Below are 57016 nucleotides of genomic sequence, written 5' to 3' on the forward strand. Positions count from 1 at the left end.
AATACCGCCGCAACCGCACCACCGGCGGCTTCATCCTCATCGACGAAACCACCAACCGCACCATCGCCGCCGGCATGATCGTCGACACCCACTGAGGCGTCAACGGAAGATGGCCCCCTCCCGTCACCGGGAGGGGGCCATCTTCGCCGTCGGTCAGAGGGTGAGGGTCCAGGTGTTGATGTAGCCGGTGTCACCGGCGAAGACGTCCCGGACCCGGAGCGACCAGGTGCCGTTCGCCGCCTCGCTGGAGAGGTTCGTGGTGTAGGTGGTGTCGACGTTGTCGGCGCCGTCGAAGAAGCTCTGGCTCTTCAGCCGGTACGCCGTACCGTCCGGGGCCACCAGGTCGATGATCAGGTCGCCCCGGAAGGTGTGCACGATGTTGACCGCCACCGTCGACGCCGAGGAGGCGTTCCGGTCACAGCCGGCGATGACGATGCTGCTGCTCACCGCCGTGTTGCTGTCCGGGATCGCCACATCGGTGCCGTTGGTGCCCGAACAGCCGCCGCCACCCGAGCCGGTCACCGTCAGCGAGTACGTGGCGCTGCGCGTACCGGCGGTGCCGGTGCCGATGACACTGACGCTGTAGGTGCCGGACGGCGTGCTCGCCGAGGTGGCGATGGTCAGCGCGGACGAGCCGCCCGAGGTGACCGTGGCCGGGCTGAACGACGCGGTGGCGCCCGCCGGCAGGCCGCTCGCCGAGAGGCTCACCGACTGGGCCGAGCCGCTGGTGGTCGCGGTGCTGACGGTGGCGCTGACCGAGCCGCCCGGCGCGGTCGAGCCGGCCGTCGGCGAGACCCCGACCGAGAAGTCGTTCGCCGGCGGGGTGCCGTCGTTGACCACGTAGAGCAGCTTGTTCGGGGACCCGGTGCCCGGGTTGGTCACCACGTTGTTGGTGGCGTTGTTGACCAGGTAGTCCCGGACCTGCTGCGGGGTCCAGGTGGGGTTGGCGGAGGCGACCAGGGCGGCGGCGCCGACCACGTGCGGGGTGGCCATCGACGTGCCGCTGATGGTGTTGGTCGCGGTGTTGCTGGTGTACCAGGCCGACGTGATCGACGAGCCCGGGGCGAAGATGTCCAGGCAGGTGCCGATGTTGGAGAAGGATGACCGGGCGTCGGTGTTCGTGGTCGAGCCGACCGTGATCGCCTCCGCGGTCCGGGCCGGCGAGGTGTTGCAGGCGTTGCCGCCGTTGTCGTTGCCCGCGGCGAGACCGTAGGTCACACCCGAGTTGATCGAGTTGCGGACCGCCGTGTCGAGCGAGGCGTTGGCGCCGCCACCGAGGCTCATGTTCGCCACGGCCGGCTTGACCGCGTTCGCGGTCACCCAGTCGACGCCACCGATCACACCGGCGTTGGTGCCGCTGCCGGAGCAGTTCAGCACTCGTACGCCGACCAGCCGGACGCCCTTGGCGATGCCGTACGCGGTGCCGCCGACGGTGCCGGCGACGTGCGTACCGTGGCCGTTGCAGTCGTCGGCCGACCCGCCGTCGACGGCGTCGTAGCCGGTGACGGCCCGGCCACCGAAGTCGTTGTGACCGAACAGGATGCCCGTGTCGATGATGTACGCGTGCACGTTTGTCGCGGTGTTCGGGTAGGTGTACGAGCTGTCCAGCGGCAGATTGCGCTGGTCGACCCGGTCCAGGCCCCAGGACGGTGGGTTCGGTTGGGTGCCGGAGATCCGTACGGTGTGGTTCTGCTCGACGTACGCGACGTCGGGGTGTGCCGCGATCCGGGCCGCGGCCTTGGCACCGACGGTGATCTCGAAGCCGCGCAGCGCGGCGGAGTAGGTCCGGGCGACCGTCCCGCCGTGCTTACCCGCCAGCGCTCCGGCGGTGGCGCCGACCTGGGTCCGGCTCACCGAACTGTCCTTGAACACCACGATGTAGCTGTCGGCGACAGCCGTGGCACCACCCGCACTGCGAATCGTGCCTTCCGGCTGTGCCGCCACGGCCGGCGCGGCGGCTGTCAGTAGCAGCATCGCGGCGGCGCCCACTAGAAGTGATCTTTTCGGGAGATTCATTCTCCCCTCCCCTCCGATCGTCACCCGTCGTCCACTCGCCCACGACGATGGATCGATGATGACCAATCACGATGAGATTACTCAGGGTCGGGAGAAAATCACAGATGCAATTTTGTCCATACCATTCGACGGATGATCGTCAGGGTATGGCGATTCGTCGTGACAACTGATGGCAGAGATGGAAATTACCGGCCACGGCCGCCTATCCGCGACGGCCCGGTATCGGCATGAGCGGGTTATGCCAGCCGGGAAACGTAAACGGTGTTGGTGGACAGTCGTCCCTGCAACGGATTGGGAAAACTGACCACGTGCGCCTTCGTCGTGGCGAACACCTCGTCGAGCACGGCGGTGAAATCCTCGTCGGGCGGATCGTTCGACCAGAGCCCGAACACACCCCCCGGCCGCAGCCGCCCGGCAAGCCGCCGCAGCCCGTCGGCGGTGTAGAAGGCGGCGTTGCCGGGGTGCAGGACCTGACGTGGCGAATGGTCGATGTCCAGCAGGACGGCGTCGAACCGGCGACCGGGCGCGTCGACGTCGAACCCGCCGTCACTCGCGGCCAGGGCGAAGAAGTCCCCGTGCACCATTCGGGTCCGGGGATCCGAGGTCAGCTCGGCGGCGTACGGCAGCAGGGCGTCCCGGTGCCAGCCGATGACCGCGCCGAGCGCCTCCACCACGGTCAGCGAGCGCACCCGTCGATCCTCCAGCGCCGCCCGCGCGGTGTAGCCGAGCCCGAGGCCACCGACGATCACGTCGAGGTCGTCGCCGGACAGTTCGGCCAGGCCGAGCCGGGCGAGTTCGACCTCGGCCACGGTGAACAGGCTGGACATGAGGAACTCGTCGTCGAGCTTGACCTCGTACACCTCCACCCGCAGCGACGGGTCGAACCGGCGCCGCAGACTGATCGCGCCGATCTCCGTCTCGCGCCAGTCGAGTTCCTCGAAACGCGCACCCACCCGCAGCACTCTCCTCTGGTCGGCACTGCCAGCGGCCCGCAAGTTCCCAGGTCACCGGACCGGGACGAATTGCTGCACCATACAGGGCCCGCCCTGTCGCCGGTCGGACCGGCACGGTGACGAAGCCGGGACCCGACCCGGCCGATACCATCTGGATCATGGCATTGCTGCACCGAGCCGTCCTGCACCCCACGAAACTCGAACTCCTGGCGACGTGGCTGCCCGGTCGCCGGTGGTACCGGGGGTCGGCGGGTGCCGAGATCGTCCGGGTGGCGGCCTACCGCTTCGACGATCCCGCGGGCGAGGTCGGGGTGGAGACGTTCCTCGTCCGCGCCGGTGACTCGCCCGTACACCAGGTTCCGCTCACCTACCGCGGCGCGCCGCTGGACGGCGGCGAGCGCTGGTTGATCGGTACCGCCGAGCATTCGGTCCTCGGCCGGCGCTGGGTGTACGACGGGTGCGGGGATCCGGTCTACGTCGCGACGCTGGCGAGCGCGCTGCGCACCGGAGGCGGGCAGGCGGAGGAGTTCATGGAGATCGACGGCCGGCTCGAACGGCGCGATCCCAGCATGGTCGTCGCGGGCAGCGGCACCCGGAGTGCCGACGTCCCCACCGCAGCCGGTGGGACCCGCACCGAGGTGACGGACGGAGACGACGTCACCCTGATCGGGTCGGGTCAGGTGCGGCTCATCGTCGTCCGTCGCCCCGATGGCGGCGACCGGCCGGCCGGTCCGGCCCTGACCGGTACGTGGGACGGCCAACCGGACCCGCTGACCCTGGCCTACGCCGGCATCACCGCCTGACCGGCGCGGACGTCGGCCGGGTACGGCCGGGGGATCCTGCCGCCGGCTGACCGACGGACGCGGGATGCTGCCGCGATCCCACCCTGCCGGCCCTGTACCGACCCGGAGAAACCGTCAGGGCGTCAACAACTCGGTCCGGTACTCGGCCGCCAACTGGCCGGCACGCGCCCTCCGCTCGTCCTGCCCCGCGGCGTCGAGCTCCGGCGCCGGTGCCGTCGGGCCGTCCACCCGGTCTCCGATTCGCAGGAAGAACTCGTCCTGCCCGGCCGGGGTGCACATGCAGAGCATGTGCGCTGGCCGGTCGGACGAGTTGCGGAAGAAGTGCGGCGCGTTCGCCGGGATGTTCACGGTCTCTCCGGCTCTCGCCACGGTCTTCTCGCCCCGGAAGGTGAACTCGACGGCGCCGTCGAGCACGGTGAACATCTCCTCGAAGTCGTGCCGGTGGGGAGCTGGCCCGCCACCGGGAGGGATCCGCATGTCGATCAGGCAGTACCGTCCGGCGGTCTGCTCGCCGGCTACGAGGATCGTGTAGGTGTCGCCGGCGATGGCGACGTGCGGCAGGGCGGGGTCGTCGGGGCGGGCGCGCACGAGGGTACGGGTGGGGTTGTCGGGCGGGATGGCGGAACCGTTCATGCCCTGTCTCCCATCACGGCGAAGCAACTGGCGGACCTCATCATCCGCTTCCTGGCCTACTTACCCGTCTTGCGGAACCGAAACGCGACGCCGCCCGGTCCCGGCCTACTGTTGACCTAGGAGGCAGGCCCGTCGGTTCGCCCGACGACGCCCCGGGTCCGCATTCAACCCGATGTCGGGCATTCCTTACGTTGTCAGTACGCAGCACAGCGAATCGCCTCGATCAATCGAAAGACACAGACGCTGTCACATAGTCGACAGGAAATGGCACTTCACCCACATGTTTCATTCTGCCAGGCTGTTTTCCGGAAAACGTCTGTCGAGATTGGACGAATGTGGTCATGACAAAGCGTTGGCTCATCACGGGGTGTTCGAGTGGTCTCGGCAGAGCGCTCGCGGCCCGGCTCGCGGCCGAAGGGGACCAGGTGGTGGCCACCGCCCGCCGCCCCGCAACCCTGGCCGACCTGGTCGAGAAATACCCGGACAACGTGGTCGCCACCGGGTTGGACGTGGGTGACGAGGCGCAGTGCCGGGCGGCGGTCGATCTGGCGGTGGCGACCTTCGGCGGCATCGACATACTGGTCAACAACGCCGCGTACGGACAGTTCGGCACGGTGGAGGAGGTTTCAGACGCAGAACTGGCGGCACAGTTCGACACCAACGTCTTCGGGCCCTGGCGACTGACCCGGGCGGTATTGCCGCTGTGGCGGGCACAGCAGTCCGGACACGCCATGTTCGTGGGCTCGGTCGCCGGTACGGTGGTGTTTCCCGGCCTGTCCGCGTACAACGCGAGCAAGTTCGCGCTCGAAGGGGTGGCCGAGTCGCTGGCGAGCGAGGCCGCCCATCTCGGCGTGAAGGTGACCATTCTCCAGCCGGGAGGCTTCGCCACCGGGTACGGCAGTGCCCTGGTCCTGCCGAACCGGCGCGTCGAGGACTACACGCCGGTCACCGAGGGAACCCTCGGCGGGGTGCGCAACATGAACCAGGCCGAGGCGATCAACTCCCCCGAACTGTTCGCCACCGTCGTCTGGCGTCTGAGCAGGATGGAGAAGCCACCGCTGCGGCTACCGGTGGGCCCCGACGCGGAGTCCTTCCTGAGCCCGGCGTACGCCGCACGCCTCAAGGAGTACGACGACGTCATCGGGGCCGGCCACCACACGGCTGCCTGACCGTACGCGAACCGCTTCGCAGCCACGCCCCCCACCTCCTCCGGTTCCTCCGCCCGGCAACGGGTATGCACGCAGGGCAGTCACGGGAATCGGTAACCGGGTTGCCTAGCGGACGAACCGGAGGAGTTGTCGATGCTGGTCTTGACCGATAACGCGGTGATGGCGATCCGAGACCTGACCGCGCAGCAGGGCGTACCGCAGACCGGCGGACTGCGCATCAGCCACGATCCGTCGGACGACTCCCTGCTGGTCGCCATCACGGAGCAGCCGGACCAGGACGACCAGGTGGTCGACAACCTGGGCGCCCGGCTGTTCCTCGACCAGCAGGCGGCGCGGCTGCTCGCCGACAAGGCGCTCGACGTCAGCGTCGACGAGCAGGACATGGTGCAGTTCGCGTTCACGAACCGGGATACCGACGGCGCGGTGTGGCCATCGGGCCCGAACCCGGCCCCGTGACGGTCATCGCCGCGACCCGCAGAACGCCGCCCCTGCCCGGCCCGGGACCGAGTGGAAGCCGCCGGGTCGGGCCCGACCCATGCCATGATCGGGTACGGATTGGTGCACGACGGCGGCGGTGGGTCGTCGGGTAGCGACGGTGCGGGAGGCGGGAATGACGGTTCGGGTGGCGGTGCTCGACGACTACCAGGACGTGGCGCGCGAGTTCGGCGACTGGGACCGGCTCGGCGACGGGATCGAACTGGAGGTCTTCACCGACCACGTGGACGACGTCGACGAACTCGTACGGCGGCTCGCGGACGTCGAGATCGTGGTCGCGATGCGGGAGCGCACCGCCTTCCCCGCGGCCGTCCTCGACCGGCTCCCCCGGCTGCGGCTGCTGGTCACGACCGGCATGTCGAACGTCGCCATCGACCTGGCGGCGGCAGCGCGGCGGGGCGTCACCGTGACCGGGACCCGGGGCGTGGCCACCGGCACCGCCGAACTCACCTGGGGTCTCATCCTGGCCCTGGTACGCCGGATCCCGGCCGAACACGAACGGGTGCGTACCGGCGGCTGGCAGCGCACGGTCGGCGGTGACCTGGCCGGTCACACCCTCGGCGTGGTCGGCCTGGGCCGGATGGGCGCCCAGGTGGCCGCCGTCGGCCGGGCGTTCGGGATGGACGTGGTGGCCTGGAGCCAGCATCTGCGGGCCGAGCGGGCGGCGGAGCTGGGCGTACGCGCGGTGTCGAAGGAAGAGCTGCTCACCGGGTCGGAGATCGTGACCGTGCACCTCCAGCTCGGCGAGCGGACCCGTGGTCTGTTCGGCGCGGCCGAACTGCGGTCGATGCGCCGGGACGCGTACCTGGTCAACACCTCCCGTGGGCCGATCGTCGACGAGGCCGCCCTGGTCACCGCGCTGCGGGAGGGCTGGATCGCCGGGGCCGGACTGGACGTCTTCGACGTCGAACCGCTGCCGGTCGACCATCCGCTGCGTACGGCGCCGAACACCGTCCTGACGCCGCACCTCGGTTACGTCACCCGGGAGACCTACCGGGTGTTCTTCGGCGACGCCGTCCAGGACATCGAGGCGTTCCTGTCCGGGCAGCCGGTACGGGTGCTCTGACCACGCTCAACGTCGCATCCACCCGTCCAACCAGGCGAATGCCTCGTTCTGCATCTCCGGGCTGAAGACGTGGCCCAGCCCCGGCCAGAGCGTGGTACGCAGCCGCGCGTCGGCGTGCTGCGAGCGACAGACCGCGCGCATCTTCGCGTACGCCCCGGTGGTGCCGGCGGGGGTGAACAGCGGATCGAGTTCGCCGTTGCGGAAGAACGCCGGGCGGGGTGCGGCGACGCTCGCCACGTCGGGGATGTCGAGGTGCTCGTACAGGCCCGGGTGCAGCATGAAGTAGGCGGACTGACCCCGCAGGGTGTTGTTGCCGACCACCATCATCTCCCGCAGGGTGGTCATCCAGCAGACCGAGACCGTGGCGGAGACGTGCGGCGAGACCGCCGCCGTCTGCCAGGCCCGGTAGCCGCCCATCGAGAAGCCGAGCGTGGCGATCCGGGAACGTCGCCGGGGACGGCGACGCCGGGTGGCCTTGTCGGGGGAACAATCGATGGGTAACGTAACGGAGCGATGTAAATACGGTGCGCAATCACCGGGAGGTGTCGATGACCGGCTCCACGACCACCGACCTGCCGTTGTTCCCCTTCGTCAACACCGCAAGCCCGTTCGTTCCACTGACCGAGGCCGACCGCGCGACGATCGGCACCCCGCTCACCCCCGTCCTGCTACCCACCGGCCAGCAGGCGTGGCTGGTCACCCGGCACGCGGACGTCCGCCAGGTGCTCCGCCACCCGGGGTTCAGCGCCGACTTCAGTCGACCCAACTTCCCGCTGCTGCGGGCGGTGCCGCCGGAGACCGACGAGGACCGGCAGGGCGGCTTCATCCGGATGGACGGCGAGGAGCACAGCCGCCTGCGCCGCATGCTCACCGCCGAATTCATGATCAAGAACATTCGCCGGATCGAACCGCTCATCCAGCAGACCGTGGACCGGGCCCTCGACGACATGCGCGACGCCGGTCCCCCGGCCGACCTGGTGCGGTCGTTCGCCCTGCCGGTGCCGTCGATCGTGATCTGCCACCTGCTCGGGGTGCCGTACCAGGACCACGCGTTCTTCCAGACACGCAGCAACATCCTGCTGGACCAGAGCGCCTCGGCGGAGGACCTCGCGACCGCCGTCCAGGAACTCCGCGACTACCTGCGGTCCCTGATCGAGGCGAAGCAGAAGTCCTCGGAGCGCTCGGAGGACCTGCTGAGCCGCCTGATCGACGAGCGGGTGAACACCGGCGAGCTGGCCGTCGGCGAGTTGGTGGGGATGGCCCTGCTCCTGCTCATCGCCGGCCACGAGACCACCGCGAACATGATCGGCCTGAGTACGCTGCTGCTCCTGCAACACCCCGGTCACCTGGCCGCGTTGCGTGACGATCCGACGCGCGCGCCCGGACTGGTCGAGGAACTGCTGCGATACCTCACCATCGTGCGCACCGGCCTGCCCCGGCTGGCCACCGAGGACGTCGAGATCGGCGGTCACCTCGTCCGGGCCGGCGAGGGCGTGATCGCCATGCTCTCCCTCGCCAACCGGGACGACGCCGTGTTCGGGGACCCCGAGGACTTCGTCCTCGACCGGCAGGCGCACCAGCACATCGCGTTCGGCTTCGGCGTACACCAGTGCATCGGCCAGCCGCTCGCCCGCGCCGAACTGCGGATCGCGCTGGTCGAGCTGGCCCGGCGCTTCCCCGACCTGCGGGCCACCGCCACCCCGGCCGACATACCGAGCCGGACCACCTCGGTCGTGTACGGGCTGACCGAACTGCCGGTCACCTGGTGACCGCCGCCCACCGGGTGCTCGTCACGGTCGACCGGGAACGCTGCTGCGGCTCGGGCAACTGCGTGATGACACTGCCCGAGGTCTTCGACCAGGACGACGCGGACGGGCTGGTGGTCCTGCACCAGCCCGCACCCGCGCCCGAGTACGCCGTACGGCTGCGGCGGGCGGCGGACCTCTGCCCGGCCGGTGCGATCCGACTGGAGGAGTAGGCCGCGCCGGGCGGACTCAGCCGACCGGCACCGGGGACCGCTCGTCGGCGTGGGCGATCCGGGTCAGTTCGCGCCACAGCAGGACCACGAAGAGCGCCGAGCCGACGAACGCGAACCAGAAGGGTGCGGTCACGCCGTAGTGGCTGGCCAGCGTGCCGCCGATGGCGGAGCCGACGACCAGACCGCCGAAGACGCTGATGGTGTTGATGCCGTTCACCCGACCCTGCAACTGGGTGGGAACCGCCCGCTGTCGCACCGTGACCGAGGTGGTGTGCCAGACGAACGCGTGGGCGCCGAAGACGAAGAAGATCAGCGAGGCCAGCCACCACACGGTGGTGAGGGCGAGGGCGAGGTGGGTGACGGTCTCGATGACCAGTCCGACCCGCATCACGTTGCCCAGGCTCACCCGCCGGGTGATCCACCCGTACAGCGCCGTGCCCAGCAGGCCGCCGACCGCCGAGACGGTGGTGAGTAGGCCGAACCCGATGGCCCCCAGACCCAGGCGCTGCTCGGCGTAGAGCACCAGCACCGACCAGGCCGCACCGAAGGTGACGTTGAAGATCAAAATCGTCAGGCACAGGGTACGGACCGCCGGGTGCCGTACGGTCCACCGGAAACCCTCGACCATCTCCCGCCACACGCCCGCCCGCGCGCCCGCCGCCCCGTCTCCCGCCGCCGGCAGCACCACTCTGGACACCAGCAGCGCACCGGCGGCCGCCAACACCGCCTCGGTCACGAACGGCCAGGCCGCACCGGCGGCGAACAGGGCCGCACCGATCGGCGGTCCGGCGAGCTGGTTGAGCGTGATGAAGCCGGTCTGCAACCGGGAGTTGGCCAGCGCCAGATCGTCGCGGTGCACCAGCATCGGCGTCAGTGTGGTGGTCGTGTTGTCGGCGAAGACCTCGGCGGTGGAGAGCAGCCCCAGCGCCACCAGCGCCACCACCACCGAGACCCGGTCCGTCACCATCGCGACGACCAGGACGGCGAGCACCAGGACCCGGGCCGCGTCGGCGACGATGACGATCCGGCGCCGGTCGAGCCGGTCGGAGAGCACGCCCGCGTAGAGGCCGAACAGCAGCGGCGGCGCCCACCGCAGCAGCGCGGCCAGCGACACCAGGAACGCGTTGTCGGTCAGCGACGCCACCAGCAGCGGCCCGGCCGCGGCCGCGACGCCGTCACCGAGGTTCGTCGCCCAGGACGAGGCCAGCAGCCAGCGGTAGCCGCGGGTGAGCCGCACCGGTACGACCGTCTCGAGCACCTTGTTCACAAGGTGAGCACCCTACGTCCGGACCTGCCCGATCACATACTCATATTCGCCCGAACGTGGCGGCCGGAGGCGAGGCGCCGGTGCGGGAGGCCGGGGCGCGGTCAGGCGCGCTGGTCGCCGATGACCGACAGCAACTGGAGTTTCCGGTAGCTCTCGGTCCCCGGTGCGGCGGTGTAGACCACCAGGAGCTGGGACTGGTCCGGGTCGACCAGGGTCTGGCAGTGCAGCTCGATCAGGCCGAGTTGCGGGTGCTGGAGCCGCTTGGGCGAGCAGTACGGTCCGGCCACCGGATGCGCCCGCCACAGCTGCGCGAACTCGGGGCTGACCGGGAGCAGCGCGTCGACGATCGCCGCCGCGCGCGAGTCCGCCCCGTCACGGGTGTACGCGGTGTGAAGGTTCGCCACCATGAGGCGGCTCTGTTCCGTGTGGTCTTCTTCTGGGTGGATCGACCGTGATGACGGATCGGTGAACCAGCGGTAGTGCTTGCTGCGGGCGAGGCCCGTGAAGGCGGCCTCGTCGCCGAGCAGGGCCACCGACAGGCGGGTCTGCCGCAGCGTCTCACCGAGGTGGCTGACCACCTGGGCAGCGGCGTCCTCCAGACCGTCGAAGATGCGCATCATGCCGGGATTGATGTGTTCCGCGCGTACGGTTCGCCGTGGGGTGGCGTAACCGGCCAGTTGGAACAGGTGGTCCCGCTCCTCCAGCGAGAGCCGCAGTCCACGGGCGAGGGCGGCCAGCATCTGCTCGGACGGGTGGGGACCGCGCCGCTGTTCCAACCGGCTGTAGTAGTCGACCGACATGTCGGAGAGCACCGCGACCTCCTCGCGGCGCAGCCCGCCGGTACGTCGGCGCTGCCCGCGTGGCAGTCCCACGTCCTCCGGCGCAAGCGCCTCCCGCCGCGTACGGAGGAAGTCGGCGAGTCGGGTACGGTCCACGGTCCTCGGTCTCCTCGTCGTGTCTGCCCTGGTCAACGGCACCGGATGCCCCCGGTGTTCCCCAGGCTCGCACCACCCGCCGACCGGGTCCAGGTACTACGGATACCCGGATAGGGAGCACATGGTCGCCGCCGGGTGACGGTGCCACGGTCGGTGCATGGACACAGCAACCTTCCCCGTACCCGCCCACTGGATCGGCGGCGAGACCGTCGCCGGATCCGCCGGGACCACCCCGGTGGTGAACCCGGCGACCGGCAGGATCGTCACCGAGGTGCCGGCCGGCACCGCCGCCGACGTCGACCGGGCGGTGACCGCCGCGCGGGCCGCCTTCGCCGGCTGGGCGGCGACCGCCCCGGCCGAGCGGGCCGCCGTGCTGCGGCGCATCGCCGCCGGCCTGCGGTCCCGCGCGGAGGAGATCGCCACCGCGATCACCGCCGAGATGGGCTCACCGATCACCATGTCCCGCACCGCCCAGGTCGGTTTCCCGGTCGCGGTCGCGGAGTCCTTCGCCGCGCTCGCCGCCGACTTCGGGTGGACCGAACAGGTCGGGAACTCCCTGATCGTCCGCGAGCCGATCGGCGTCGTCGGGGCGATCACGCCGTGGAACTTCCCGCTCCAGCAGATCGTGTCGAAGCTGGCGCCCGCGCTGGTCGCGGGGAACACGATGGTGTTCAAGCCGTCCGAGGTCGCGCCGCTGACCGCGCGGATCCTCGCCGAGGTCAGCCGGGACGCGGGACTGCCGCCGGGGGTCTTCAACGTCGTGTACGGCACCGGCCCGGTGGTCGGCGAGGCGATCTCGGCCCACCCGGACATCGACATGGTGTCGTTCACCGGCTCCACCCGGGCCGGCCGGCGGATCTCCGCGGTCGCGTCGGAAACGGTCAAACGGGTCGCGTTGGAACTCGGCGGCAAGGGGGCGAACATCATCCTGGACGGCGCCGACCTGGGCCCGGCGGTCGAGTTGGGCGTGCGGATGGCCTTCTCCAACGGCGGCCAGGTCTGCGGCGCCTGGCCGAGGATGCTGGTCCCGGCATCCCGGCTCGACGAGATCGTCGAGCTGGCGGTGGCCGCCGCCGCGACATACCGGGTCGGCGATCCGCTGGACGAGACGACCGTGATCGGGCCGATGTCCTCCGAGGCCCACCGGCAGAAGGTCGACGGCTACATCGAGCGGGGCATCGCCGACGGCGCGACCGTCGTCTTCGGCGGGCCGGGTCGGCCGGAGGGGCTGACCGAGGGCGCGTACGTCCGACCGACGATCTTCGCGAACGTCGACCCGGACTCCGCGATCGCCCAGGAGGAGATCTTCGGCCCGGTGCTGACGATCATCGCGTACCCGGACGAGGATCGGGCCGTGGAGATCGCCAACAGCACGGTGTACGGCCTCACCTCGGGGGTGTTCGGCGAGAGCGAGCACGCCCTGGCGATCGCCCGGCGGCTGCGTACGGGCCAGGTCGACATCAACGGCGCCCAGTGGAACCCGTTCGCCCCGTTCGGAGGTTACAAGCAGTCGGGCAACGGCCGGGAGTTCGGCCGGCAGGGTCTGGAGGAGTTCCTGGAGACCAAGTCCATCCAGCGCTGATCCGCCACCGGGGAGCCACCGCACCGCCGCGCGGTCGCTCCCCGGTACGGGCGTCCGGGCCACGCGGCGTCGATCTTGGGTGATCTTGTGAAGATCGGTAACGCGCCCGTTAACCGAACAGAGATCATTTGGAACAGGCGGTCCATAGTGTCCGCTCGCGCTGACCCCCCACAGCGCGAGGAGGAGATCGAACATGGCCCGATTCGTCCCACCGCGCGGCCGAACCCGAGCGGTGGCCGCACTGTCCGCCGCCGTACTCGCCGGCTGTCTCGCCGTACCCGGACTGGTCACCGGTCCCGCCGCCGCGGCACCGAACGAGGGACCGGCCGGCTCGAACGGCTTCACCGTCGAGAGCCTGCCGGACGGCGGATGGCGGGTCGAGCTGCGACTCGACGAACCGCTACCGGTCCGGGACGCCGTACCGGAGCTGGCCGTGGACGGTCGCATCATCGGTACGGCGCGGGAGTCCGCCGACGGACTCACCCTGACCACGGAGACCACCGACGCGGGCGTCGCCGACGCCGAACGCGTCGACGTCGGGTGGAACGGCGTCGTGCCCGACCTGCTGCCGTCGGCACAGCGGCACGCACCGGCGCCGCCCACCCGCAAGAGCCCGCACAAGCGCAAACCGGTCTACACCGACCCGGCCACGCCGGGACGCTACGCCGTCGAACGGCTCGACTACGACCTCGGCGACACCGCCACCACCCTGTCCGGTCTCGACAACCTCCCGGTCGAGATGCGCGCCGCCGTGTACGCCCCGGCCCGCGCGAAGGGCGAGCGTCCGGTGGTGGTCCTCCTGCACGGTCGCCACTCGGCGTGCTACAACCCCGTCACCCGGCAGACCAACAACAGCAACTGGCCGTGCCTGGACGGGTTCATCCCGATCGACAGCTACCTCGGCTACACCGAGACCGCCGAGTCCCTGGCCACCCACGGTTACGTGGTGGTGTCGATCAGCGCCAACGGCATCAACGCCAAGGACGCGACCAACACCGACGACAACGGTGCGCTGGCTCGCGGACAGTTGGTGCTGCGACACCTGGACCAGCTGGCCCGGTGGAACGACTCGAAGGGCGCGCCCCGGTCCCGCCACCCGCTCGCCGACCGGCTGGACCTGAGCAACGTCGGCCTGATGGGACACTCGCGCGGTGGCGAGGGTGTGGTGGAGGCCGCGCTGCTCAACGCCGAGGAACGGCACCCGTACGGCATCCGCGCCGTACTGCCGCTCGCACCCGTCGACTTCGGGCGGCCGACCCTGCCGGACGTACCGATGGCGGTGCTGCTGCCGTACTGCGACGGTGATGTCTCCAACCAGCAGGGTCAGCACTTCTTCGACGACACCCGCTACTCGGTGGACGACAACGTGCTGCGCTCCTCGCTCATGATCATGGGCGCCAACCACAACTTCTTCAACACCGAGTGGACCCCGGGTGTCTCCGTCTCGCCGTCCAACGACGACTGGTCCCCGGCGAACGACGAGGTGTGCGGCAGCGCCAGCCCGAGCCGGTTGACCAGCGCCGAGCAGCGTGCCGTCGGTACGGCGTACATGGCCGGGTTCTTCCGGCTCGTACAGGGTGGGGAGACCGCGTTCCTGCCGCTGTTCGACGGCACCGACGGAACCGTACCGTCGGCCGGTCGGGCGGAGGTCTACACCCAGGCTCAGGCACCCGGTTCGCGCCGCCTGGATGTCGCACCGCTGGAGCGCCCGGCGGGCAACGTCTCGGTGTCGGGCTTCGACCTGGGCGCGTACTGCTACAGCGTGGCCAGCCGGGTCCTCACCGGCGACACACCGTGCTCGTCGACGACCGCGACGTCCAAGATCCCGCACTGGACGCCGGCCACCTTCGCCACCTCGGTTCCGACCAGCCCGGTGCTCCGGCTGGGCTGGAGTCCGACCTCGGTGTCCCCGCAGGTACGGGTGGCCGTACCGACGGACGAACGGGACGTCCGCAAGTACGACGCGCTCACCTTCCGGCTCGCCCGGGACGAGGCTGCGGTGGGAGACGTCGACCTCGACGTCGCGGTGGTCGACTGGGCGGGCCGCTCGGCGACGGTACGGGTGGGAACCGTCAGTCCCGCCCTCGACCCCTTCCCGGCCTCGACGAACACGCCGAACGGGATCAGCCGGCTGGGCAAGACCTGGCTGCGTACGGTCCGCCTGCCGGTCGACGCGATGCGCGGGGTGGACCTACGTAACGTCCGCTTCGTCACCGTACGCCCGGCATCGCCCACGGGTGGCGCCTACCTGTCCGACATCACCTTCGACAGCCCCGGCGTCGGCAACGGTGGCGCCACCTCGGCGGCACAGATCAGCATCGCCGACGTGACCGTGAACGAGGGCGCCGGGCCGGGCGTCGCGACGATGCGGCTCACCCTCGACGAGCGGCTCCGGAGCGCGGCGACGGTCCAGGTCCAGACGGCGGCGAGCGGGTCCGCCTCGGCGGGGCAGGTGCCACTGTCCTCGTTCCCGGTCACCATCCCCAAGGGAGCGACCGGGGCCAGGGTCGAGATCCCGCTGGTCGGCAACACGGCGGTCAACACGGCGTCGCTGCGATACAAGATCACCATCTCGGCGCCGACCGGGGCCGTGATCGGTGACGGCTTCGCCTGGCTCACCGTGCTCGACGACGACACCCCCTGACGGGTGGACCGCGTCGTGGGGTCGGGCCCGTCCGCCGGCCCCACGACGGGTCACTCCGCCGGGCGGCGTACACGGCGGGCCGGTCCGGCTAACCGGCTTCGGCTTCCAGTGCCCGTTCGAACTCGGCCCGCCGCAGCGAGGCACCGAAGACGGGGCCGCCCGGTTCGAGGAGGCGGCCGGCGTCGACGCGATCCTGCCGGCCACCAGGTCCGGGTCGAAGCTCGCGAACCTGTGCAGCGGGATCGCCAGCACCACGATGTCGGCGTCGGTGATGGCGTCGGCGGCCCAGCGCGGCTCGGCTCCCGGCGTCAGCACCCGGCTGATGAGGGCGATCCGCGCGGGGTCGCCGGAGGCCGCGATCGTCACGGGATAACCGGTGGCGATGGCGACCCGCGCGATCACCGGGCCGGTGTGTCCCGCGCCGAGCACCGCGATCCGCGGCAGCGGTGCCACGGTGGACGCGCCATCGGTCATGATCGTCCCCCGTCGGACCGGGTGATGGTCGGTTCCGGGTGCAGGTGCTGCCGCAACGCCCGCAGGATGTCGGCGAGCGCCGCCATCTGCTCGGGCGTCAGGGCCTCGCCGAAGTGCCGCTTGAGGGCCCTGGAATGCGGGGCGGTCGAGGCCCGGAAGATCCGCGCGCCGTCGTCGGTGAGCGAGACGTTCGAGCAGGCTCGCGACGCCGCCGGCCGACTCCGGATCGACTACGCGGTCGAGACCCCGAAGTCCACCTTCGCCGACGACGACTTCGTGGCCGCCGAGCAGCCCGGCGGGGGCGGCTCCGAGCAAGGGTCGGGTACGGCCGACCCGGCCGAGACCGACGGCGTGGGCGACCCGGACGGCGCGCAGGCCGACGCCCGGGTGACCGTCGACGCGTGGTACCGGACCCCGACCCAGCACCACAACCCGATCGAGCTGTTCACCACGACGTGTACCTGGACCGGTTCCCGGCTGACGGTCTGGGAGTCGTCCCGGAACGTGACCGGGTTCCGCAACGGGCTGGCCACGCAACTCGACATCGACCCCGGCGACGTACGCGTCGTCTCGCCGTACGTCGGGGGCGCGTTCGGGTCCCGAGGCTTCCTCAACCAGCGGACCGCGATCGTGGCGCTCGCCGCCCGGCGGCTCAAACGCCCGGTCCGGCTCGCGGTCACCCGGGCGCAGGGGTTCACCGTCACCACGTACCGGGCCGAGACCCGCCAGCACGTCCGGCTCGGCGCGGACCGCGACGGTCGACTGCTGGCCCTGAGCCACAAGGGCTGGGAGATCAGCAGCCGACCGGACACCTTCAAGGTCGCCGGTACGGAATCCTCGACCCGGCTGTACGACTGCGCGAACGTGGGCTCGGCGGTCAGCGTGGTGCACGCGGACCGCAACACACCGGGCTTCATGCGCTGCCCGCCCGAGGTGGTGTACCTGTTCGCGATCGAGTCCGCGAGGGACGAGCTGAGTTACGCCCTCGGCATGGACCCGGTCGAGCTGCGCCGGGTCAACGACACCATGGTCGAGCCGGTCAACGGCCGCCGCTACACCTCGCGGAACCTGGTCGCGTGCCTCGACGCCGCCGCCGACGCCTTCGGCTGGGCCGACCGGGACCCGAGGCCGACCAGCATGGTCGACGGGGACTGGCAGGTCGGGTACGGCTGCGCCGCGATGTCGCACACCACGTTCGCCGCACCGGCCGGCGCCCGGATCACGGTGACACCGCAGGGCTGGGTGCGGGTGCAGACCGGCGGACACGACGTCGGCGGCGGCCTCGGCACCGCGATCGCGATCACCGTCTCGGACCTGCTGGAGGTGCCGCTGGACCGGATCACGGTCGACCTCGGCGACAGTGACCTGCCGCCGGCGCCAATCGCCGGCGGCTCGATGTCCACCGCGAGTGTGTGCAGCGCCGTGGCGAAGGCGTGCCAGCAGGTCCGGGCACGTCAGGCCGAGGTGGCACCCGGCGACGGCGGCGGTGCCATCGAGGAGTACGCGGAGTTCCTGCCCCGGGGAGTGCCGCACAACGGGATGCAGCTGCTGTACTCGGGCACGCTGGTGCCCAGCGGCGGATACCGGTTGCCGGACCGCGCCGAGTGCTCGTTCGGGGCGGTGTTCGTGGAGGTCCGGGTCCACCGGCAGACCTGTGAGGTGCGCCTGCCCCGGATCGTCGGGGCGTACTCGGCCGGACGGATCATCAACCCGAAGGCGGCCGAAAGCCAGCTGATGGGTGCGCAGATCTTCGGCGCGTCCCTGGCCCTGTACGAGGCCACCGACATCGACGACCGGTACGCCCGTTACACGAACACCAACCTCGCCGACTACCACCTCCCGGTGAACGCCGACATCACCGACCACAAGATCATCATCTTTCCGGAGACCGACGATTCACTCAACGAACTCGGGGTCAAGGGCGTCGGCGAACTCGCCACGAGCGGAGTGAACGCCGCCGTCGCGAACGCCGTACACCACGCCACCGGGATCAGGATCAGGGAATTGCCCATCCGGCTGGAGAAGCTGCTGCCCGCACCAGCCTGACTGCGGGACACGAACCCGCCGGACGGGGCATGGCCGGGTTCAACACCGGCCGCTACCTGCTCCGTCACCGATCGAGCGGTGTCACCCCGGTCGCCGGACCGGCCACCCGGGACGAGCCCGCAGCCGTCAGCAGGTGAGACAGAACGGGTGTCCGGCCGGATCGGCGAACACCCGGAACCGCTCGCCGCCGCCGTCCAACCGCGACGCGCCCAGCTCCAGTGCCCACGCCTCGCCGGTGTCGAGGTCGTCAACGAGGACGTCCAGGTGCGCCTGCTGCGGGTGGGCCGGGTCGGGCCACCGCGGCGCCCGGTAGTCGCTCACCTGCTGGAACATCACACTGCGGCCGTCGCCGGCGATGAGCGCGCCCTCGGGGCCCTCGTAGGTGACCTCCATGCCGAGCAGGGCAGCGTAGAACCGGGCCAGTGCCGGCGCGTCGGGCGCGTCGATCGTCGCCGCGAACAGCCCCATCGCCGGACCGACGCCGTCACGCTGGCACAGGTCGAACGGGTGCCCGGCCGGGTCGGCGAGGGTGACCCAGGTCGGGCCGTCGGCCAGCCGGGTCGCGCCCAGCTCGACCGCCCGAAGCGCCGCCGCCTCGTAGCCGTCGACCAGCAGGTCGAGGTGGAACTGCTGCGGCTGCTCCTGGCTGGGCCAGCGGGGCGGGACATGGTCCGGGGCGAGTTGGAAGCCGACCTCCTGACCGTCGGCGGTCCGCACCGTGATCCAGCCGGATTCCTTCCGGATGATCTCCCAACCGGCGAGTTCGGCGTAGAACGAGGCGAGCTTTTCGATGTCCGGCGCGTCGAGTGCGACGGCCTCCAGGCGTCCTGTCACAGTCATGCCCGCCATCCTGCCCCCGCCCTCCGACAAGTTCGGGCAGGTCGGCGACGTATTCAAGGGTGGATCCGGACGGGAGCGGACATCACGGGCTCAGACGGTGGTACGCCGCGCTCGTACCAGCAGCACGCCCGCGACCACGACGGCCGCGAGTCCGCCTCCGGCGGTCGCCGCACCCGCCCACACCGGCGTGACCGCGACCGCGGTGCCACCGTTGACCCGCAGTTCCACGGTCAGACCCGGGACGGCGTCGGCCGCACCGAGTTCGATCGACGTGCTCCGCGTCGCGCCGTCGGCCTGCCAGGTGACCGCACATGTCCGTACGCTTCTGCTGCTCGAACCCGTGCCGGTGCGCTCGACCCGGGTCGTGCACTCCCCCACCGTGCCGGTGGTCCGCGACCAGGTCTGGCTGACCAGCAGCCCGGCTCCGACCACCACGAAGATCAGGCCCACCAGGCCGAGCAGCACCGGACCCGCCCGGCGGACCAGCCTGATGCGCCGAGCGGTTGTCGTGATGTCGCGCGCCATACCGGCACGGTACGGACGCCGCCGCGACCACGGACCCGACCATCCAGCCATCCGTCCTCACCGGTCACCCGAATCGTCCCCGTCCGGGTGGGCGGCGGCGGCCGGACGTGGGCGTCGGTCGGCGGGGTTCTGTGCGACCACCGCATCCGCGCGACGAGCCTGGGGCAGGCATAGTGAGCCTTTTCCATCGTGATGGCGCTGGTCACCGCGGATGCGGAAGGGCCGGAGTCGAGGTGAGGTGAGGCTTCCGGTAAGACAGCAGTCGACCAAGATCCGATGCCCACGCGACATGTGGCGAGCCGACCAGGATCAGGAATCCACCCTTGACGCATGCCCGTCGCATTCCCTGCTCCCCCCGGCCATCGGTCGCGGGTCACGAACTGTCAACAGCGGCAGTTCCGGCTTCGACCCACCACAGCTGTGGTGGTGGCGCAGCCCCCGTGGACGCCGCGGTCGCGAGCCGGCCGGGGTGCTTCCGGTATCGATGGCCCGGTGCACCAGCTCGGCTCGCGCCCTGCGTAGTTGCACGCCTGTTGCACGAGGGGCACCCATTTTCGCCACCACGACGGGGACTGTGCGGCGTCCGGTCAACCTGACGCAGCCCGACCACGTGGCGTCCCGGGGCGCAGCCTGCCGGTCGACCGGGGCCGGTCGTGCCAAGCCTGCCCCCGAGGCGCCACGTGGTAGCCCTCCTTGGGTAGTGGGATGCCGCACCCTGACCTGCCTAACCTGCTCGCAGATCCGCGTTTGGTCGGCCATCCCGGAGACCTGTCCACCCGGTGAGGGCCCCTCTCCAACCCCAAGGCGGGAGCGGTTCAGTCGACGGGCGCGACGCGAATGAGGTTGCCGTCTGGGTCGGCGACCACGAAGGTCCGCCCGAACGACTCGTCTCGCGGCTCAGACACGACATGGACTCCTTTGCCCTTCCAGGTTGCGAACTGAGCCTCGATCGCCTCTGGCGCCCCGGGCAGGGCCAGGCAGATCTCACTGGTGCGCATGGTCCCCCGGTGAAAGTCTTCCTTCGCCGAGTTCCACAGGGCGAGTTGGATCCCCGGGGCGAGGTCGAACGCGATGAAGCCGGGGGTCTCGAAGCTCGGCGTGATGTCGAACAGGTCGCTGTAGAAGCGGGCGGCGGACGGGGCGTCGCTGACGTAGACGATGAACATGTTCGGTGCAGGCATGGGCACGCCTTCCTTCCTGGGATTCTGACGGGGACGACCGTAGGGGGAAAACATGCCGGGATCCGTCATGTTCTTGAGAAAGATCGACCTATGACACCCGATCGGTTCTTCTCGCTGCTGGTGGCGCTACAGGCTCGGCCAACGACGACCGTCACCGCCCTGGCGGGCGAGGTCGGCGTCTCGGTGAGAACGATCATCAGGGACCTGCACTGGCTTCAGGAGGCGGGATTTCCGCTTGTGCTGCGGCGCGGTCGGCACGGCGGCGTCACGTTGCTCCCCGGAGGCGCGCTGGACGCCTCGCGTCTGACACCAGACGAACGGGAGCATCTCGCGCTCACCGGTCTCGACGACACTCAGCGCCGACGGCTGGGTGTCGATGACGTCACCGGACGCGCGTTGCGCAAGGTCGCCGGCACATCACCGCAAGGAGACCTGCTGGCAATCGGAGACCTTGTGACGAGCGACAACCGACCGTGGTTTGGCCGCGACCCTGAGGGCGTGTCGCCAGCTGCGATCATCGGAGACCTCCGCCGGGGAGTACGCCTGAAGCTCGAATACCAACGGTCAGCCGAGACGACGGCCCGCTGGCGGACGGTCGACCCGTACGGGCTCCTGGCAAAGGGGGGACGCTGGTACCTCGTCGCGGACGAGCGGGGCAAGCCACACCTGTTCGCCCTACAGCACCTCACCCAGTGGCAGCCCCTCCGCAGCCCCAGCCGACTCCGCTCCGGAGCGGACCTCACAACCGTCGCAGCTGATCTGACGTCGGGCTGGGAAACCGCAAGCGACGGGCTGATCCGGATCCGCCTCGACGTCGGCCAGGTCGAACGCGCCAAACGCATCCTCGGCTCGCGCCTGACCATCGGTCAGTCCGACGGAGACGGCAGCGTGGCAGCCACACTGCGTATCCGCAGCCTCGAAGACGTGCGCCAGCTCCTGCCTTTCGGGGACGCGGTGACCGTGCTTGACCCGCCCGAAGCACGTGAGCGTGTCAAGCAGTTGGCACAGCAGATCTGTCGGCACTACGAGTGAGACGGCCAGCAAGGGGCATTTCGGAAGATACTAGCTACTCCTCGACTTGACTCGCCCCACCTGTAGACGCTCGACGAAGGCTGGGACGGCCGTCGGATCCTATTCCCGCTCCGGCGTGAGCCAGGTGCTCCGGGAATGCTCCGAGTACGGGGAGGATCGCGCGGAACGGGCCTGGCCGACAGCTCTTCGCGGAGCGTCTGACCAGGCCGTTCGCCGGTGGCGATACTGGGATCGAACACAGTCCTTCTCGTCACGAGTAGCGGTCGGTTTCGGTGGCTTGGAGAAAGAGGATGGCGTGCAGGATCGCGGTGGCGCGGCGTGGGCAGCAGCAGAGCTTGACCAGTGATATCCAGGCCTTCAGGGTGGCGGCAGCGTTCGCCGCTCGCGCGGATTCGGGCATGGGTACGGTTCACGGCCCTCTGCCGCCGTGACAGCGATGGCCGGTGCCGGTGGCGCTTGAACGGAGTCCGGACCGGGCCGCCGGCGCCTTGATATGCCTTGTCCGCGAACGTCATCACGTTTCGGCAGGTCAACGCGTCGATTAGACCGGTGGTTCGCGCAGCGTTCAGGTCGTGCACGGCACCGGGTAGAGCGGGTGAGGCCCAGACGAGCCGGCCGGCGGGATCGGTAAGACCTGTACGTTCACGCCATGTCGTTTGTGCTTGCCCGACTAGTACGGCCGCTGGTCCGCGACCCGGTCGATCGGGACGAGCGTGCCATCGAGGATCGCGTACGCCAGCCGGGCAACTCGTGCAGCGCAGGCGTTGAGATCGTCGGTGAGGGCGGTGAGTAGGTCGACCGCCTCACGCACGTACCGCCAGGCAGTGCCCGTTCCTACGGCGAATACGGCAGCGAGGCAGGCGTAGGTGTCGCCGTTACCCAGGTGGGCGAGGACCAGCAACGCCTGTTGCCCGGGATGCAGGCGTCGCCATCGGCACCGACGCTGGATGCGGTGGGCGCGAATCAGGTCGGCCAGACGGTTAAGAGTGCGAGTGGAGAACGGAATCGCGGCAGGGTAGGACAGCAACGAGGCTCCCGATTGGGACATCGGATCTTGGTCGACTGCTGTCTTACCGGGAGTCTCACCTCACGCCGACTCCGGCCCTTCCACGCCCGCCGTGACCAGCGCGATCGCGATGGAAAAGGCTCAGTCATATGTTCAGCAGGCCGCCGTTGCGCAGGGTGTCGTCCTTGATCGCGATAAGATTCGCGGAGACGTACGGGATATTGTGCGTCTGGTGCCATTCGCTCGGGAAGTACGTGACCAACCGCGACACCTGGAAACGGCACTTGACTTCAGGCACGAACCGAGAATAGTTCGCGTCCGTGAAATACCAGAACGAGTTTTCGTTGTAGAACGCCACATGCGTCGGATCCTGGTAGGCACCCCGACCGTCGGTGCTGGGGGTCAGCGACAGCAGCATCCCGTTCGGCGCGAGCAGCCGGTACAACTCGTTGAACAGCGCGATTTTGTCCGGAATGTGTTCCAGGAAATCCACCGCCCGAATGACTCCGACACTGTTGTCCGGCAGGTCGACCCCCTTCGTTATGTCGCAGACCATGTCGACGCCTGCCCCGTCGTGGTAGTCCAGACCGAGATATCCTTCCGGCTTGCCGTGGGCGGCCCCCAGGTCGAGCGCCAGGAGTCCCTGCCGCCGCGACCAGGTCAGCACATTCTGCTGGATGTTCCGGTCGTAGATCTCCACCGTACGCTGCTGGATACGGGCGTTGAGATCCGGAACGCGCTGCGTGTTCTTGGCATGCATGCGCTGCAGGTACAGACATTTCCGAATATGATGAAACTCGCTCACCTGGTAGATCCGAGCCATGAGATCAGCGTCGTCCGCGACGTCCAACGACTCGTCGTATCCGCCGACCTTCTCGTAGATGTCCCGACGGAAGGCCCGCACGTGGTTCGGTGCGTACCAGATGTAGCTCACATTGTGCGGCGTCGGCGGCAACGCCCGACAGACCAACACCTCGCGTCCGTCCACCTTCTCGTCGTAGTGCCGCCAGCCGAACGAAGTCGCGAAACGGTCTTCACAGCGGCTACCGTCCTCCTGGATCTGCGCGGTGTCGCTGTAGACGAACCCCACCTCCGGATTGGAGTCGAAGGCGTCGACGATTTCCCGCAGACAGTCGCTGCTGAGCAGATCGTCGTCGTCAAGCTCGACCAGGATGTCCCCGGCAGCCTCGGCGCAGGCGTACGCCTTCACGGCGCCAACGCCGTTCAGGTTGTCCTGGACAATGAGCCGGATTCGATCGTCATGGACCTCGGGCCGCCAACGAGACCCCTGATTGAGAATGACCACCCATTCCCAGTCGGCGAAGGTCTGCGCGACCAGTGATCGGAAACATTCGTCAATGAAACGTGTACGGTTGCTCCCCGTGAAGACCGTTACGCGCGGTGTGTGCATTGAGCCGATCACCTGTCCGCCGGAGCCGAGGACGAAGCGGTCGGGTCGGCGCGGTACTTCTCCGGAACGGCTGAGGCGAGCCCGCTGTCCAGCCGGATCGCCGCGTCGAAGGCGTCCCGCGCTTCCGCGTCGTCACCCGCTTGAGACAGCAGTATCCCCAGTCGAAGGTAGGCGGTCGACGATTTGTCGTCGATCGACACGACCTTGCGGTAGATTTCCATCGACGTCGCCGGGTCCTTACTTTCCAGTGCAATCGCCTTGTTGTAAAGGGCCGGCTTGTAGCTGGCGTCGGCCTCCAGCGCCTTGTCGTAGTTGCTGACGGCTTCGTCGGCCTGGTTGCGCGACTGGGCGATGAAGCCCAGGTTGAACCAGGCAAATTTGTTGTTGGCCTCGGCGGCCAGCACCTTCTCGAAGGTGGCCTTCGCCTCGTCGAAGTTACCGGCTTGGCCCTGCTCGACGCCGAGATTCAACAGATCCGACGGCGCGGTACCGGTATTGGTGCCACCATTCGCCTTGTCGCTGTTGCTGGAGGTGCTCGCCTGCGGCTTGCCGGCAGGCTCCTCGCTGCATGCCGCGACTCCGGTCAGCAGGACCGCACCACAGGCGAGTGACCCGAATATCTGACGCATGCTCATTTCTCCTCCTTGACGGTAACGGGCCGGTCCGACTTGCTGTTCGGTCGACTGGGCTTGCCACTGTTGGCCGTCGCCCGGCCCGATGTGTTGGCCGGAGCCCCGAACGCCACCGGCGTGGTGGGCGAGATGCAGGACACCCAGATGTCGGCACCTCCGCCGGTGAAGGTGAACTGGTAGCCACTGATCGAGAGCGGCTGAATCAGCACCGGGTTGACGCCCGCCCCCGCGAGCTGATATCCGGTTCCGACAGCGATGTCTCCGGCCTCGCACCCGAAATTGACGGGGGTGTCCGCGATTACGGTCAGCGGGCCCTGAATGTAGGCGGACTGGATTCCGTTGCCCGCCAATCCCTGCGCGCCCTGGGCACCCTGCGGTCCCTGTGCGCCCTGGGGCCCCTGCACGCCCTGCGGTCCCGGTACGCCTTGCAAGCCCTGCGCACCTTGGGCGCCCTGGGTCCCTTGAGCACCCACATCGCCCTGAGCGCCCTGGAAGCCTTGGGCTCCTTGAACTCCCTGGGTCCCTTGAGCACCCACATCGCCCTGAGCACCCTGGAAACCTTGAGCACCCTGCACCCCCGCAACGCCCTGAGCACCCTGAGCGCCCTGAGCACCCACGTCGCCCTGGGCACCCTGAGTACCTTGAGGACCCTGAACTCCCTGGGCTCCTTGAGCACCCACGTCGCCCTGAGCACCCTGGAGACCTTGAGGACCCTGCACCCCCGCAACGCCCTGAGCACCCTGTGCGCCCTGCGCACCCGCATCACCCTGAGCGCCCTGGGAACCTTGAGCACCCGCAGCGCCCTGGGCGCCCTGGGCACCCACGTCGCCCTGAGCACCCTGAGGACCTTGAACACCCGCAACACCCTGAGCACCCTGCGCACCCACGTCGCCCTGGGCACCTTGAGCGCCTTGAGTACCCGCATCGCCCTGGGCACCTTGAAGACCTTGAGGACCCTGAACACCCGCCACACCCTGAGCACCTTGAGCACCTTGAGTACCCTGAATACCCGCATCGCCCTGAGCACCCTGAGGACCTTGAACACCCGCAGCGCCCTGGGCACCCTGGGCACCCACGTCGCCCTGGGCACCCTGAAGACCTTGAGGGCCCTGAACACCCGCCACACCCTGAGCACCTTGAGCACCCGCATCGCCCTGCGGACCTTGAGGACCTTGAACACCGGCAACGCCCTGAGCACCCTGTGCACCCTGCGCACCCACGTCGCCCTGGGCACCCTGAAGACCTTGAGGGCCCTGAACACCCGCCACACCCTGAGCGCCTTGGACACCCGCGTCGCCCTGAGCACCCTGAGCACCCTGAGCACCTTGAGGACCCTGAACACCCGCCACACCCTGAGCACCTTGCACACCCACATCGCCCTGAGCACCCTGAGGACCCTGAACACCCGCCACACCCTGAGCACCTTGCACACCTACATCGCCCTGAGCACCCTGAGCACCTTGCGGACCCTGAACACCCGCCACACCCTGTGCACCTTGCACACCCACATCACCCTGAGCACCTTGAGGACCTTGCGGACCCTGAACACCCGCCACACCCTGAGCACCTTGCACACCTACATCGCCCTGAGGGCCCTGAAGACCTTGAGGTCCTTGAGCACCCGCTACGCCTTGCGCACCTTGAGCACCCACATCGCCCTGAGCGCCCTGGGCACCCAAATCGCCCTGCGGACCCTGAGGACCTTGAACACCCGCCACACCCTGGGCACCTTGAGGACCCTGACCACCCGCGTCGCCCTGAGCGCCCGCATCACCCTGAGCACCCTGAAGACCTTGAGGACCCTGGACACCCGCCACGCCCTGAGCACCCTGATCGCCCTGGTTGCCATGAGTTCCCTGGGCGCCTTGAGCGCCCTGAGGGCCCTTAGCGCCCTGGGGACCATGCGGATAGCCCCCCTTCGGCCGCCCGCCCTTGTCGTGCCCACCCGACGGCCCCTGCCAGCCCTGTGGCCCGTAGTCCGGTGTCCCTCCTGGGTGGTCCCTCGAATCGTCAGGTCCACCGTCGTCGTCGCGGCCAGTCGACCAGGACGACGGCCACCCGCCGTACTCGCTGAACAGACCGGGCGTACCGATGTGCACACCCTCGGCAGACGATTTCGCTTCCACCGGTTGTGCTGCGGCGGCTGCGGGCCCACCCGTCATCCCGACTGCCAGCAGGACAGAACTCAGCCCTGAAGCGGCACGACCATGCTTCGGCCCCCGCCGCAGCCGTTGGTTGTTGCTCATGACCCCTCCAGAGAGCCGCGCCAGATATACCCAGAGCCACCTACCAATGACACACAGTCACTCGCCAGGCGATTTGCAGCGTATCCGACCGATTCATCGGGAGAGAGGGGTTTTAGCTCCAGTTAGACTGTTCTGGAACAAAAGCGGATCTTCTTCGTGATCAGCTTGCACAAGCCCGCCAACCAGTCCCAGACCCGGCGATGCGGGCCGGTCATCCCAAGGGCTCACCAGTACGGCTCCAGGTCCCGAACGGAGCACGATCACGAGCGCCACGGGGCCGGTTCGGGCACGCAGCAGCGCAGCCTGGTGTGGCGAGGCAACGACGCCGTGGGTGCCCGCACCCTGCACCAGGAGCGCAGCTGCGGAACATCGGCGGCAGCCTGCGACCAGGCTAGTGATCAACTGCGGACCCGCGACTGTCGACAGGTCCAAAACGATCTCGTACCACTGGACAGCGCCCGTACCGTTCGGGCGGTCGCGCCGCTGCGACCCGGCCCGGTTCATCCGATCGATCGCATTGGTGATGCGACCAGCGAGGATCCCGCTACCGAAACCACGAAGAGGCTGCGTCGGCCGTAACGGCGCCCGACACAGCCCACCCGTGACTACTCAGATCCCCTTGCGTCACCAAGGGTTCGACGATCGAGATCCCTGATCCGTCAGAGAGAACCTAGCGACCGGCCGCCGCCCGGTCCCGCTCGCGACGTTGCATGGCCTCGTGCAGCAGGGCGATCAGAACCTCCTTGCCGGACTGCCGCTGCCGGGCGTCACAGAGCATCACCGGTACGTCCGGGTCGAGGTCGAGCGCGAGCTTGACCTCTTCGAGCGCGTACTGGCGGGCGCCCTCGAAGCAGTTCACCGCCACGATGAACGGCGTGCCCTGCCGCTCGAAGTAGTCGATCGAGGGGAAGCAGTCGGCGAGCCTGCGGGTGTCGGCGAGGACAACCGCGCCGAGCGCGCCGAGCGCCAACTCGTCCCAGACGAACCAGAACCGGTCCTGTCCCGGTGTGCCGAAGAGGTAGAGGACCAGGTCGTCGTTGATCGTGATCCGACCGAAGTCCATCGCCACGGTCGTGGTGGTCTTCGCCTCGACGCCGGAGATGTCGTCGATTCCGATGCCCTGCTCGGAGAGGACCTCCTCGGTACGCAGCGGTCCGGTCTCGCTGACCGCCCCGACCATGGTGGTCTTACCGACCCCGAACCCGCCGGCGATCAGGATCTTGAAGGCCGTCGGTAGCGAGTGGCTACCGACGGGGGCGTCAGAGTGCTCGTAGTCCATTGATCACTGCCTCGAATACGCTGTCGTCCGGTAGGGCGGTCGCCGGCCGGGGTTCCCGCACCTCTACGAAGTGCCGCTCAAGCAGGTCGCCGAGCAGGACGCGGATGGTGCCCAGGGGCAAGTTGAGGTGCGCCGCGACCTCCGCGACCGACTGTGTCCGCTGGCAGAGGCCGACGATGGCAAGGTGCTCGGGCCCGAGGCCGATCTCCAACGGAGTGTCGGCCCGGGTGGTCAGCACCAGTGAGATCAGGTCGAACCTGCCTCGGACGGGCCGGGTCCGTCCACGGGTCATCGCGTACGGACGGACCACCGGCCCGGCGTGGTCGTCAACCCACTGGTCCTCCGTGGATCCTCCCTCGGGAGCGGTCATGGCGGCCTACTTCTCTCCACCGGGTGACGGCGCCGGACCCGACTCCCGCGCCGGTGAGGCGAGGAACTTCCCGGCCCGGGTCACCAGCATCGCCATCTCGTACGCGATCAGCCCGACGTCCGCGTCCTCGTCGGCGAGTACGGCCAGGCACGCGCCCCGACCCGCCGCGGTGACGAACATGAACTGGGACTGCATCTCGATGATGGTCTGCTGCACGGTGCCACCGCCGAACCGCTTTCCGGCGCCCCTGGCGAGGCTCTGGATCCCGGCCGCGACCGCCGCCAGGTGCTCGCCGTCGTCGCGGCCGAGTCCCTTCGAGCGAGCCACCAGCAGGCCATCCACGGAGAGGACGATGGCATGCTCAGCCTGCTTGACCCGGCCGACCAGATCATCCAACAGCCAGGCCAGGTCGGCGCTCGACGCTGTCTTGTGCACCACTCGTTGTCCTCTGTCTCCTGTCGGCGAGGGGTCGCCGAGTCGATCTCCTGATTCGGTCACGTACGCGGCTGGTCCGGGGGCGTGTTGTCGTCCCCGTCCGCCGCAGCGGCCTGTGCCTGCGCCTCCTCGTGCGTCAGCCGAGCGGCCTCGGACCGGCCGCGCCTGGTGCCGATCTGGTACGAGCTCATCATCGAACGGATCTGCTCCGGCGGCCGGGGAGCGTCGTCGCCGTCGATCTCGATCGACGCCCCCTGATCCTCCTGCTGCAACGGCTTGGCCAGGTTGGCCTGCCGGACCCGCACCGGCAGGCCGGACGGGGTCTGCACGGCCCCGGTGTCCGGCGCCGCCGGCGGCGACTGAACCACCGGCGGGACGACGGGCGGCGCGGCGCCTCCGGACGGCGGCTGTGCCGGGCCCGACCCGGTGCGCTGCCGCGGGATCAGGCTCTCCACCCGTTGGGTGGTCAGTGGTGGCCGCGCCGACCGCGCCGGCAGGGGCGGGGCCTCGGTCCGGTCCGCCCCGGCCGCCGGGCCCGGCGCCCACGACGCCGCAGCCGGCTCCGGTCCCCCGGCCACGGTCGTCGCGGCGACCCGGACGTTCGACGGGACGCCGTCGGCCGCGGGCCGGGCCGGCGCCGGGATCTGCTGGTCCTGTTCGGGGCCGCCGTCGGTCACCAGGGCGAGCGGAATGAGGACCACGGCGGTGGTGCCGCCGTACGGCGACTCCTTGAGGTGGGCCCGTACGCCGTGCCGCTCGATGAGCCGGCTGACCACGTACAGCCCCAGACGGGTGGCGTTGGCGAGGTTGAACTCCTGCTGGCTGACGATCTGCTCGTTGGCCTGGGCGAGGTCCTCCTCGCTCATGCCGAGCCCGCGGTCCTCGATCTCGACGACGAAGCCGTTCGCCACCATCTGCCCCTTCACCTCGACCCCGGTGTTCGGGGGTGAGAAGGAGAGGCCGTTCTCGATCAGCTCGGCCAGCAGGTGGATGACGTCACCGACGGCCCGGCCGGCGAGTGCCACCGAGCCCATGGGCAGCACGGTGACCCGGGTGTAGTCCTCCACCTCGGCGACCGCGCCGCGTACCACGTCGACCATCGGCACGTTGCGACGCCAGGCACGACCCGGCTTCGATCCGGAGAGCACGATCAGGTTCTCGGCGTTGCGCCGCATCCGGGTGGCCAGGTGGTCGACCCGGAACAGGTCCTCCAGTTCCTCGGCGTCGTTCTCCCGCCGCTCCATCGCGTCGAGCAGGATGAGCTGGCGGTGCACCAGGGCCTGGGTACGCCGGGCGAGGCTGAGGAAGATGTCCCGTACGCTGCGCCGCAGTTCGGCCTGTTCCACCGCGGTGCGGATGGCGGTCTCCTGGACCACGTTGAACGCCTGACCCACCTGGCCGATCTCGTCGCCGCCGAAGTCCAGCGGCGGCGCCTCGGTGGAGACGTTCACCTCCTCGCCTCGGCCGAGGCGCTCGACAACGCCGGGCAGCCGCTCGTTGGCCAGGGTGTGGGCCGCCTCGCGCAGCCGTTCGAGCTGGGCGACCAGGGCTCGGGCCGTGGTCACCGAGACGATGACCGAGGCGATGACCGCGAACGCGCCGAGGACGGCGGCGAGGAAGATCCGGACGATGACCCAGATGGCGCCCGGTGTGCTGCGCTCGACGATGCCGTCGCCGCCGGTGATCACCACGTCGTGGAGCTGCTGTAGCGCCGGCTCGACCACGCCCTGCCAGTCCGTCGGCTTGATCGGCAACGCGGTGCCGTTGCGATTCGCCAGCAGCAGTCGGTCTTCGGCGCTGCGCAGGCGGAGGAACGCGTCACCGGCGAGCATGTCGTCGTACCGGGCCCGGTCGCGGGTTTCCAGGTCGCTGACGGTCTTGCTGCCCATGAAGCGCTGTGCCCCGACGAGCTTCGCGACCTCGGCGTACTCGGCGGGGGTGATCCTACCGGCGGAGAGGATTCCGGTGACGAGCGCGTCCTCTTGGGAGATCAGCTCGTACTGCCGGTTCAGGTCGATCAGGGCGGCGGCCTGGGTGGCGATCGTCTCGTCGTCGAGGCTGCCCAGCGCGTCGTAGACGCGGAAGATGCCGTCGATGACACCGGTGTAGGCGGCGGCCGCCGCGCCCCGGTCGATGGTCCGGGCGTCGATCTGGGCCCGGATGGTGTTCAGTTCGTCGAGCTGGGCGACGGTCGCGCCGACCCGACGCTCGAGTTCGGAGGTGCCGGCGATGTCGGCCTGTCGGCTCTGTGCGGCCCGGCTGAACTCGGCCGCGAACCCCTGGGTGCCCGCCCGCGCCGCGTCCAGGTCCGTCCGGGGGGCCTTGGCCGAGCCCAGGTACGCCAGGGACAGCCGCCGCTCGGCCTGAAGTCCCTGCAGCAGGGGCTCGCTCGGCTCGTACACGTAGCTGTTGAGCGCCTGGGCGAAGAGGAGGTTGGTCCCCTCGCGCAGCGTCACCCATGCGGCGAACACCCACAGGGCGGTGAGCGATACCAGGAGTGCGACCACTTTGGTACGTAGATTCGCGCTGCTGCCGCGAGGAATGCGGGGAGCCATTACACCGTCCCAGGCCGGATCGGGGGTGTCGTCATATGTCGGTGATACGCCGTACCGAATACTTTTGCGGGTTGTTCGGGGAGTGCGGTCACGCTAGCAGTATCGGACAAGTCATCTCAAGTCCAGACAATGGGACGACGGTTATCAGTGCAGCGCCGGTCGCGTCACCAGATCCGCCCTGTTGGCGACGAGGTGAACGGCCGCCAGGATGACGGAGTGCACGATCGTTGTCGGCGCGTAGAGGTCCTTACCGTGCCACAGCGCCGGGTGCGCCCGACGCCCGACGGTGCGCCGAAGATAGGAGTATCCACTAAGGATGGAAGCGCGGAGCGCGCCGGGCAGGGGTGCGCCGACTCCCAGCAGAACGTGCAGCGCGTACGCCGTCTCCTCGGCCGTTCCCGCCCACCGTCCCCACGAGCCGTCCGGCCGCTGACCGGCGACGACCCAGTCCACCGCCCGGCCGAGCGTCTCGGCGATCGCCGGCCCGCGACCGTGTTCGCGCAGCGCGAGCACGGCGCAGGCGGTGGCGTAGTACGGGGAGGCGTGCCAACGGTCGCACCACGCCCCGTCGGGGTGCTGCTGCTCCCGGAGCCAGCCCGACAACCGGCGCACGGCCCGCGAGTATCGCTGGTCGGCGTCCGGTCGGGCGGTCAGGTGCTGGCCGAACGCGTCCAGGACGTGGGCGTTGGTGGTGACGGACGCCCCGTCTTCGCCGGGCCAGGTGGAGAAGTGGTCTCCGGTGTCGTAACCCCACAGACTGTCCGGCTCGGTCGGCACCCCGAGGTGGCCGAGCGCGTAGAGGGTCACGGCGGTGGTGTCGGCGTCGGCCGGCAGGCCCGGTCCGGTCGGTGTCCCGGTCGGTCCGAGTGCCCCGGCCAGACTGTCGACCAGTTCCCGGGGTGCGATGAAGCGGACCCCGGAGCGGGCCAGTCCACTGAGGACCCAGGCGCGCTCGAAGACGGTGATCGGGGTCGGGCAGGGCACCGGGCCGCCCCGACCCCGGGCCAGTGTTTCGAGGTACGTCCGGGCGGCGCCGGCACCGGGCGGCCGCCGGTCACCGACCCCGTCGGCCCCTTCGGCCAACCCGTCGGCCCCCGCGGCCGAGCCGGCTTCGCCACCGCCCGCCGCACCGTCCTGCTCGGCTACGGCGTGGTCCGTCCGCGACGCGACGGCGAGCCAGGCCGCGGTGGCCGCCGGTGACGCGCCGACCGTGCCGTACCGGCCGGGACCGATTCCGGACGGGAGCCCGGCCTCGGGGCCGACCACCTCGAACGAGTGCGCCAACTTCGCCGGTACCTGCGCGCCGGCGGCGATCAGCCGGCGGACCGCGACCAGCCGGCCGGCGCTCATGCCCGGCGGCAGGCCGAGGCGCGGTCCCGGTCGCCAGCCGGGCGGCCACCCGGACGGATCGTCGAGGTGCCGGTTGATCGCCTCGACCAGTGCCGGCACGATCAGGTCGACCGCCGGTGTGTCGGGCAGGCGCAGCGCCTCGTCGCCGAGCCAGCCGACGAGCATTGCCATCCCCCGCTCCGCCGCACCCGCCAGTTCCCACCCGGCCACCGCGGACCTGCGGCCGGTCGAGCCCCGGCGCAGTACGGTCAGCAGCGCCTCGACCGCACTCAACGTCGGTACGAGACCGTAGCCGTCCGGTGCGCCCCAGCCGCCGTCCGGGCGTTGCGCCGACAGCACGAACCGCAGCCGCTCGTCGTGTCCGGCCAGCCAGGGGGCAAGCGTGAGCAGGCGGGCCGTCTCGTAGACCGACGCGGCGACCCGGCCCCACGGTTGCCCGACCAGGTCGGCGAGCAGCCGTTCGACCTCCCCGGCGAGGTCGTCCGGGACGGCTTCCTGCGGGGCCGGGGCGTCACAGCCCGGCTCGGTCGCGGGACCGGGGGCGACGGACGTGGTCACAGCCGGCCCCAGAAATCGGCACCGCCACCGTAGAAGCGGGTGACGAAGCCCAGCTGCCGGGCCAGGTAGGACGCCTGGCGCGGGCATTGCGTCCGCAGCGGCGCGAGCAGGTCCAGGCAACGGTCGACCAGCTCGGCGATGCGCCCGGCCACCCAGTCCCGGTCGACCCCGAGCATCAGGACGTTCAGGTCGCCCGCCCCCCAGCTCACGTCACGGTCGTAGGTGGCCAGGTCGTTCACCAGCCGCAACACCTGCTGCACCTGCCGGCCGGCGGCCCGCAACCCGTCGAGCACGTCCAGGCACTCCGGCTCGCCCGCACGCAGCCAGTGCGAGAGGTTCACCCAGGCGAGCCCGGTGTTGTCGGCCGCCTCCAGGTAGCCGGCGACGTCGGGCAGGACCGACTCGTCACCGGCCGCGCGGGCCGACTTCCAGCCCCACTCGCGGGTCATCGCGGCCAGGGTCCGGCCCAGTTCCGCCCGCCACAGCGACGCGTACGTCGAATACGCCGGCATGGTGACGAGTTCGTCCCGGATGTCGGCGAGGAAACCGGCCAGCGGTGCCCCCTCGGCGGGTGCGGCGCCCTCGGCGACGGCGAGGCAGTCCGCCGTGAGTTCGTCGACCCGGTCGGCGGTGACCGCGAGGGTGTCGACCTGCCAGTCGAGTGCGAATATCCACAGTGCCGCCCGGTTCGCCACCCGCAGGTCGGCCGGGGTTGCCCAGGTCGCGTTGCAGGCGGTGGCGTACGCGACGCCGCCGATCAACGCCGCGTCGAACGGCTTCCCGGTGAACAGCTCCGGGTAGGTCTCGACCCGTTCGGTCAGGTCGCGCTGGCCGGCGATCGTGAGCGCGCCGAGCGCGGCCAGCTCGGTGCCGTACGAGAAGTCCCGCCGGGCGTCGGCCCGCGACGCTACCGCCGTCACGCCGCCACGGCCCGGACCGGACGCAGCACCAGCTTCGCTGCGGTGGCGGGGCGCAACGAGGCGCCCATCCGGGGGGTGAAGTCGGCCGCGCCGACCAGCTCGGGCCGGAATCGACTCAGCAGCGTGGCGATGATCAGCGGCGCCTCGACCGCGAACAGGTACTGCCCCAGGCACCGGTGCTGACCCCCGCCGAACGGGAAGTAGCTGTAGTGCGGCTCGGGTTTCGGCCCGTCCGGATCGAACCGCTCGGGATCGAAGTGCGCCGGCCGCGACCAGAACGCCGTCATCCGGTGGGTCACGTACGGGCTGACGAGGATGGTCGCGCCGGCCTCGATCCGGGTGCCGCCGAGCACCTCGTCGCCGACCGCCATCCGGGGGATGAACCAGCCGGCCGGCCAGAGCCGCAGCAACTCGTCCAGCACCATCCGGGTGTAGCGCAGCTCCGGCACGTGGCTGCGGCGTACCGGCGTACCGCCGACGACCCGGTCGATCTCGGCCTGGAGTGTGCCGGCGACCTCGGGATGCGCCGCCAGTACCGGCCAGAGCCAGGAGAGCACCGCGATCGTCGTCTCGGTGGAGGTCGACACCATCGCGACCACGTCGTCGCGGATCTGCTTCTCGGTGACCGGGCGGCCGTCGACCTCCCGAGGGGCGCAGAGCACGGAGATGACGTCGTCGCCGCCGTCGGGATTGCGCCGCACCCGCCTGATGATCGGGAGCACGATCTCGTCGAGCGTCGCGACGGCGGCCGCGAAGGCCCGGTCGCCGGGGAGTGGCATCCAGTTCGGCGCCCACGGGACCATGATCCGGGGGATCATCTCGGTCGCGATCACCCCGAACGCGTCGACCATCCGGACCGCGTCGGGGACGCTGATCCGGTCGCCGAACAGCACCCGCATGGTCGCCTGGCACACGATCCGGGCCAGCTCGCTCGCGGCGTCGACGGTTGCGCCCGCCTGGGCGGGCTCGGCCAGACCGGCAACCGCGTCCTCGATCGCCTCGGCCATCCGGTCGGTCATGGTGTTGACCCGACCGGGGGTGAACAGCGGGCGCAGCACGTCGCGACTCGACTTCCAGATCGGGCCCTCGGTGACCAGGACCGCCTCGCCCACGGCCCGGCGTACGCCGTCCCAGAGCAGCCCTTCCCGGACGTACCGGTCCGGGTTGTGCAGCACGGTCTCCAGGTGGTCCGGGGAGGTCACCAGGTAGGGGCCGACCGAGCCGACGCCGAGCCGGACGATCTCGCCGTTCGCCGCGTTGCCGGCCTCCACCAACGCGTCCAGTGGATGCCGGACCAGTCCCGGCAGCTTGCGCAGGGCAAGCCGTCGGGCCGGTGTCCCGGACGCCGTCTGCGTCATCGGATCCCTCCCGGACGTCGCCGCCGTTGCGCCTCGTCCGTCAACCGGCGGCTGCGGTACCGGCTCGTGACCGGGCCCGCTGGTGACACAACTTGATCGAGCTGATCCGGGCCACTGTAGATCTCGGTATCCGTCCGGTCCATCGATGAACCGATGGTCTGTCAGAGATCGACCGGGCCGGCTCGGGTGCTGCCACGGCCCTCGACGGTGACCCTCGGCGACCGAGCGTCGACAGGAGTCGTCACCGTGAGATGTTGGCTCTCATCACCAATCTTCTGATTCGCTACTTTCTGTCCGTGAGGGTGGCCGACCGGTCCGACGGAGGTACGCGAGAGGCCAGGTCAGAACCGCCGGCACGGCACCCCATCCGCCAGCCATGCCATGGATCGTGGCAACCCTTGGTAATCATGGGTTTTTCACTCGGTTTGGGTTGGTCGTTACCTCCGGTAGGGAGGGAAACGGGCTCGCGCCGGAAACACCGGCCGACACGGGAGCCGAAATTGCATAGTGACCCCGGTCACATTCATCGGGGCGAACGATCCGGCTACACGTCGGACACGTGGCCGTAACCGAATTCCTACCTTCCCGAGCTGACATCCGGCCGCTACCGACCATCCCGCCGGCCATCCCGCCGGCCATCCCGCCGACCGGCGCGCCGGCACATTGCCCACCTGCCACAATCGGGACGGTGTTGATGTTCGGCGGGGTCTGCCGGGTCGGCGGAGCTGCCGTGAACGATGGAGGACCTGTGCCGCTGCCCTCGGAGCCCCTGCGGAAACTCGGTTTCCTGACCATCGGGTTGTTCGAGGAGGCCGATCCCCGCCGGGGTCACGAGTCGACGCTCGACATCATCGAGCTGGGCGAGAGGTTGGGCTTCGACAGTGCCTGGCTCCGCCACCGGCACCTGCAGTACGGCATCTCCTCCCCCGTCGCCGTACTGGCCGCCGCCACCCAGCGCACCCGACGGATCGAGCTGGGCACCGCGGTCATCCCGCTGGGCTGGGAGAACCCGTTGCGCCTGGCCGAGGATCTGGCAACGGTCGACATCCTGTCCGGTGGGCGGCTCAATCCCGGCGTCAGCGTCGGCCCGCCCATGCACTACGACCGGGTCGGCAAGGCGCTGTACCCGGACACCGCCGACGCCGAGGACTTCAGCTACGAACGGGTACGGCGACTGCTGGGCTTCGTACGCGGCGAGCCGGCCACCGACTTCAGCGGGGTCGAGGGCTTCGAGGTGTTCTCCGACCGGGTCCAGCCGCACGCGCCGGGTCTCGGCGGCCGGATGTGGTACGGCGGGGCGAGCCTGAGGTCGGCTCGATGGGCCGGTGAGCAGGGGATGAACTTCCTGACCAGCAGCGTGGTGAAGGCCGAGGAGTCGGAGGACTTCGCCGAGATCCAGCTGGCCCACGTACGGACGTTCCGCGCCCACCATCCCGACGGCGACCGCGCCCGTGTCTCCCAGGGACTCGTGGTCATCCCGACCGACAGCGCCTCCCCCGCGCAACGCGCCAAGTACGCGGAGTACGCGCGGGCGCGCCTGCCGCGTACCGCCACGCCGCAGGGGCCGGCGCGGCTGATGTTCGCCCCCGATCTCGTCGGCAGCTCGGCCGAGATCGCCGAACGGCTGCACGCCCACGTCGCCTTCCGGGAGATCGACGAGGTGGCGTTCGCCCTGCCCTTCACCTTCGACCACGACGACTACGTCCAGATCCTCACCGACATGGCCACCCGGCTCGGCCCGGCTCTCGGCTGGCGTCCCGCCGGCTGAACGCTGGTCGGCGCCGCTAGCGCAACAGGTGCTCCAGCGGCAGGGTGGCACCGAGGACCACCATCGCCGCGCCGGAGAGGCGGCTGACCGTACGGGCGACCACCGGCCGGGCCCGCAGCACGGTTCGCGCGACGGAGCCGAGAACGAGGTAGAACACGGCGCAGGAGGCCATGAAGGCCAGCCCGAGCACCCCGATCTGGCCGGCCACCGGCCACCGTGCGTGCGGGTCGGTGAACTGCGGCAGCAGGGCGAGGAAGATCAGCAGCCCCTTCGGGTTGAGTCCGCTCACCCCGACACCGCGTACGAAGATGCCCCAGTCGGTGCCACCGACGGCCGCCGGTACGGCACCCGCAACGGCGGGCCGGGCGAACGTCACCGCTCCGTGCCACATCAGGTAGAGGCCACCGAGGATGGTCAGTCCGGTCAGGACGGCCGGCGAGCCGGCGACCAGCGCGCCGACCCCGGCGGCGACGACAACGGTGACGGCGGCGTAACCGGCGACCAGGCCACCGACCGCGGGCAGGACCGAGTGCCCGCGCAGACCGGCGCTGATGGTGAAGGCCCAGTCCGCGCCGGGCACGACGATCAGCAGCAGGGCGACCACCCAGAAGGCGAGGACGGGACCGGCAGCCACGAAGGCCTCCTCTGATCGGCGACGGTTGCCGAAACGGTATCGACGAACTGCCCGAAAGTGCTTCCAACTTTCACCACTGCGCGGCGTCTGCGTGGAAGGATCTGCCTCGATGGACCGCATCGACCGCAAAATTCTTGCGTTGCTCCAGGAGGACGGTCGGCTGACCGTCACGGAGTTGGCGTCCCGGATCGGGCTGAGCGTTTCGCCGTGTCACCGGCGGCTGCGGGAGCTCGAACGCAACGGGACGATCCGGGGTTACCGCGCGATCGTCGACGCCACGGCGGTGGGCCTCACGTTCCAGGCGCTCGTGTTCGTGACCATGCGTCAGGAGGACCGCGACACCCTGCTGGGCTTCGAGGCTGCCGTCGCCCGCATTCCCAACGTCGTACAGGCTCAGCGACTCTTCGGCGATCCCGACTATCTGCTCCGGATCGTCACCGCCGACCTTGCCGCGTACCAGCAACTGGAGGACGACGTGCTCGCCGTGCTCCCGGGCATCCAGCGGCTGAACTCGACGCTCGTCATGAAGCAGGTGGTGAACGACCGTCCCCTGCCGGCGTAGGCCTCCCGGAGCCTTCCGGGTGGTCCGGTGGCAGCCCGGTCGGCAGCGGTTCCACCTCGAACCGCCGGAGCAGGTTGGGCAGGATGGTCCGCAACGCGGTGACCGTCTGCTGGCGGTTGCCGCCGGCATCGTGCATCAGGACGATGGAACCCGCGACCACGCCGGCCGTCACGTTCGACGCGATGCTGCCGGCGCCCGGCCGTTCGTAGTCCTCCGCGTCCACGTCCCAGTGCACCGAGGTCATGCCGAGTTCCCAGGCGACGGCCACCGCCTGGGCGGTCCATTTTCCGTACGGCTGGCGGTAGTAGAGGATCCGGGCGCCCGGCACCGCGGCCCGGATCGCCGTGTTGGTGCGGGTCAGGTCGGTCCGGATCGCCGCCTTCGACCGGACGCCGAGGGTGGCGTCGTGGGACCAGGAGTGGTTGCACAGGGTGTGTCCGGCGGCGGCGATCGCCCGGACCAGCTCCGGGTACGCCGCCGCCAGTTCGCCGACCAGGCAGAAGGTCGCCCGGACCCGGTGCCGGTCGAGTTCGGCGAGGACCTGCGGGGTGTAGACGGGATTCGGCCCGTCGTCGAAGGTGAGCGCCACACCGCGCGAGCCGGTGCTGATCCGGCTGCCGTACGGGCCGTCGGTGCCCATCGGCAGCCGGAGGCGGCCCTCGGCGAGGGGCACCTCCGAGGCGGGTCCGGTGGAGGGTCCGGCCGGGCGGGGCGTGATCGACGGGGTGGATCGTGGTGGCGGGCTGGGTTGCGGGCTGGGCGTGGCGGGGCCGGACGGGCTCTGCGGGACCGGGATGGCAAGCGGCTCGCGGGTCGGGTCGGACGTGCCGAGAACGCCCCCGAGGAGGTAGCCGCCGCCGAGCACCGAGCCGACCACCAGCCCGAGAACCATGATCAGGCGCAGGTTGACCGGGCCGGACGGACTGCCCCGACGGTGCCCGTACCGGTCGGCCGGAGACCGACCACCACGCGTCGACCACACACCCGCCTCCTCGCCCGTGCCGCACCCGAACACCAGGGTACGTACGATTTGAGGGGTTAAGTGGGGTTATTTCATCTTGACCACTACTTTGTGCCGAGAGCCGCCTCGACGACCCGTAGCACCGCGAGGCTGTCACGCGGATCGACCGCTTCGACCGGCGTACCGCTCGAACGGTTCGCCGGATTCGACCGGGGGCGGCCTTAGCCGCTTCCTGGTCGACGTCCACCGCAAGCAACCCACCGAGTAGCGGACGGCCGAGAGTTCTGTCGCTTCAGGAGGACACCAAGGGCGTCGCCGCACCGGAAGGCACGGGGACGTCGTACGCGTGGTCAGTGCTGCTTTGCCAGGCCGACGAATGCGCGCCACGCATCCGGGCCGAAGCTGAGGGTGCCGCCGTCGCGGTCCTTGGTGTCGCGAACGAGTACGCGGCCCGGCAGGTCGTCGGCGACCTCGACGCACTGCCCGCCCGCTCCGTTACTGCGGCTCGACTTCCGCCACACGGCACCGGCTAGGTGCCTCATTGCCGCATCTCCCTGGCGACCATGGCTGGTAGATCGGTCGACCGGTCCGCGTCAAGCGCCAGACCTTCAAACGCCTTCCAGGTCACAGAGTACGACGCAACTTCCGTCGGCCTGTCGAGATTGAGAGCACCTGTCAGTGACTCTCGGTAGGCAGTAGTGGGTTCGGGGGTGCGGATTCCGGTCGTGGGGAACTCCAGAATGTCACCGCCGCCGGCTGACCGCGCCGGACCTCGGACGTCGGGCGGTCCCGGTCCCGGTCCCGGGGCGTCGTACCGGCAACCGCCCGCGAACAAACACCAGATGCATTCACGTTTTTCAATGTAGTATCCGCGGGGTGCCCCGGTGTCGTTGGGCGCCCTCTCCGCCGTGTCCCACACGCGTCGGGTGATACCCGGACCCCCCCGAGGAGGAATGCACGATGACGAAGAAGGTGTCGGCGCGTCGAAGCCGCGCGTTCACCGCCCTGGGTCTGGCCCTCGGCCTAGCCCTCATCAACGTGGCCCCGGCGCACGGCGCGCCGACGGAGGGCCGCGGCGTCGCCCTGGCGTCGACCTCGTACAGCGTGACGATCGTCAACAACTCCGCGATCGACGACGAGAACGCGATCGTGTTCCAGCAGCAGCCGCAGCAGCCGTCGGACGTCCACTCACTGGCCTGGCTGTCGAAGATGTGCCACGCGGGGACCAGTGTCACCTTCACCTGGGAGGTCGACTACAACTTCGTCTGGGGTCAGACGGGCACACTGAAGCCCGGGGTCAACTACGAGGCGGGCCAGATCATCCCGGCCGATCTGCAGAAGCAGAACATGGTTCCGCTGTCGTACGTCGACGGTGGCTTCGAGTTCGGCACGCCGACCTCGGGGGCGTCCAGCGGTTCGCTGGTCGTCAACCAGGACGACTCGGTTCCCGGGCCGGACTCCTCCGACCAGGGCAACGTCGGCATCGGCATGTCGGGGGCGGGCACGTTCGTGGTCGCCACCCAGCCCGACACCGGGGTCGAGTTCGAGATCACCCCGACCTACTGGCTGGCGTTCGGCAGCTACCAGCCTGGCACGGTCGTCAGTGAGGACATCCTGACCAGCCCGTACGAGCTGAAGTTCCCGGACGGTGAGACCAGCGCCACAGCGAAGTTCGACGGCAAGAGCTGGACGGTCAGCTACGGCGGGTAGCCGGCACGGGCGGCAGGACGGGTGTCCGGCGGTTGCCGGACACCCTCGTGGTTCCAGCCGCCGACACAGGTCCACCCCTACGCCTCATCGCGACGCCGTTCGAGCTCTTCGACAAAGACCGGGGACCTGTGCTGGTCCCTGGGATCACGACTGACCAGCGTGGGCAGCCGATGTGAGAGCGACAGCCCGATGTGAGGATGTCCTGGCTGGTTGGCTCGGCGGCGTTCCGACACGAGCGGTAGGACTCAGGCTTTGGGTGCCACCCGGACGACGCTCGCTCCCGTCACGCTTCCCCCGCCCTGACGTACGGAAGTGATCAGATTGTAGTAACCAGGTACGTATACACAATTCGGGACTTGGTCGTTGGTCAGATGCGCAAGCATGTTCCACGGTGGGGTGACCGAAGTAGTCAGACGAAGCGTCCCTGCCTGCTGACGATGACACCTCCCACGGCTGCCGGCTGACAACGCGGGCCGCTGCACGGCCACGGAACACCAGGAACAGCCGGCAGGCGGGTGCCTACCGTTGCACCAGACAACACGCCGGCTCACTCGCCTCACTCGACCGCACTCGGTCGAGCGCAATTGGCCGCCAATAGGCATATCATGCTGCGACCGCCGCCTGTTCGATCAGATGCGATTACGCGTTGGTTGTGTCACGTCCGCCCGAAGCTTGCGGAGTCCGGATCTACTTTGCGGGCCGGTGTGAGGGCGGCTTCAGCGGCGGCGTCGGACCGCCGGTGACGCAACTCGGTCGGCAGCACCGCCAGCGCGATCAGCGCGCCGAGCAGGCCCGTCGCGGCGAAGCCCCAGGCCGGTGCGGAGGCATCGATCACCGCCCCGGCCAGCGGGGCGCCGAGCGCCAGCCCCACCACCATCGCCGAGCCGTGCAGGCCCATCGCCTCACCCCGTACGCTCGCCGGCACCAGCCGGCTCACCGCGTCGGAGGTGGCGGCTACGGTCGGCGCGGTGAGCACCCCGGACGGCAGCAGCACCAGGGCCAGCAGCCACCACTCGCCGCTGCCCAGACCGACTGGAATGGTGACCAGACCAAGCGCCACGGCAAGGCTCACTGACGGCACCGGGCGGGACAGCGCGCCGTAGGTGAAGCCGCCGGCCAACGAGTACGAGGCCCAGAGCGCCAGCACCACACCGGTCCAGTCGACCTGACCGGCGTCACGCAGCACCGCGACCACCGCCACATCGGTGCCGGCGATCACCAGCGTGCTGGCCGCGCCGCCGGCAAGCAGGCCGATCAGCCGTGGGGTCAGCCACTGCCGGCGGGGCAACGGCTGCGCGGGCGTCGTCTCCTCGTCCCGGGCCCGGGTTGGTGGGTTGAGCACCAGCAGGGTGAGTCCGGCCAGCACGATGCCGCCGCCGACGGCGTACATGGTCAGGGTGGGCGAGGCGCTGGTGGCCAGGGCCACCGCTGCCGCAGGGCCGATCATGAAGCTGAGTTCGACCGACATCGAGTCCAGCGCGTACGCCTGCCTGCGTTGGGTCGGCGAGACCAGCGCGGCGATCGACTGCCGGACCACGGAGAAGACCGGGAGGGTGAGCAGCCCGCCGACGAACGCGGCGCCGAGCAGCACCGGATACGGCAGGACCGGCGCGGTACCCCAGAACAGCGCCTCGACCACGGTGGTCAGCAGCAGCATTGGCCGCAGGCCACGCCGATCGACCAGCCGGCCGAGCAGTGGTGCGCCGAGCGCCGAACCGACCGTCAGCGCGGCCCCGACCAGTCCAGCGGCGAAATAGCCGTGGCCAAGGTCGAGTACGTGCAGCGTCATCACCACCGCGGTGGCCGCCACCGGCACCCGGGCCAGGATTGCGACCAGCAGCAGGGGCCGCACCCCCGGCAGCGCGAGCGCGTCCCGGTAGGGCTTCAGATCCAACACGAGCCGTACCTCCCGGGGCGTCCAAGGCCGGAGCCGTCCTCGTGCACGCCGGGGCCCCAGTCGTCCTGGCACTTCAGAGATGTAGCGGGCAAACCGGTGGTCGGCAGTATCAGTTCGGGCATGCGGCCGACCGTATTACCGGCCCCGGCGGTCAGGCCAGCGATCCAATCGCAACATCAACAGCGCTCAGAGGTCGATCCCGCCATGACAATCACCGCCCCCTAGGCGAAGTAGAGGGGGGCGCCATACCGCGCTCCAGAGCCGCACCGGGAACCTCGATGAAGACTTTCAGCAAGAGAAAGGCGTCAGTCAGACTCGGTTCCAGGTCTGCTACCTGTGATGTGCACAACAGATGATCCGGGCGAAGGCTTGGGCCGCGATCCGTGTTCACCCGTCCGCGATGCGGTGACCGAGCGTAGTCGAACGGAAGGCCCTGCCTGCGCGACGATGGGTGCCTCGGGTCGGCCATCCTGGGCCGCGTGGTCATGCCGGCCGGTTGCCGAGAAAGGGCATCGATGAGCCAGCCCGGCTGTCCGCCAAACGACCCCGGTTGAGTCAGGCAGCGGCGGGCCGGGCGCGCCGGGCGCCGGGCCACCGCCGGCGGCTCACCAGGACCAGGACGATCAGGATGACGGAAAGCAGCGGCAAGGGATGGCCGAGCACGAGCGCGATGCTCAGCTCGGCCACACCGCCCAGCACCGTGGCGGCGAAGATCCACCCTGGTCCGGTCGGGGCGGTGCCCCGCTGGGTGCGGCGCACCCGGCCCCACGGCTTGCGGATGGACACCCAACCTTGGAACGCGATCGCGCCCGCCATCAGCGCGGTGCCGACGACCAGCCCGAGCGAGGGGCCGTCGGTCAGCGAGCCCGTCAGCGCGGGTGACAGCACGAAGATGCCGGCGTACACCTGGATCATGCTGATCGTGAACTTGGTCAGCACCCACCAATGCAGGAAGAACCCCCACGGGGTCGCCGCTGCGAGCACGATGCCGGTGCACACGGACACGCCGGCCATCGGCGCGAGCAGCCGACCGTCGATCCGGTGCGCCATCGCGGTCGCGGCGTCCCGCACGACGACGTCGTCGGTGGCCAGGCCGACGGCGAGCAGCACGCACAGCGCCATGGCCTGCGCCATCCACCCGACCGACGTCAGGATGTGCAACCACACGGTGAGCTGACGCCAGCGTCTGTTCATTCCCCGATCGTGACGGTTGCGGGTTGTCAGGAACAATCGGAGGAAACCCGGACTCGGTCCCCAGGGTTCTCCCGGGCGGGAGCGTCAGCGCGAGTTACCGGGAGATCCGCAGACACCGCCGAGGCAATCGCCCGCCAAATCGGTGACCACGCGTACCCGTAACGGCGCGGCGTACACCGGGCGACCGCCACTCGCCCGTACCCGTGTGCTCTGGTCGTTTGGGCGGGCCTCGCCGGGGAAGGCCGTGATGCCGGCCGGGCGTACCGCCGCCAGCGCACAGAGGAGGCTCCGAAGTGACGTACGACGACTTCATCGCCACCGTCGCCCAGCGGACAGGGCTGTCGAGCGAGCAGGCCACCGACCTCACCTTCGCCACTCTCCAGACCCTGGCCGACCGGATCAGTGCGGGTGAGGCGCAGGACCTGGCCGACAAGGTCCCCACCCGGCTGGCCGATCCGCTGCGAAAGCCACCGAGCAGCGAGTTCGCCGAACCCTTCGACCTGGCAGAGTTTCTGGACCGGGTACGCGACCGCGCCGGGCTGGACGATCCGCAGTCCGCGCCCGGAGTAGCCGCGGTGTTCAGCGTCCTACGCGAGGCGGTGCCCGACTACGAGTTCGACGACATGCGGTCGCAGCTGCCGACCGGGATCCGGCAGATGACCGAGCCGGTGAACGCGCCCGGTCCACGCCGGTAAATCACGCCGGGTACGGAAGGTTGGGCTGCCAGCCGTACAGCCGGGCGCCGAGATCGGCCGGAAGCGTCCAGTGCTGGTACGGCAGCACCGCGCTGCTGCCGGTGTGGACCAGGCACAGGAGCGGGCCGTCGCCGTCGTTGTCGAGTGCGACCTTGGGCTTCATCACGGCGCCGACCCCGCCGAGTCCGAACAGGACGACCGGATCCCGCGCCGGCAGTCCCAGCGCCTGTCGTCCGTCCCGCCAGCTCTGATGGGCGGCGGCCAGCCGCCAGGGTGCGAGGTCGGCGAGCCCTCGGTACAGGTTCGCCACCCAGGTCGGGGTGAGCTCGGCGTCGGCGAGTTGGTACGGCACCCCGTTCAGCAGCGTCGCGAGCTGCGGGTCGGTCCGTACCCCGGCGGCGTTCAGTGCCTCGGGCAGCGCGCCCCGGCGCACCGCCTCGACCACCGGTGCGGCCTGCTCGGCCCGGTCGACCTGCCAACGCAGCGGCGCCGGAGTGTCGGCGTGCCGGCGGTCCCACAGCCAGCGGGCGGTGTCCCAGCGGTGCCGCTGGTTGGCCGGGATCAGTTCCTCGGTGCCGACGACCAGCCCGTCACCGTCGACCCGGGCGCTGAGCCAGCGCCCGCGCAGGTGCGGCCGGTGGTTGTCGTAGCCGGCGAGCGCGACCACGGCGGACCGCTGGTAGCCACCGGTGTTGCCGCGCGGAAAGTGCCAGCTCAATGCCGAGTGGTCGAGCGCGACGAGGTCGGCTGCGGCCTCGTCCGCCACGGTGCCGGTGCGGATGTTCGGTGACGCCGCCGCAGCCTGGCGGTGGTCGAACTGCCGCCGCTCCCGGCGCTGGCGCACCTCGATCCGTTCGACCGGCGGGCTGACCGAGTACGCCGCCTTCTTCCCGGCCCACCGCAGCACCTCCGCCCCGGCGCTGTCCGGGTCGCCGAAGAGCCGGAAGGCTCGCAACTCGTGCTCGTCGAACCCGTCGTCCTCGGTGACCTGCACCTCGTAGACCAGCTCGCCGGGCGAATCCAGATCGTAGCCGGTGTGCGGGTCACGGCCGAACTCGTTGCCGACCAGCGAGTTCTCCGGCCGCACCCGGTGGCCCCGGACGACCGTGACCAGGGCGGCCCAGGTGTTGTCCGCGTCGGTGCACCGCAGCGTGCGCACGGGGGTGTCGCGCCACTTCGACGGGAGGTCCTCGAAGCTGACGGTCAGGGCGTCCCGGCCGCACCGCTGCGCGACCCGGGTGAGCAGTTCCGTGCGCCACGTCTCGTGGCGGTCCTTCGCGTCGGGCATGCCCGGCATTCTGTCGGACACCACCGACACCACCGCCCCTGCCCGTCAACGGCACCACCAATTTGGCTTCTCGGCAGGTGGAACGGCAGCGTCAGCACGGTACCCGCCCGCTGAGCTGTTCCGCACTACCCGTCGACGACCTCGCGGCCGGCCCGTAGAACGTTGGCGGCGACGGCCCGGCAGCCACCCGCGAGCAGCAGGCCCAGACCGCCGGCCAGCAGCGGCAGCCCGATGTTCAGGGGAAGGTCGGTGATGTAGTTGGTGTTCGTCTGCTCCGGAATGGAGGCGAAGCTGGCGGCGACGACGGCCAGGGCGAACACCGCCGCCCCGATGGCGCCGACGATGCCGATCATCGCGGCGGTGACACTTCGACCGGCCCAGAGACTCGCCACGACGGCGAGGAGCAACCAGGCGAACGTCAGCAGCGTCCACCCACCGCCGTTGCTCAGGCTGGCGTAGCCCCAGCCGGAGTAGGACCAGTCGTAGGAAACACTCTGCTTGAACCAGGGGGCCAGGTAGCCGACCAACGCGGTCAGCGAGCCGCCGAGCATGGCGGCGTCGGGGGTCGGGCGTAGGCCCGCACTCTCGTCCACCGCCCGCACGATAGCCGGCTCGGGCTCGCCCCGGCACCCTCGACGGTGGCGACCACCGGGGCCGACCGGCGGAGCAATACCTAGTATTCCGCCCGGTTATATAGGAGACTGGCACCCTCCCGGTGGTGCATGGCCGGGCCGGACGACGCCGACGAACCCGGAGATCCCGATGTCCATTCGCGAAGAGGTCCTCCACGCCAACAAGCAGTACGCCGACTCGTTCGGCGCCAAGGCCGGGCTCGCCCTGCCCCCGGCCCGTGGCTTCGCCATCCTGACCTGCATGGACGCCCGCCTCGACCCGGCCGGGTACGCGGGACTGAGCGAGGGCGACGCGCACGTGATCCGCAACGCGGGCGGACGGGCCAGCGACGACGCGATCCGCTCGCTGGTCATCTCGTACAAGCTGCTGGGCACGAAGGAATGGTTCGTCATCCACCACACCGACTGCGGCATGGAGTTCTTCACCGACGAGGTGATCCGCGGCCTGCTCGCCAACAGCCTGGAGACCGCCGCACTCGGCCCCGACGGCTTCTACGACGTGGGCACCGGGCCGGGCTCGGCCGAGGCCAGGTACATCGACTGGCTCACCATCGGCGACAACGCCCAGAGCGTCGTCGAGGACGTCACCCGGATCCGCCGGCACCCGCTCGTGCCGGCGAACATCCCGATCTACGGCTACATCTACGACGTGACGACCGGGCGTCTGGTCGAGGTGGACGAGGCGAGCAGGGCCGGCGAGGCGGCCTGACCACTCGGCAGCGGACTACTCGTGGTCGCGGCGGGGTGCGTACGGCAGCACCCAGACGGCGGCGACGACCAGGACCACGGCGACGACCACAAGGGACGCCGACAGGCCCGCCATGAACGCGTGGCGTACGGCGGCAGCGATCGGTGCGCCCGCCGGCCCGGCCTGGTCGCGGCCGGTGAACTCGTCACGCGGGTGGCCCACGACACCCTGCGGCCCTGGCTGGCGGTCCCCGACCGGAACCGGTGAACGGAAAGGGTCGGCGTACACGCGACGGCCCGGAACCGGTCGGTTCCGGGCCGTCGAGGGCCGTACGTCAGCTGATCAACTTCCACGGACCGTTGGCGTCACCCGGTGTCTGGTTGCGGGTGTACCACTTCGCCTCGTACACGTGGCTCCGGTACGTCACCCGGTTGCCGGCGTTGTACACGGTCGTGGGCGTCCACGCCGCCGGGCTGTTGTCCGGCGGCGTCGACGCGATCTCCTCCCACGGACCGAACGGGTCACCGGGCGCCTGGTTGCGGGTGTACCAGCGGGCCTTGAACCTCTTCCCGTTGTGGATCGCGACGTCACCGGCGTTGAAGACGCGCGACGCCGTCCAGGTGGCGACGCCGTCCTCGGTCATGGCCAGCTCCTGCCACGGACCGTTCGGGTCGCCCGGCTTCTGGTTCTGCGAGTACCAGGAGGCCAGGTAGACCCGGCCCTGGTAGCCGACCCGGTCGCCGTTGTTGTACACCTTCGACGCGCTCCAGGCCGCCGGCAGGTTCACCGTCACGGTGACGGTGGTCTGCGCCGGCTTGAGGTACTCGTTGCCGGTGTACGACACGGTGAGCGGGTGGGTGCCGGCGGCCAGGCCCACCGGAAGGGTGAACGTCACGGTGTCGCCGGTCAGCGCCGCCGAGCCGCGAACCGTACCGCCCTCGCGCAGTTCCACGGTGCCGGAGACGGGTGCCGTGCCGGCCGCGACCCGGACCGTGACCTTCGCCGCCGTACCCCAGTCGGTCGGGGACGCGGTGGCGGTCACTGTCGGCTCGCCCAGGGCGGTACGGAACACCGCCGGCTGGGCCACCGCCACACCGCCGTCGGCGCTGCGGGCGGAGACGACCCAGGCGTACGACGTGGCCGGTTGCAGCCCGCCCCAGGTCACCGTGGCGGTGCCGTTCGCGTCCACCTCGTCGGTCCCGATCCCGCCGGTCGGCACGTACGCGGCCAGCGAGTCGGTGGAGAACGACGTCTTGCGGGTGGTGAGGTCGACCGGCAGGGTCAGGTTGTCCTCCGAGCCGTTGTACCTCGGCTTGGTCTGGCTGCCGTCCTGGCGGATGTCGTACTCGGTCGCCCCGAAGTTGTCGAGGAACGGCGAGTACGTGTCGATGTGCATCTCGGCGCGGTCGACGTCGAACTGGAGCAGGCGCAGGAAGCTCGCACCGAACTGGAGGCGGTCGGTGGACTTGTGGTCCGGCCGGCCGTCGCCGTTGACGTCGATGTTGCCGCTGGAGTCGACCAGGTTCGGCCAGAGCTCACCGGCGGGAACGGTGTAGAACTGGTAGTCCGCCAGCAGCTCCACCACGTCGTGCGCCACGGTCACGCCGACGTTCGACTTCAGGTTGGTGCCGACGCCGTGCTCGTGACCGGCGAGGACCAGGAAGACGTTCGGGTTGTTCTCGACGACCTGCTTGTAGAGCGGCGAACCGTCCGGGGCGGAGAACTCCGCCCCCCGGCCGTCAGGGTTGGTCGACGGCTTCAGGTAGTCGTGTGACAGCAGGATCCCGTTGCGGTCCTTGTACCGCTTGAAGATCGAGTCGGCCCACTTGGCCTCCTGCGGCGTCACCCCGTACGAGAGACCCACGGCGACGAAGTCCAGCCCGCCGGAGGAGAAGAGGGTGTAGTTGTTCTGGTTGTCCTTGCCGGGCGTGACACTGCCGTCGGCGTTGGTCACCTCGTCCCACGCGTGGTACGCGCTGCCGACCGGCCAGGACTTCGCCACCTCGTAGTAGCGCCCCGGGCCGAAGGTCTTGCTGAACCGGGACTCGGGTCCCGTCTCGGCACCGAGTTGGTTGTCGTGGTTGCCGGCGATGACCTGGTTCACCACGCCGTTGTCGTCGAGGATCTTCTGGTAGCCGGAGGCGAGCGCGAGTTCCTTGTCGACCTCGGCGTTCAGGCCGGGCCGTTGCAGCGAGCCGTCCGGGTTCCTGGCCAGCGGGTCGTAGTAGTCGCTCTCGATGATGTCACCGGTGTGCGCGGCGTACCCGATCTTGCGTCCGGCCGCGTTGTCGGCGATCCACTGCATCTCGTCGCGGTACCCCGCCGCCCAGATCGCCTGCTCCTCCGCCGTCGACACGTCCGAGGGCTCGGCCTTGCCGTCCCAGTCGTCGTACGTGCCACCGGCCGCGCCCTCGGTCAGGTACTGGGTGTCGGTGAAGTGTGCGATCGAGAAGTCGTACGAGTTGGGGTCCTCGAAGCGGTCCTTGTCGTTCTGTGCCGTCGAGTCGCGCGGGGACAGGTCATCGGCGAACGGGTCCTCGCCGGTGACCAGTACCGGAACGATGGCACCGGTCCGGTACCGGGGGTCCAGCGGCGCGGTCAGGACCGTGCTGCGGCCGGTCTGACCACGGGAGCTGGTCAGCACGACCCACTTCTTGGCGGCCGGGTCCCAGCCGCGCAGCGCCACCACCCGGGCCGGGTCGATGGTGCCCTCCCAGCGCAGGGTCGGTGTCTCGGTCGTGACGCCGAGCGGCACGTCGTAGCGCTGGAAGACCACGTCCCGACCGGACGGGCTGTCGATCGTCCGGCCGTCGAGCGGGCGCAGCGAGCCGACGTCGACGTTCCCGTCGTGCTGGACGTCGAGCGTGGTCGGCACCGCGCTCGCCTCGCCCTGGTAGCCCGAGGACGGGATGGCGACGTCCGCCCTGGTGAAGGTCGCGGTCAGCGGGACGCCCGCCTCGCCCGGGATCCGGGCCGAGAGTACGGCCGACGGCGAGTTGGTGCCGGTGACCTTCGCGCCGAGTTCGGTCGGTACGTCCGGGATGCTCGCGCTGGTGAAGCGCACCTCGCGGGTGGCGGTGTTGCCGAGCGTGTCGGTGGCCGTCAGCGCGATGGTGTGGGCACCGGCGGGCAGGCCGTGGCCGATCTGGTCACCCTGCCCGACGGGCTTGCCGTCGAGGGTGATGGTGGGCGTGCCGGCGACCCCGGTGGCGTCGGTGACCTTCATGGTCAGCGCGACGGTCGAGGTCAACCGCTGGCCCTCGGCCGGCACGCTGTCCCCGATCACCGGTGCGGTGTTGTCGACCGTGAACCGTCGGGTCGAGGTCTTGTCGCCGACGACGGCCTCGATCGTGTGTGCGCCGTCCGTGATCGACGTGGTGTCGACGTCCGCCCGCTTGCCCAGCGCCCGGAGTGCGCCGCCGTCGGCCGCCGTGACGTCGAACAGGATCGTCTTGTCCAGGGCGGCGTTGTGGCTGCTGCCGCAGGTGCCGTCACCGATGTAGACGGTGACCGGCGATCCGGCCGGGTAGCTCGCCGAGCCGATCGTGACGGTGCTTCCGGCGATCTGCCTGGTCAGCTGGGTGGCCTTCGCGTCGACCGGGAGGAGCTGGAAGTTGTTCAGGGTGAAGTCGTCGTAGTTGTCGCAGCCGCCCGGCTTGGCGGCGCCCCGGTCGTTGCCGGCGACGAACTCCAGCACGTTGACCCCGGGGACGAGCCACTCGTTCGGGAAGGCGAGGTCGACGGCCTCCTTCTCCCAGACCCCGATCGGCAGCGCGATGCCGTTGACGAGCACCGTGTTGTCGTAGCCGTTGTCGGTGCCGTTGCCGCCGACGAAGACCTTCAGGTGGGCGTCGCCGCCGCTGCCGAGGGTGTCGATGGTGCGCGTGGTCGGCGCGTCGGCGACGGTGAAGTGGAACTCGGCGTCCTTGTTGGCGCCGCACGTCCCGTCGCCGAGCGCGAGCGAGGCGTCCGTGGTCGCCGTCTTCGTCACGGTCCCGCCGCTGGCGGTGGTGACGAGGTACGTGGTGCCGGCCGTCACCGTCCCCGCCGTGCTCAGCGTCAGAGCCGTCGCGGTACGGGTGAGCTTGAAGTCGTCGTGGTTCGGGCAGGTCGCACCGTTGACGGTGCCGTTGTAGTCACCGGTCCTGACCTCGACGACGTTGTCCCCCAGGCGCAGGAACCGGGCCGGGAACCGGAGGCTGACGTTCTCCGCGCCGCTGATGCCGTAGTCGCCGCCGAGGTCCACCCGGTTGCCGTTGACCAGTACGAAGTTGTGGTACCGCGCCTCGACCGAGTTGCCCGCCTCGACTGTCAGGCCGAGCGTCGCGGTCGCACCGGCGAGGGTCTGGGCGTTCTCCGCCGGCTTGTCGTCGATGGCGAGCGACTCGACGGTGTCCGCGCTGCCGTTGGGCAGGGCGGCGATGACCGGACGCGTACCCCGGATGAGGGCACCGTCGGCGGGTGTCACCTTTGCCGCGCCGGGCGAGGCGTTGTTGACCTCGACGGTGACGCTCTGCGTCGCACCCGACCTGGTGGTCGCGGTAACGGTGTGCCGGCCGTTGCCGAGCTTGGTGGTGTCGAGCGCGGCGCTGCGACCGGCGGTGCTGCCCGGCTCGCCGGAGATGACGAACGTCAGGTCCTGGGTCAGCGGGTGCTTCGCGCTGCCGCAGGTGCCGTCGCCGAAGCTGTAGCTGAACAGGTTCTGCTCGCCGTCGGCCACCACGCCGAGCAGGCTGAGGCTGAGGCTGCTCAACGGGAAGTCGTCGTAGTTGGGGCAGCGACCACCCTCGCCGTACGGCAGCGTCTCGTAGCCGACCGCGCTGGTGTTGGTCGAGTCGACCCAGTTCGCACCGGCGTGGACGGTGACGGTGTTCACCCCGGAGTGCAGCCACTCGCCCGGGAAGTCGAGGCTGCCGTTGCGTCCACCGGGGATGTCCGGGAAGTAGACGCGGTCCGCCTCGGCGGTGTGGTCGTTGACGGTGAGGTAGTTGTGGTACCGCGCCTCGGTGCCGTTTCCGCCCATGTCAAAACTGAAGCGGGCGACGCCGGCCGTCGGGTCGGCGTCGATCGGGGTGCCGTCGACCGCGAGCGCCGCCACGGAGTCGTTCTCGCTGGTGGGCTGGGCGGTGACGGTGACCGTGCCTTCGAGGGTCTGCCCGGCCTCCAGGTTCAGCGTGGGCGCGGTGCCGACGACCGGTGGCGGGGCCTCCTCGGCTCCCGCGACCGGCCCGAACGCCGTTGCGGACCCGGCGACGAGCACGAGGGCGAGCGCGGGCCAGAGCACGCGCCCGCGTCTCCTACCCGCGCGCAGTTGGTAGGTCATGGCGAGTTTTCTCCTTAACTGACTGCGGTGAGGGGGTTCGCCGCGGCCGCGGTGATGCCGACGCGGCGTGACTGGGCAGCCGGTGTCATCCCCGGCGTCGGGCGTCGACCGACGACGGTCCACCGGAGGTGCGCCACGTCCGGGCGGGCCGGGTCGGCGGCGATGGCCGACCGGGGGTTGCGGGTCGCCGAACGGGGACGCCCCCGCCGTGGCGGGGGCGTCGAGGAACGGTTACGGCGAGTGCCACCAGCGCGAAGGCGAGCGCTGGGCCGCGACGCGGCCGACGGCCGGATATGGGCAAGGACGACGCTCCGGGTCTCTGGACACTCGGACGCGCCGAAGACGCGACCGGGCTGAGACTCTGCCGAGCCTGCGCGAACCCACGGGCTTGGCTCAGTGATCAACAGGGGTTGGCAACGTGAACAGTCAGTTGATCAAGATTGCGTCCACCGGCACCCGGACGAGTACGGCCGCGCGTGTTCGGGCGGCCGCCGAATCGTGGTCCCGATCAGCGTGATCAGGCCGGCACGACGTAGGGGAAGGTGCCGGAGCGGGCGTCCTTGGTGACGTCGGCGGTCAGCCCGGAGGTCATGCCCGTGTTCAGGACCAGGGAGAACATCACCTCTGGGGCGTTGTCGAACATGGTCCGCCCGTTGTGCGCCGCGAAACCGTAGTTGGCCGGGGAGCCCACCCGGTACCAGAGGAGGTCGGGGTAGAGCTGGTCGGCCACACCGCGCCCGTAGCCCTGCGGGTCCGGGGCGGTCCCGTTCGCCTCGACGACGCGGGCCACGGCGGCGGCGATCTCCTCGCCCGCGGCCTTCTTGTCGTCGTACGGGTGCCGGAAGTTGGCCGGGTCCGAGAAGTCGGTGTCGGTGGGCCAGAAGATGGGCCACATCATGGGGTGGCCGGCCCGGTTGATCTGCCGCCATCCGCCCGCGTCGGTCGCCAGCATGGTCCGGCACCAGACCCCGATCTGGGCGCCCTCGCCCATCGACGCGTCTCCGGTGACCTCCAGGACGATGGACTCGACGGTGTTGCCGGCGAAGGTGTTCTTCGCCTTCTCCGGCCGCCAGGCCGACCGGTCCAGCTTGGCGCCGTCCTTGAACGCGGCGTTGACGGTCGCGAGTTGGTCGAGGTCGATGAAGAACGGGTCGCGGATACGGCCCGCCCACAGCCGCACGTTGTCGCTGGCCACGGTGTCGCCGGTCCGGCCTTCGAGCAGGAGCGTGCCGGTCGCGGCGTCGTCAGCCGCCTGCTCACCGGTGAGGGCGTGCAGGGTCACGGGCTGACGTCCGTCGGAGTCCGGGTCGCCGAAGGCCACCCGGTAGGTCAGCTCCTCGGTCTCCCGATCTCCGGAGTGGACCTTGATCTCGTAGCGCGCCTCGGTCTGGAAGCCACGCTTGATGTCGGCCCCGGTGATCGAACTGTTGACGTCCATGACGAGGACGGTGCCGCGCTCGCCGTTGAAGACGTACAGGTCGTCGATATACAGCTGGCCGCTCTGTGCGGCGAGGGGCGTATCGAGGTGATGCGACATCGGTCTGCTCCCGACCCGGCGAAAAGATTGGACTATTCGCACTATAATGAGCGAAAGCAGCCCTATTCCGAAATTACGAAAGGTGCCCCGATCCCACGGCCGACGGCGGACGCCGTCGCGCCGCGCCACCGCCGGCCGGCCGTGGGGTCGGGCTCGTCTCAGTACCGGGCGGTGTCCTGCAACAGCGGCGGGTAGACGACCGAGGACACGCCGTCGACGGTGGTGCCGGCGAACTGGAGCATCGCGCCGGTCTGCCGGTTGACGTCGTGCGGATAGTTCAGTCGCGGGGTCGAGACGTCGTCCAGCACGGCGAGCTGCTCGTCGCTGAGCCGCACGTCCAGGGCGGCGAGGTTCGCGTCGAGGTGCTCGATCCGACGGGGGCCGAGGATCGGCGCGGTGACCCCGGCACGGGTACGCAACCAGGCGAGCGCCACCGCGGCGGGGCTCGCCCCGACCTCGGTCGCAACGGTGGTGAGCGCGTCGATGACCACGTACTGCGCCTCGCTCGGACCGCCGGTGATCAACCCGCGCCGGGTGTCCCGGGCCTCGGCGCCACGGCTGTACTTGCCGGACAGGAAGCCGCCCGCCAGCGGGCTCCACGGGGTCAGCCCCATCCCGGCGTGCAACGCGAGCGGGGCCAACTCCCCCTCGACGGTACGGGCGAGCAGCGAGTACTCGACCTGTAGGGCGATCACCGGCGTCCAGGCGCGCAGCAGCGCCATGGTGTGCGCCTGCGCGGTGTACCAGGCGGGGGTGTTGGAGAAGCCGACATAGCGGATCTTGCCCGCGCCGACCAGCTCGTCGAGGGTGCGCATGGTCTCCTCGACCGGGGTGTGCGCGTCCCAGTTGTGCAGCCAGTACACGTCGAGATAGTCGGTCTTCAGCCGACGCAGCGACTGCTCCAGCTGACTGATGATCGCCTTGCGCCCGGCACCGCCGCCGTTCGGGTCGCCGGGGTACATGTTGCCGAAGAACTTGCTGGCCAACACGACCCGGTCGCGCAGGCCCGGCCGGGCGGCGAAGAAGTCGCCGAGGATCGCCTCGGAGTGACCGTTGGTGTAGAAGTTCGCGGTGTCGACGAAGTTGCCGCCACGGTCGAGGTACGACTGAAGAATCTTCTCGGACTCCTCGACGCCACAGCCCCAGCCGCCCTCCTCACCGAAGTTCATCGCGCCGAGGGCGAAGGGGCTGACCCGCAGCCCGGAGCGCCCCAGGGTGAGGTATGAATCGAGTGCCATGTTCTTACTCCCGAGGGTGTTCGATGAAGAGGTGGACCACTTCAGTACAACAGCTTCACCTGCTCGAACAGTAGAACTATCCTCCCGACCTCTTGCACGATTCTACTTCACCGGGCCGGATCGGGTGAGCACTGCACCGTCAGTGGATCCGGCGGCCGTACGCGTCCGGCACCCCGGACTTACGGAAGAAGTAGCTGTTGACCTGGTCCCGCCACTCGGTGGCGCTGCGTAGCTGCTCGTCGAGTCGCTCGACCACCCGCTCGTACACGGCCGGGTCGATCAGCCCGGCGAGCAGCCGCCACCGCCGCCGCATCGCGTCGACCTGCTCCACCCCCGCGAAGTGGGTGTCGTAGATGTGTTGGATGACGGTCGACCCACCGTGCAGGACGTGCCCGTACGGGACGTGGTGGAAGAAGAGCAGCAGTTCGTCGGGGCACCGCTCGCGCAGCTCGTACACCTGCGACCACGGTCGCGGGTACTGGCCGGTGAACCCGGTCCCGGTGGCACGGGTCCGGTCCACCCCCACCCCGTCCCGGTCGGCGAAGTGGTACGTGCCCCAGGACGTGTACTCGTACCCGTCGACGTCGGGGCCGTAGTGGTGGCCGGGGCGCACCATGAACCCGACGCCCAGCGGCGCGGTGTAGCGCTCGTAGGTGTGCCAGGAGTCGTCCATGACGGCGTGCAGCGTCTCCCGCACCAGCTCCGGGTCACCGGTCGCCGAGGCGGGGAAGGTCAGCCCGATCCACTCGTCGAGCACGGCCAGCGGATCCAGCCGGGGATCCCAGGCGAACCGGCCGAACGCGTACAGGTTGGCCTGGGCCAACGGGTGCCCGGTCCAGAACGGGTCGTCACCCACGTTGGAGACGGCGACCAGGCCACCTCCGGCGCCCGCGCCACCGGCTGCTACATCGGCGACCGTCGCGCCGCCCGGCCCCCACGGCTCGAACCGCAGCACCTCGCTCCACCAGGGACCGAGGTAGCAGACGTGTCGCTGCTGGCCGGTGTACTCCTGGGTGACCTGGAGCTCCACCGCCAACCGGGTGTGCGGCATGGCCGCGATCACCGGGGAGACCGGCTCGCGGACCTGGAAGTCCAACGGGCCGAACTTCACCTGGAGGATCACGTTGTCC

The 57016-nt window shown here is 69.9% G+C and carries 52 protein-coding genes and 2 pseudogenes (1 of these 54 cut by a window edge); 17 read left to right on the top strand and 37 right to left on the bottom strand.

The features are described 5' to 3' along the window. On the top strand, positions 1-95 hold a 95-nt coding region (locus ACZ6QQ_RS31575; RefSeq protein WP_465878426.1), incomplete at its 5' end, for an elongation factor 1-alpha C-terminal domain-related protein. A gap of 58 nt (positions 96-153) precedes the next feature. Here ACZ6QQ_RS31575 and ACZ6QQ_RS31580 read toward each other — a convergent pair. Both ACZ6QQ_RS31580 and ACZ6QQ_RS31585 read right to left on the bottom strand, forming a co-directional pair. Then, on the bottom strand, positions 154-2016 hold the full coding sequence (locus ACZ6QQ_RS31580) for a S8 family peptidase (protein ID WP_465881257.1): 1863 nt from the start codon (positions 2014-2016) through the stop codon (positions 154-156). Positions 2017-2252: 236 nt separating this feature from the next. Further along, positions 2253-2969: a polyamine aminopropyltransferase gene (locus ACZ6QQ_RS31585; protein ID WP_465881258.1), complete on the bottom strand. Its 717-nt coding sequence runs from the start codon at positions 2967-2969 to the stop codon at positions 2253-2255. A 158-nt stretch (positions 2970-3127) separates the two neighbouring features. Between ACZ6QQ_RS31585 and ACZ6QQ_RS31590 the strand changes: the two genes are divergently transcribed. Next, positions 3128-3772: a CG0192-related protein gene (locus tag ACZ6QQ_RS31590; RefSeq protein ID WP_465881259.1), complete on the top strand. Its 645-nt coding sequence runs from the start codon at positions 3128-3130 to the stop codon at positions 3770-3772. A gap of 114 nt (positions 3773-3886) precedes the next feature. Here the strand turns inward: ACZ6QQ_RS31590 and ACZ6QQ_RS31595 are convergent, their stop codons facing one another. Further along, the gene (locus ACZ6QQ_RS31595; RefSeq protein WP_465881261.1) at positions 3887-4405 is read right to left on the bottom strand and encodes a cupin domain-containing protein; all 519 of its coding nucleotides are present in this window, start codon (positions 4403-4405) and stop codon (positions 3887-3889) included. 341 nt (positions 4406-4746) lie between these two features. Between ACZ6QQ_RS31595 and ACZ6QQ_RS31600 the strand changes: the two genes are divergently transcribed. The 3 genes from ACZ6QQ_RS31600 (at position 4747) to ACZ6QQ_RS31610 (ending at position 7135) form a co-directional block, all read left to right on the top strand. Next, entirely contained in the window at positions 4747-5574 is an 828-nt protein-coding gene (locus tag ACZ6QQ_RS31600) for an SDR family oxidoreductase (RefSeq protein ID WP_465881262.1), read from the top strand. A 132-nt stretch (positions 5575-5706) separates the two neighbouring features. After that, entirely contained in the window at positions 5707-6030 is a 324-nt protein-coding gene (locus tag ACZ6QQ_RS31605; RefSeq protein ID WP_465881263.1) for an iron-sulfur cluster assembly accessory protein, read from the top strand. 154 nt (positions 6031-6184) lie between these two features. Further along, entirely contained in the window at positions 6185-7135 is a 951-nt protein-coding gene (locus ACZ6QQ_RS31610) for a D-2-hydroxyacid dehydrogenase family protein (RefSeq protein WP_465881264.1), read from the top strand. Between the two features lie 6 nt (positions 7136-7141). Here the strand turns inward: ACZ6QQ_RS31610 and ACZ6QQ_RS31615 are convergent, their stop codons facing one another. Continuing rightward, entirely contained in the window at positions 7142-7552 is a 411-nt protein-coding gene (locus tag ACZ6QQ_RS31615) for an alpha/beta hydrolase (protein WP_465881266.1), read from the bottom strand. A 131-nt stretch (positions 7553-7683) separates the two neighbouring features. Here ACZ6QQ_RS31615 and ACZ6QQ_RS31620 point away from each other — a divergent pair, with 131 nt between their 5' ends. Next, positions 7684-8904 carry a cytochrome P450 gene (locus ACZ6QQ_RS31620; RefSeq protein WP_465881267.1) on the top strand — a complete coding sequence of 407 codons (1221 nt, stop codon included), beginning with the start codon at positions 7684-7686 and terminating at the stop codon, positions 8902-8904. Further along, positions 8901-9113 (top strand): ferredoxin, encoded by a 213-nt coding sequence (locus ACZ6QQ_RS31625; protein ID WP_465881268.1) that lies wholly within the window; start codon positions 8901-8903, stop codon positions 9111-9113. The genes ACZ6QQ_RS31620 and ACZ6QQ_RS31625 overlap by 4 nt, the downstream gene beginning before the upstream one ends. Before the next feature lie 16 nt (positions 9114-9129). On the opposite strand, the gene ACZ6QQ_RS31630 is transcribed toward ACZ6QQ_RS31625, so the two are convergent. Both ACZ6QQ_RS31630 and ACZ6QQ_RS31635 read right to left on the bottom strand, forming a co-directional pair. Continuing rightward, on the bottom strand, positions 9130-10380 hold the full coding sequence (locus tag ACZ6QQ_RS31630) for an MFS transporter (RefSeq protein ID WP_465881269.1): 1251 nt from the start codon (positions 10378-10380) through the stop codon (positions 9130-9132). Positions 10381-10481: 101 nt separating this feature from the next. Beyond that, complete coding sequence (locus ACZ6QQ_RS31635) at positions 10482-11315, bottom strand: helix-turn-helix transcriptional regulator (protein WP_465881270.1); 834 nt, start codon at positions 11313-11315, stop codon at positions 10482-10484. Between the two features lie 157 nt (positions 11316-11472). Between ACZ6QQ_RS31635 and ACZ6QQ_RS31640 the strand changes: the two genes are divergently transcribed. The 3 genes from ACZ6QQ_RS31640 (at position 11473) to ACZ6QQ_RS31650 (ending at position 15914) form a co-directional block, all read left to right on the top strand. Then, the gene (locus ACZ6QQ_RS31640) at positions 11473-12897 is read left to right on the top strand and encodes an aldehyde dehydrogenase family protein (protein WP_465881271.1); all 1425 of its coding nucleotides are present in this window, start codon (positions 11473-11475) and stop codon (positions 12895-12897) included. Between the two features lie 193 nt (positions 12898-13090). After that, positions 13091-15541: an alpha/beta hydrolase family protein gene (locus ACZ6QQ_RS31645; protein ID WP_465881272.1), complete on the top strand. Its 2451-nt coding sequence runs from the start codon at positions 13091-13093 to the stop codon at positions 15539-15541. Continuing rightward, on the top strand, positions 15495-15914 hold the full coding sequence (locus ACZ6QQ_RS31650) for a hypothetical protein (protein ID WP_465881274.1): 420 nt from the start codon (positions 15495-15497) through the stop codon (positions 15912-15914). The genes ACZ6QQ_RS31645 and ACZ6QQ_RS31650 overlap by 47 nt, the downstream gene beginning before the upstream one ends. Here the strand turns inward: ACZ6QQ_RS31650 and ACZ6QQ_RS31655 are convergent. Next, positions 15815-16015, bottom strand: a pseudogene (locus tag ACZ6QQ_RS31655) (NAD(P)-binding domain-containing protein); the annotation flags it as partial. The gene ACZ6QQ_RS31650 and the pseudogene ACZ6QQ_RS31655 overlap by 100 nt on opposite strands. 120 nt (positions 16016-16135) lie before the next feature. Between ACZ6QQ_RS31655 and ACZ6QQ_RS31660 the strand changes: the two are divergent. Further along, positions 16136-18061 (top strand): xanthine dehydrogenase family protein molybdopterin-binding subunit, encoded by a 1926-nt coding sequence (locus ACZ6QQ_RS31660; RefSeq protein ID WP_465881275.1) that lies wholly within the window; start codon positions 16136-16138, stop codon positions 18059-18061. Between the two features lie 126 nt (positions 18062-18187). On the opposite strand, the gene ACZ6QQ_RS31665 is transcribed toward ACZ6QQ_RS31660, so the two are convergent. From ACZ6QQ_RS31665 to ACZ6QQ_RS31675, 3 genes are all read right to left on the bottom strand, one after another. Next, a complete protein-coding gene (locus ACZ6QQ_RS31665) occupies positions 18188-18901 on the bottom strand; it encodes a VOC family protein (RefSeq protein ID WP_465881276.1) in 714 nt (237 codons plus the stop codon). Positions 18902-18991: 90 nt separating this feature from the next. Continuing rightward, complete coding sequence (locus ACZ6QQ_RS31670) at positions 18992-19426, bottom strand: hypothetical protein (protein ID WP_465881277.1); 435 nt, start codon at positions 19424-19426, stop codon at positions 18992-18994. An 815-nt stretch (positions 19427-20241) separates the two neighbouring features. Next, the gene (locus tag ACZ6QQ_RS31675; RefSeq protein WP_465881278.1) at positions 20242-20607 is read right to left on the bottom strand and encodes a VOC family protein; all 366 of its coding nucleotides are present in this window, start codon (positions 20605-20607) and stop codon (positions 20242-20244) included. Between the two features lie 90 nt (positions 20608-20697). Here ACZ6QQ_RS31675 and ACZ6QQ_RS31680 point away from each other — a divergent pair, with 90 nt between their 5' ends. Then, on the top strand, positions 20698-21639 hold the full coding sequence (locus ACZ6QQ_RS31680) for a helix-turn-helix transcriptional regulator (RefSeq protein ID WP_465881279.1): 942 nt from the start codon (positions 20698-20700) through the stop codon (positions 21637-21639). Positions 21640-21889: 250 nt separating this feature from the next. Here the strand turns inward: ACZ6QQ_RS31680 and ACZ6QQ_RS31685 are convergent. The 14 genes and pseudogenes from ACZ6QQ_RS31685 to ACZ6QQ_RS31750 form a co-directional block, all read right to left on the bottom strand. Continuing rightward, a pseudogene (locus ACZ6QQ_RS31685) lies at positions 21890-22666 on the bottom strand (transposase family protein). A gap of 124 nt (positions 22667-22790) precedes the next feature. Then, on the bottom strand, positions 22791-24056 hold the full coding sequence (locus ACZ6QQ_RS31690) for a glycosyltransferase (RefSeq protein ID WP_465881281.1): 1266 nt from the start codon (positions 24054-24056) through the stop codon (positions 22791-22793). 8 nt (positions 24057-24064) lie between these two features. Further along, on the bottom strand, positions 24065-24691 hold the full coding sequence (locus tag ACZ6QQ_RS31695) for a tetratricopeptide repeat protein (RefSeq protein WP_465881282.1): 627 nt from the start codon (positions 24689-24691) through the stop codon (positions 24065-24067). Further along, on the bottom strand, positions 24688-25038 hold the full coding sequence (locus ACZ6QQ_RS31700) for a hypothetical protein (protein ID WP_465881283.1): 351 nt from the start codon (positions 25036-25038) through the stop codon (positions 24688-24690). Before ACZ6QQ_RS31700 ends, ACZ6QQ_RS31695 begins: the two co-directional genes overlap by 4 nt. Continuing rightward, a complete protein-coding gene (locus tag ACZ6QQ_RS31705) occupies positions 24993-26093 on the bottom strand; it encodes a hypothetical protein (RefSeq protein ID WP_465881284.1) in 1101 nt (366 codons plus the stop codon). The genes ACZ6QQ_RS31700 and ACZ6QQ_RS31705 overlap by 46 nt, the downstream gene beginning before the upstream one ends. A 27-nt stretch (positions 26094-26120) precedes the next feature. Next, a complete protein-coding gene (locus tag ACZ6QQ_RS31710) occupies positions 26121-26255 on the bottom strand; it encodes a hypothetical protein (protein WP_465881285.1) in 135 nt (44 codons plus the stop codon). Between the two features lie 57 nt (positions 26256-26312). Continuing rightward, a complete protein-coding gene (locus ACZ6QQ_RS31715) occupies positions 26313-26498 on the bottom strand; it encodes a hypothetical protein (protein ID WP_465881286.1) in 186 nt (61 codons plus the stop codon). A 1106-nt stretch (positions 26499-27604) separates the two neighbouring features. Next, positions 27605-28213: a GTP-binding protein gene (locus ACZ6QQ_RS31720; protein ID WP_465881288.1), complete on the bottom strand. Its 609-nt coding sequence runs from the start codon at positions 28211-28213 to the stop codon at positions 27605-27607. Next, positions 28194-28583 (bottom strand): DUF742 domain-containing protein, encoded by a 390-nt coding sequence (locus ACZ6QQ_RS31725; protein ID WP_465881290.1) that lies wholly within the window; start codon positions 28581-28583, stop codon positions 28194-28196. The genes ACZ6QQ_RS31720 and ACZ6QQ_RS31725 overlap by 20 nt, the downstream gene beginning before the upstream one ends. 6 nt (positions 28584-28589) lie before the next feature. Then, entirely contained in the window at positions 28590-29021 is a 432-nt protein-coding gene (locus ACZ6QQ_RS31730) for a roadblock/LC7 domain-containing protein (protein WP_465881292.1), read from the bottom strand. Positions 29022-29077: 56 nt separating this feature from the next. Continuing rightward, positions 29078-31573 carry a sensor histidine kinase gene (locus ACZ6QQ_RS31735; protein ID WP_465881293.1) on the bottom strand — a complete coding sequence of 832 codons (2496 nt, stop codon included), beginning with the start codon at positions 31571-31573 and terminating at the stop codon, positions 29078-29080. A gap of 144 nt (positions 31574-31717) precedes the next feature. Next, positions 31718-33481, bottom strand: coding sequence for a prenyltransferase/squalene oxidase repeat-containing protein (locus ACZ6QQ_RS31740; protein ID WP_465881294.1), 1764 nt, complete (start codon positions 33479-33481; stop codon positions 31718-31720). Further along, entirely contained in the window at positions 33478-34401 is a 924-nt protein-coding gene (locus ACZ6QQ_RS31745) for a terpene synthase family protein (protein ID WP_465881295.1), read from the bottom strand. Before ACZ6QQ_RS31745 ends, ACZ6QQ_RS31740 begins: the two co-directional genes overlap by 4 nt. Beyond that, complete coding sequence (locus tag ACZ6QQ_RS31750; protein WP_465881297.1) at positions 34398-35759, bottom strand: cytochrome P450; 1362 nt, start codon at positions 35757-35759, stop codon at positions 34398-34400. Before ACZ6QQ_RS31750 ends, ACZ6QQ_RS31745 begins: the two co-directional genes overlap by 4 nt. Positions 35760-36507: 748 nt before the next feature. Here ACZ6QQ_RS31750 and ACZ6QQ_RS31755 point away from each other — a divergent pair. Continuing rightward, positions 36508-37527 (top strand): LLM class flavin-dependent oxidoreductase, encoded by a 1020-nt coding sequence (locus ACZ6QQ_RS31755; protein ID WP_465881298.1) that lies wholly within the window; start codon positions 36508-36510, stop codon positions 37525-37527. Positions 37528-37543: 16 nt separating this feature from the next. On the opposite strand, the gene ACZ6QQ_RS31760 is transcribed toward ACZ6QQ_RS31755, so the two are convergent. Next, positions 37544-38161: a LysE family translocator gene (locus ACZ6QQ_RS31760; RefSeq protein ID WP_465881299.1), complete on the bottom strand. Its 618-nt coding sequence runs from the start codon at positions 38159-38161 to the stop codon at positions 37544-37546. A gap of 109 nt (positions 38162-38270) precedes the next feature. Between ACZ6QQ_RS31760 and ACZ6QQ_RS31765 the strand changes: the two genes are divergently transcribed. Continuing rightward, positions 38271-38723 carry an Lrp/AsnC family transcriptional regulator gene (locus ACZ6QQ_RS31765; RefSeq protein WP_465881301.1) on the top strand — a complete coding sequence of 151 codons (453 nt, stop codon included), beginning with the start codon at positions 38271-38273 and terminating at the stop codon, positions 38721-38723. Here ACZ6QQ_RS31765 and ACZ6QQ_RS31770 read toward each other — a convergent pair. From ACZ6QQ_RS31770 to ACZ6QQ_RS31780, 3 genes are all read right to left on the bottom strand, one after another. Continuing rightward, positions 38683-39705, bottom strand: a complete 1023-nt coding sequence (locus tag ACZ6QQ_RS31770) for a polysaccharide deacetylase family protein (RefSeq protein WP_465881302.1) — start codon at positions 39703-39705, stop codon at positions 38683-38685. The genes ACZ6QQ_RS31765 and ACZ6QQ_RS31770 overlap by 41 nt on opposite strands. A 329-nt stretch (positions 39706-40034) precedes the next feature. Beyond that, positions 40035-40226, bottom strand: a complete 192-nt coding sequence (locus ACZ6QQ_RS31775; protein WP_465881303.1) for a DUF397 domain-containing protein — start codon at positions 40224-40226, stop codon at positions 40035-40037. Next, positions 40223-40603, bottom strand: a complete 381-nt coding sequence (locus ACZ6QQ_RS31780; RefSeq protein WP_465881304.1) for a Scr1 family TA system antitoxin-like transcriptional regulator — start codon at positions 40601-40603, stop codon at positions 40223-40225. Before ACZ6QQ_RS31780 ends, ACZ6QQ_RS31775 begins: the two co-directional genes overlap by 4 nt. A 41-nt stretch (positions 40604-40644) precedes the next feature. Between ACZ6QQ_RS31780 and ACZ6QQ_RS31785 the strand changes: the two genes are divergently transcribed. Continuing rightward, a complete protein-coding gene (locus ACZ6QQ_RS31785) occupies positions 40645-41394 on the top strand; it encodes a hypothetical protein (RefSeq protein WP_465881305.1) in 750 nt (249 codons plus the stop codon). Between the two features lie 655 nt (positions 41395-42049). On the opposite strand, the gene ACZ6QQ_RS31790 is transcribed toward ACZ6QQ_RS31785, so the two are convergent. Both ACZ6QQ_RS31790 and ACZ6QQ_RS31795 read right to left on the bottom strand, forming a co-directional pair. After that, entirely contained in the window at positions 42050-43288 is a 1239-nt protein-coding gene (locus ACZ6QQ_RS31790; RefSeq protein WP_465881376.1) for an MFS transporter, read from the bottom strand. Positions 43289-43846: 558 nt separating this feature from the next. Next, positions 43847-44485, bottom strand: coding sequence for a hypothetical protein (locus tag ACZ6QQ_RS31795; protein ID WP_465881306.1), 639 nt, complete (start codon positions 44483-44485; stop codon positions 43847-43849). Positions 44486-44778: 293 nt separating this feature from the next. Between ACZ6QQ_RS31795 and ACZ6QQ_RS31800 the strand changes: the two genes are divergently transcribed. After that, the gene (locus ACZ6QQ_RS31800; protein WP_465881307.1) at positions 44779-45180 is read left to right on the top strand and encodes a DUF2267 domain-containing protein; all 402 of its coding nucleotides are present in this window, start codon (positions 44779-44781) and stop codon (positions 45178-45180) included. Position 45181: 1 nt separating this feature from the next. Here ACZ6QQ_RS31800 and ACZ6QQ_RS31805 read toward each other — a convergent pair whose 3' ends face one another. After that, positions 45182-46468 (bottom strand): hypothetical protein, encoded by a 1287-nt coding sequence (locus ACZ6QQ_RS31805; protein ID WP_465881308.1) that lies wholly within the window; start codon positions 46466-46468, stop codon positions 45182-45184. 125 nt (positions 46469-46593) lie between these two features. Continuing rightward, on the bottom strand, positions 46594-47061 hold the full coding sequence (locus ACZ6QQ_RS31810; RefSeq protein ID WP_465881309.1) for a hypothetical protein: 468 nt from the start codon (positions 47059-47061) through the stop codon (positions 46594-46596). A 169-nt stretch (positions 47062-47230) separates the two neighbouring features. Here ACZ6QQ_RS31810 and ACZ6QQ_RS31815 point away from each other — a divergent pair, with 169 nt between their 5' ends. Further along, a complete protein-coding gene (locus ACZ6QQ_RS31815; protein ID WP_465881310.1) occupies positions 47231-47809 on the top strand; it encodes a beta-class carbonic anhydrase in 579 nt (192 codons plus the stop codon). A gap of 15 nt (positions 47810-47824) precedes the next feature. Here ACZ6QQ_RS31815 and ACZ6QQ_RS31820 read toward each other — a convergent pair whose 3' ends face one another. The 5 genes from ACZ6QQ_RS31820 to ACZ6QQ_RS31840 all read right to left on the bottom strand — a co-directional run. After that, entirely contained in the window at positions 47825-48010 is a 186-nt protein-coding gene (locus ACZ6QQ_RS31820; protein WP_465881311.1) for a hypothetical protein, read from the bottom strand. 112 nt (positions 48011-48122) lie between these two features. After that, positions 48123-53111, bottom strand: a complete 4989-nt coding sequence (locus ACZ6QQ_RS31825) for a carbohydrate-binding protein (protein WP_465881313.1) — start codon at positions 53109-53111, stop codon at positions 48123-48125. Positions 53112-53628: 517 nt separating this feature from the next. Beyond that, complete coding sequence (locus tag ACZ6QQ_RS31830) at positions 53629-54648, bottom strand: DUF4331 family protein (protein WP_465881314.1); 1020 nt, start codon at positions 54646-54648, stop codon at positions 53629-53631. A gap of 158 nt (positions 54649-54806) precedes the next feature. Beyond that, on the bottom strand, positions 54807-55886 hold the full coding sequence (locus ACZ6QQ_RS31835; protein WP_465881315.1) for an aldo/keto reductase: 1080 nt from the start codon (positions 55884-55886) through the stop codon (positions 54807-54809). Positions 55887-56025: 139 nt separating this feature from the next. Further along, positions 56026-57016 carry the final stretch of an alpha-glucuronidase gene (locus tag ACZ6QQ_RS31840; RefSeq protein WP_465881316.1) on the bottom strand. The gene runs 1223 nt beyond the window's last position, so 991 of the gene's 2214 nt are visible here — the last part of the coding sequence; its start codon lies beyond the right edge, outside the window; its stop codon occupies positions 56026-56028.

This window comes from Micromonospora sp. NPDC049529, assembly GCF_055586685.1.

Excerpts from the sequence above, each read along its gene's own strand:
- ACZ6QQ_RS31580 (WP_465881257.1), bottom strand. The coding sequence starts at position 2,016 with ATGAATCTCCCGAAAAGATCACTTCTAGTGGGCGCCGCCGCGATGCTG.
- ACZ6QQ_RS31590 (WP_465881259.1), top strand. The coding sequence starts at position 3,128 with ATGGCATTGCTGCACCGAGCCGTCCTGCACCCCACGAAACTCGAACTC.
- ACZ6QQ_RS31595 (WP_465881261.1), bottom strand. The coding sequence starts at position 4,405 with ATGAACGGTTCCGCCATCCCGCCCGACAACCCCACCCGTACCCTCGTG.
- ACZ6QQ_RS31600 (WP_465881262.1), top strand. The coding sequence starts at position 4,747 with ATGACAAAGCGTTGGCTCATCACGGGGTGTTCGAGTGGTCTCGGCAGA.
- ACZ6QQ_RS31605 (WP_465881263.1), top strand. The coding sequence starts at position 5,707 with ATGCTGGTCTTGACCGATAACGCGGTGATGGCGATCCGAGACCTGACC.
- ACZ6QQ_RS31610 (WP_465881264.1), top strand. The coding sequence starts at position 6,185 with ATGACGGTTCGGGTGGCGGTGCTCGACGACTACCAGGACGTGGCGCGC.
- ACZ6QQ_RS31615 (WP_465881266.1), bottom strand. The coding sequence starts at position 7,552 with ATGGGCGGCTACCGGGCCTGGCAGACGGCGGCGGTCTCGCCGCACGTC.
- ACZ6QQ_RS31620 (WP_465881267.1), top strand. The coding sequence starts at position 7,684 with ATGACCGGCTCCACGACCACCGACCTGCCGTTGTTCCCCTTCGTCAAC.
- ACZ6QQ_RS31640 (WP_465881271.1), top strand. The coding sequence starts at position 11,473 with ATGGACACAGCAACCTTCCCCGTACCCGCCCACTGGATCGGCGGCGAG.
- ACZ6QQ_RS31645 (WP_465881272.1), top strand. The coding sequence starts at position 13,091 with ATGGCCCGATTCGTCCCACCGCGCGGCCGAACCCGAGCGGTGGCCGCA.
- ACZ6QQ_RS31665 (WP_465881276.1), bottom strand. The coding sequence starts at position 18,901 with ATGACTGTGACAGGACGCCTGGAGGCCGTCGCACTCGACGCGCCGGAC.
- ACZ6QQ_RS31670 (WP_465881277.1), bottom strand. The coding sequence starts at position 19,426 with ATGGCGCGCGACATCACGACAACCGCTCGGCGCATCAGGCTGGTCCGC.
- ACZ6QQ_RS31675 (WP_465881278.1), bottom strand. The coding sequence starts at position 20,607 with ATGCCTGCACCGAACATGTTCATCGTCTACGTCAGCGACGCCCCGTCC.
- ACZ6QQ_RS31680 (WP_465881279.1), top strand. The coding sequence starts at position 20,698 with ATGACACCCGATCGGTTCTTCTCGCTGCTGGTGGCGCTACAGGCTCGG.
- ACZ6QQ_RS31690 (WP_465881281.1), bottom strand. The coding sequence starts at position 24,056 with ATGCACACACCGCGCGTAACGGTCTTCACGGGGAGCAACCGTACACGT.
- ACZ6QQ_RS31695 (WP_465881282.1), bottom strand. The coding sequence starts at position 24,691 with ATGAGCATGCGTCAGATATTCGGGTCACTCGCCTGTGGTGCGGTCCTG.
- ACZ6QQ_RS31720 (WP_465881288.1), bottom strand. The coding sequence starts at position 28,213 with ATGGACTACGAGCACTCTGACGCCCCCGTCGGTAGCCACTCGCTACCG.
- ACZ6QQ_RS31725 (WP_465881290.1), bottom strand. The coding sequence starts at position 28,583 with ATGACCGCTCCCGAGGGAGGATCCACGGAGGACCAGTGGGTTGACGAC.
- ACZ6QQ_RS31735 (WP_465881293.1), bottom strand. The coding sequence starts at position 31,573 with ATGGCTCCCCGCATTCCTCGCGGCAGCAGCGCGAATCTACGTACCAAA.
- ACZ6QQ_RS31750 (WP_465881297.1), bottom strand. The coding sequence starts at position 35,759 with ATGACGCAGACGGCGTCCGGGACACCGGCCCGACGGCTTGCCCTGCGC.
- ACZ6QQ_RS31765 (WP_465881301.1), top strand. The coding sequence starts at position 38,271 with ATGGACCGCATCGACCGCAAAATTCTTGCGTTGCTCCAGGAGGACGGT.
- ACZ6QQ_RS31775 (WP_465881303.1), bottom strand. The coding sequence starts at position 40,226 with ATGAGGCACCTAGCCGGTGCCGTGTGGCGGAAGTCGAGCCGCAGTAAC.
- ACZ6QQ_RS31785 (WP_465881305.1), top strand. The coding sequence starts at position 40,645 with ATGACGAAGAAGGTGTCGGCGCGTCGAAGCCGCGCGTTCACCGCCCTG.
- ACZ6QQ_RS31795 (WP_465881306.1), bottom strand. The coding sequence starts at position 44,485 with ATGAACAGACGCTGGCGTCAGCTCACCGTGTGGTTGCACATCCTGACG.
- ACZ6QQ_RS31805 (WP_465881308.1), bottom strand. The coding sequence starts at position 46,468 with ATGCCCGACGCGAAGGACCGCCACGAGACGTGGCGCACGGAACTGCTC.
- ACZ6QQ_RS31815 (WP_465881310.1), top strand. The coding sequence starts at position 47,231 with ATGTCCATTCGCGAAGAGGTCCTCCACGCCAACAAGCAGTACGCCGAC.
- ACZ6QQ_RS31825 (WP_465881313.1), bottom strand. The coding sequence starts at position 53,111 with ATGACCTACCAACTGCGCGCGGGTAGGAGACGCGGGCGCGTGCTCTGG.
- ACZ6QQ_RS31830 (WP_465881314.1), bottom strand. The coding sequence starts at position 54,648 with ATGTCGCATCACCTCGATACGCCCCTCGCCGCACAGAGCGGCCAGCTG.
- ACZ6QQ_RS31835 (WP_465881315.1), bottom strand. The coding sequence starts at position 55,886 with ATGGCACTCGATTCATACCTCACCCTGGGGCGCTCCGGGCTGCGGGTC.